The organism is Pauljensenia sp. C0170B4 (assembly GCF_056590235.1).
Genome location: NZ_JBWPVS010000006.1, coordinates 1 through 57,671, shown reverse-complemented (window position 1 = coordinate 57,671; position 57,671 = coordinate 1). Strand labels below are relative to the sequence as shown.

Below are 57,671 nucleotides of genomic sequence, written 5' to 3'. Positions count from 1 at the left end.
CGGCGGAGGCGCATTGGCCGCCGGAGGCGGCGGAATGGCCGGTGGCACCGCTTTCCTGACAATGGCGGGCCCCATCGGATGGGGCGTCGCAGGCGCCACGTTGCTGACCTCCATCGCTCTCTTTGTGAAAAAGCAGCACGAGATTGCCAGGGAAAAGCACGAAGAGCTCCTGTCGGTGAAGCGGAACACCGAGGCTCTCAGGGAGACGTCCGCAGCAATCGGGGCACTTAAGATAAAGACCAATACCCTTCGCGAAGAGCTGTCCGGGTCCTTTATGCCCTCATGCCGCATGTACGGCGCCGACTACCTTTCCATCTCCGACGACGAGAAACTGGCCCTGGGTGCCTTGGTAAACAACGCGAAGTCCCTGGGCAGCCTCATCGTCGAGAGGGTGGCCGCCCGGGACGGTGAATAGCCATGAATGCAGAGAAGGTACTCAAGAGCTCCCAGGAGCAGGCCGTCGCCGCATGGATCGGCTTGATCAACCAGATGAGAATCGACGACCTCATCGAGAATCTCAACCGCCAAGACCAGAACCTCGATTCCACAATGGAGTCCATGAACTGGGCGCTCGGGAAGATCGAGGACCTCGTCGTTGCGAACAGGGGCGGCAGCAAGGGCATCCATGGGTTCATCGCCGAGGTGGCCGAATGCGGGTTGGAGAATGCGCAGAGCCTCGTCCATGGCGATAAACCGGTAATGGAATGGGTGAACGACAACGGCCCCGCCGACCTTTTGCGCAACGGCGTCGAGATACAGGTCAAGTTCGTGAACGCCGGCGGCAAGTTCTCCTTGGACGCTGTGGCCGCCCATTTGCAGAAGTACCCTGATTTCCTCGACAAAGACGGCATCTATCAGATCCCGAAGGACCATCTCGACGCGGTGCGCTCCCTGTATGAGATGCCAAAGGAGGATGCAGCCAAACTGGCGTCCTCGACCGGCGGCCCATCCTACTCAACCTGGAAGAGCATCCATGAGTTCTTCGACTCAAGCGGGTTCAGTATCGATGACCTTGAAGCCTCCAAATTCGAGTACTCGGAGGTCCAGAAGAACGCTATCGCCGACAAGATGGCCGAGGAGAAGAGCAGGCTCGCAGACGAGAGCGAGCGGATAAAGAAAGACATCTACGAGGAGCACAAGCCCACGCCCCAAGAGGGCGCGAAAGCCGCAGCGGCTGGCGCCGTTCTGGAAGCGGGAACGGCATTCGTCATTTCAATGAAGCGCCATCTCGGGAACGGAAAGCGTATCGACGACTTGACCCAGGATGACTGGGAGGAAATCGCCAAAGATTCCGGCATGGGACTCGTCAAGGGCGGGGTTCGCGGTGGAGCTGTTTATTGGCTGAACAACTACACGGCCACGCCCTCATCTGTCGCAAGCGCGCTGGTCACTGCGTCATTCGGCGTCGCAGAATGCGCTTACAGGTTCCGCAGCGGCGAGCTGACGGAGATCGAGTTTATAGAACGTTCCGAAATCGCGTGCCTCGATGCGTCCGTGAGCGCATTCTCGAGCTTCGTGGGCCAGGTTATCATTCCGATCCCGATTCTGGGCGCCCTCGTCGGCAACGCCGTAGGGGCGACCGTGTACGAATTGGGAAAGGATTTCTATAACAAACGAGAGGCGGAGCTGCTCGCGCACTATGCCCAGGAGCTGAAGGCCCTCGATACAGAGCTCGAAAGCGAATACGCCGCATGCATCAGCGACCTTCGTGAGAATATGATCAAATACATCAGTCTTCTAGAAAAGGCATTCTCCTCGAATTCCGCCATGGCTTTTTCCGGCTCCATTGAGCTGGCGGCAAGCCTTAACGTTCCAGATAGCGAAATCCTGCACATGCGCGAAGAAGTCGATGATTTCTTTCTAAATTAGAATCAGTCAGGTTAAAGAAACAACGGCCGAGCGAAACCCAATCGCTCGGCCGTTTGCCGTCTAGAACGGATGAATCTCCTTGCACTACTATCATGCTCATAACAGCGAATGCTTGCCTAGGCAGGCAAACGGTCATCGTCTACATCACCCACTTGAACACAGCGCGGAACAGCCAGACGAAAAAGCCCAGCGTGACCTTAAGCGCCGCCTTGAGGAACTTACCAAGCCTCTTCATCGACGTCACCCCAATCTTCCTTGACCTTGCGGGCGCCATCCTCGGCGCTCTCTTCCTTCTCTTGCGCGAGCAGCCTCGCCAGCTCGTCCGGCACGCCCGGGACCTCCGCCCTCCCCAGCGCGCGCTGCAGGTCCCTTATCTGCGACTTCAGCGGTTTTGAGGGAGGCCCCACGTGCTCGCGGTAGCAGGCGCCGATCGCAGCCGCGTCACACAGGAAGCCCCGCACCCGGGCGAACGCCTCATCGCCGTCGAGCAGGACGCGACGGGCTTGCCCGAGCTCGGCCTCCGAGGCCAGCATGAAGCGCCACCCGCGGGACCTGCGCGCAGCCGGCATGTCGTCCGCAGGCGCGTCGGCGCGCCAGTCGTCGCGCACCTGGTGCCAGTTCGCCGTGAGCCAGAGCCCCCTCTCGGGCTCCTCGCGCATCTCGAGCTCGAACGCGGCGAAATAGACGAGGCCGCTTACGCCGACTGGAAGACCTCTTTCTGATATCTCCCCAGTTAAATTGACGTTTCCTTGCGAACAGCCTCCGGTTCTCCGGAGGCTGTTCCGTTATTCCCGCATGAAATCGGCACCCCGGAAGCTCTGTTAAGGGAATAATTACGTGCCCGAACACAGCAAGATACGCGGCGTTATTCGGCGGCATTCGGGGTCACTGAAACTGCGGAAACCGATTTTCGCGTTTTATTATTCCCGTTTGTTGACCTGGGCAAATGCAATTGACGAGGGCTTGAATCCACCTCGCAGTTTCAACTTAGTTTCGGCCGCGCGAAATCGCCCCTCGGGGGACCCGAATTGTGAATTATTCCCGCAGGGCCCCATTATTCCCGTACCGCCGAGTGCTCCGCCGTACCGCCCAGTAGGGGCATGCGGGAATAATTGAACCGTTTTCCCAGGTAGGAATGCAAAAAGAAAGCCCTCGAACCAGAGGGGTCGAGGGCTTTTATTCCCACTATTTCGCTGGCGGCTTTGTTCTGAGGCGATGCCGAAACAGCATCAGGTGGTACTCGGCAGCACCAAAACGCGAGTTCAGAAGCCAGTTTCCGCTATTCCCACTCGGTGGTTATAGTTTTGCCGTCTCGTCACTCCAGTTGCACCCAGTTTTCGGCGGCATCTCGAAGTGAGTGCCGCTGAATGACGCGACGTCGCGTTTCATCGGCTTCGGGGACAAAAGCTGGGACAACTTCAAAAACCATTTTCAAACTCAGAGTATTGAGTTTTTATTTTTGTCCCAAGGGGCACGGAGAGCCGCCTTTGGAGGCTCGATATCGCCGAAAAACGCCCGTTTTGAAACTCAACCGCCTTTGAGCCTGCAAACCACCAGCTTCAACAGTAAGTGAGTCGACGCGGGTGGCTTACGAGCCGTTCACAAAACCGCAGGCCACAGGTCTTTGTCAACGATAAGCAAAGTGAATAGTCTCAGGTGGCTTGCCCATGAGTTGGCGTAAGCCTGTTTAGCAAAAGGCTAATCGGACACGACAGGCCGCCCGCATGGCGACGGCGTTTCCCGTGCGGGCACAAACAGCCCTGCGTGCCCTGTCGCGCGATATCCCAATGCGACGTTCAGAACCCTACCCGCCAAGCAGCCACCTCGCGAAATTCAGCACGAGCACGCCCTCCCGGGTATGGGGCTCATGCCTCGTGCGAGTGATGAGAATCTTCGGGAATGCATCCCCGATGGATAGAATCGGCGCAATCTCCCTCTCGAGCGTCGAATCGGCGCCGATATCGTCGCTCACATACACTTTCCTTCCCGGTTTCGAAACTTGGAAGGCAGTATGCGCAAGGATGCGTCGAGGTGCGATCCCAGTCGTACCATGCCAGCAGAGATGTCGAGGCACATTCGTTCATGCTGCAATGCGGGCATCGGAGATGAAAAACAGCCCGTCGGGTAGTCATGGGCGTGCGGGAGCCCGCATCAGTAACCTGCCTCCTCGGTTGTCCCTTCTTTGCATGGTCGTCTACATAAAGGAGGAACCAGCCATGCAGATCAGCATGCTTGCCCTTCTTGGGTCACGGACCGGGGAGGCGAGGGCCTCCGTCGGGACCGCCCCGAGCAACCGGCATATCCAAGGAATGACAAGGCTCGATCGCTGTGCTGGTCAGGATGCCGAAGCGGGCCGTCCGCCAATCGGAATGCGGGTCAGGATGCTGCAACGTGATTCCAGCTGCAGGATACGGCTCCTTTGCGGTTGCCGCAAAACCTGCTGGCAACATTCTTACTATCCGAATGATGTACGCATCCCTTGGGATCGTTTCGCCTGACCAGGGCCATCTTCAGCGCCTCATCGGCCAGCTCGGCAGGCGCCTCTTCCACGCGTAATAGCCCTGGCGGGTCACCTATGCAACCAAAGATACAAAAGGAATCGAATGGCCAGAGAGGATTGCCCTTACCGATGCTCGATTCTTGACAGGCAAACTCAAGCCTCGTTAATATTACATGGTTTGCCAGACCGAATTAACAAAGGAGGGGTGTCGTGGTTGGTCTTTTCCGCACGTGGATGAGCGCCTAGAAAGCGGCGCTGTTGTGGCGTCGCGCTGTTTTTCTGCACGCCATTTCACGATTGGACATAACCATGATATTTGAAACCTCTCGGGGCAGGTCTGTTCTGCTGTGCCATTCATGGCAATTCAAGCTTTGTTTCGTATGGGGCGGGGAGCTCGTTTCGACATTGACGAGTTCGATTCTCCAAATGGGTCTTATTTGGCATCTCGCCCTCACGACAGGGTCGTCTTCTCTCCTCTCCTTAGCATCGCTGGCAGGCTTTCTGCCGATTGCTTTGTTCGGAATCCTTGCGGGCGCCGTTGTCGACAGACTGCCTTTGAAACGTGTCCTCATCGGCGCCGACCTCTTCATTGCCGCGGTGGGTGCCGCCTTGGCGATTGCCTCGTTGGCCGGCAGCTTACCTGCATGGCTAATTCTCATCGCCCTGTTTCTCCGTGCAGTTGGTACTTCGTTCTACACGCCAGCCTCCCAATCTCTCACGCCCCATCTCGCCCCGCCAGAGCATCTCGTTCGCCTATCGGGGGTGACTCAGGCGATTCAGTCCGGCGGATACATTCTTGGCGCCGCGCTTGCAGCAGTGATTTATCCCGTGGCGGGCATTACCGCTATGATTGTCCTCGACGTGCTGGGAGCGCTTTTCGCTTCTTTAGCCGTCCTCGCCGCACAGATAGACGCAGGGGGCCTCGATGAAGCCGACCGCAGCTTGTCCTTTTCCAATAAGGTTCGAGAGCTCTTCTCTGAGATTTCGGACGGCTACAAGCTGATTAGGGAGTACAGGGGGCTGTTCGCCCTTCTTTGGTGCGGGTTCGTCTTCGCTTTCGCGTTCTCTCCGCTCGCGGCATTGTTCCCAATAATGACCTTGGGGCATTTTGGCGGTAGCACGGGGGATGCCGCTTTGGTGGAAATCCTTTTTTCTGCAGGCATGCTGGCTGGGTCCGGCATTTTGGCGGCCACGGGAGGGTTCCGCAATAGGTCGTTCACCATGGTCGCCGCGATTGCCGGCTTCGGCATTGCCGCAATCGTATCCGGATCGCTCGGCCCGTCATTGTTCGCTGCTTTCCTGCCGGTGAGCTTTCTTATGGGCGCATGCTCCCCGTTGTACGCGGGAACCCAGACTGCCCTTATGCAGGAGCAGATACCTCCTGAGTACCTAGGCCGCGTTTTCGGCCTCTACGGAACCATCATGGCGTGGGCCATGCCCATGGGCCTCGCAGCCCCCTCCGTTTTTGCGGATCTGCTTGGAGCTCCGTTATGGTTCGTCGGCTCTGGAGCGACCATGGTACTGCTTGCGATGGCTATGCTGCTTGCTCCGAGCGTCCGAAACGCGGGGAAAAGAGATACCGGGCAGATTCAATAGCCCAAGTATTCGAAAAAAAGAGGCAGCAGCCATCGGTTCAAGCGTCAGCCTTCAAGCCCTTGCGACGACGAGGTATTGCACCGACATTCCGCATCGCGCTCCTTATTCGTCGCCAACTATCATTTTCGGATTTGCCGGCTTGCGCAAGGTCAAAACGCTCGCGCCGGCAATTGGGCAAAGGCGAAAAATCGACGTGAGCAATCTTTTTTGGCATGGCTGCGCTTCCAGTAAAACGCTAATACACAAAAGGCGGTTCAACCTATGGAACTCATAGTCAAAGCTAAAGACATCTTTTTGGAATATGCCGGCCGCGATATCCTAGATATCGAAGAGTTGGAAATCTACTCCTACGATCGCATCGGCTTGGTGGGAGACAATGGCGCAGGCAAAACCAGCCTGCTTAAAATTCTGAGCGGCAATCTTACCATTGCGGACGCCGACGTCAGGCGCTTCGGCAGCATTGCCCTCATCGGCCAACTCGATGAACTCGACCTTGATGCGGCTCAGGACAGTGGTGAGATGCTCTCCCGTCTCAACGTCGCCGGAGTGGCGCAGGAGACGATGAGCGGCGGGGAGGAAACACGCGCCAAGATTGCCTCTGCACTCTCCCAGCATGCAAGCGCGATCTTCGCCGACGAGCCTACGAGCCACCTCGACCAAGACGGCATCCGCCTTCTCGTCGGACAACTCAAGGCATTTGATGGGGCTCTGCTCATCGTGAGCCATGACCGTCATTTTCTCGACCAGGTGGTAGACAAGATCTGGGAGCTCAAAGACGGCGGTATTTCCGAATTCTGGGGTGACTACTCCGACTATCTGCGACAGAAAGAAGAAGAGCGCAAAGCTCAGGCGACTCGATACGAAGAGGCGATGCGCGAGCGCGATCGCCTCGAAGCCGCCATCGAAAAACAACGGAAAAAAGCACGGCAGGTCGACGCCAAGCGGAAGGCTGCGAAAAAAAGCAACGAGTATGCAGGTCGATTGGGGCATCAGAAAGCAACCGGCACCAAACAGAAGAGGATGTACCAGGCGGCTAAGGACATGGAGAAGCGCCTCGAAGCGCTCGAAGGGATTGAGGCCCCAGATAGCATTCGCGCCGTGCGGTTCCGCCAGAGCAAGGCCCTGGAACTGCATAGTAAATTTCCCATCTCGGCAGACGATTTCAGCTTGAGCTTCGGCAACTGCATGCTCTATGACCACGCGAAATTCGAGATACCGCTCGGTGCCAAAGTGGCCATCACCGGTGGCAACGGTACAGGAAAGACCAGCCTGCTGAAGGCAATCGCTCGACGCGCCGACGGTATCAACATCTCTCCCAAGGCAGAGATCGGTTACTTCGAGCAAACAGGCTACAAGTTCGACGCCCGTCAGTCTGCGATCTCGTTCATGCAGGATGGTTGCGAGTACAGCATGACCGAAATTCGAGGCATCCTCGCCTCTATGGGAATCGGACCGCGCGACCTGACAAAGGACGTTGGCGTTCTCTCGGGAGGCGAAGTCATCAAGCTGCTACTCGCGAAGATGCTGCTGGGCAGATACAACATCTTGCTCATGGACGAGCCTGGAAATTACCTGGACATCAAGAGCGCCGAAGCCCTCGAGCAGATGATGAGCGCCTATGCCGGAACGATAGTGTTCGTCTCCCACGATAAGAGGCTGGTCGAGAACGTCGCAGACATTGTCTACGAAATAAAGGACACCAAGCTAGTCAAAATCTTTCAGCGCGAATAGCCCTAAATGAGCAAGAAATAATCCCCGAACGGAGACAAGGGAGTAAAACGGCAAAGAAAGAGCCTCCGTCCCAACGCAGGGAACGGAGGCTCTTTAATCGCTTTTACTCATCTCCGTCGCTGGTGGCTTTGTCATGACTCTCGTACGAAACGAAACTCAGCGGCACAGTGCGGCACTCAAAATCGCAGGTCAGAACCCTATCGGCCTACTCCCACTCGATGGCTTCAGTTTTACTGTCCCGACATTCCAGTTGTCCTCAGTTTTCGATGCCGTCTCAAACCGAGTGCCGCCAAGTAACACTATGTCGTGTTTCATCGGCTTCGGGGACAAAAGCCGGGGCAATCTCAAAAACTCATTCCAAACTCGGGGCTTTGAGTTTTCGTTTTTGTCCCAAAGGGCACGGCGGACAGCCTTTAGAGGTTCGATATCGACGAAAACGCCCGCTTTGAAACTCAAGTGCCTTTTCGTGTGCGAGCCGCCAGCTGCAATAGGAAGTGAATCAACGCAGGCGCCTTTCAAGCAGTTTGCAAAACTGCAGGTTGCAGGCCTTCATTGCTAGTAGGGGAAATGAGTAGTCTCAGGTGGCTTGCCCATGAGTTAGCGAGCAGGTTGGGGCTTCGTTGTTGGCGCAATCACTTCGTGCACACTCGAAAGGTCTGTTTAACTTCAGACAGGGCGCCAGTGCCTACGCGCAGTGGCGCAGATGATGGGCAGCAAGAGACAAGCATCTGCTGCCGCCCATCAGAAAGCATCGTACAGGCCATACCACACGTCGGTGTAGATGAAGTCGGCGCCCTTGATGCACTCGGTTGTCGTCGGAGACCTTGCAGTTCTCCTCGCCGATGGCCATGAGGTCGCCCATCTCCTGCGAAGGCGGGCGAGCCGTAGCTCGCCCGACCTGGTACGTCTTACAGACCGTGCTTACCGAGAGCGGCCATGCGCTCATTGATGGTGGCGCGGTATGCCGCAGCCTTCTGCTCGTCGGGCTCGCTCTGGGGGCACAGAGTGGCCAGGATGGCGCGAATGGAGTGCTTGCGGTTCTCGGCCTCGACCCAGCACAGGGAGCGCTCGGGATCGTCCATGACCTCGTCGACGACTTCCTCGCCACGGTTGGCGGGCAGGCAGTGCATGAACATGCTGTTCGGACCGGCAACGTTCATCATATCCCAGGTCACCTGGTACTTCGGATAGAACACATCCATGTAGCTGGAGCTGGAGACTTCACCTTGATTATCAACTTTATCCGAACACCTCCCACATTCATCCGCACATGTGCGGATGAATGTGGGAACCCGATACCCTGAGGGCCGGATCGGCCGGCCCCGGGAGATCGGAGGACGGCATGTCCGGAAAGAAGAAGAGCGGCTCCGCAAGGGCGGTCCCGAGGGCCTACGGAAGGCTCACGAGGCACGAGCGGGACACGGTCCAGAGGATGCTGGAGCGCAGGGCGTCGTGCAGGGAGATCGCGAGGGAGCTGGGCAGGTCGCCCTCGACGGTGAGCGCCGAGGTGGCGTCGCACAGGTTCGTGACGGCGCCGAAGGCCAGGCGCGGCGAGCGCGTGGACGCCTCCGCCGACCTGTCGGCGGCCTGCCCGCGCCTGGCGGCGTGGCCGCGCTGCTGCAACGGGTGCGGCCGGTACCGCGCGATCGGCTGCAAGCGCCGCCCCCACGTCTTCTACGAGGCCCGGGCCGCGCAGCTGTGCGCCGACTCGGTCCTCGTCTCGTCCAGGCGCGGGATAGACGCCGACGAGCCCGCCGCGGCGGCCAGGCTGGAGGCGATAAGGGACTGCCTGCGCCGGGGGCTGTCGCCCGAGCAGATGGCGGCGCGCAACGGCGGCCCGGTGGACCTGTCGCCGTCGACCATCTACCGCTGGGTCTCGGCGGGCTACGACGGCATGACCAACATGGAGCTCAGGCGCAAGGTCGGCTACAGGCCGAGGAAGCGCGCCGCGGGCCGGGCGGCGACCCGCCACTCCGCCCGCAGGTCGCATGCCGCGTTCCTCGCCCTCGGGGAGGACGCGTGCGCCGCGGCCTGGGAGATGGACACCGTCGAGGGGGCCCGGGAGGACTCCGCCTGCCTGCTCACGCTGCTGCACCGCCCCAGCAGGCTCCAGCTCGCGCTGCCGCTGGAGGAGAAGACCGCCGGGTGCGTCGCGGACGCCCTGGAGGGCGTCCGGGCCATCCTCGGCGCCGACGGGACGCGCCGCGTGTTCCGCGCCGTCCTCACCGACAACGGCGCCGAGTTCTCCGACGAGGCGGCGATCGCGGCGCTGCTCGGCGAGGGGCCGGGCGAGACGAGGCTGTTCTACTGCGACCCCAGGCGCAGCGACCAGAAGGGCGCCTGCGAGCGCAACCACGTCGAGATCAGGAAGCTGCTGCCCAAGGGCGCCGGAATCAGGTTCGACCGGCTCGCCCCGGCCGACCTGGCGCTGGCCATGTCGCACGTGAACTCCGAGCCCCGCGGCGCGCTCGGCTTCGCGACGCCCGCGCGCGCCTTCAGGGCGATGCTCGGGGAGGACGCGGCGGCGCTGCTGGACGCCTACGGCGTGGAGGACGTGCCGCTCGGCGATCTCGACCTGACGCCGGGGCTCATCGAGAGGGCGCGCGCAGAGAGGGGCGATGCCCCGCTGGCCTAGCCTAGGAGAAAAACGGAATAGACGGACCGACCGTCCGGCTGAGTCTGGGAAGAGGTGCCGGGCGGCGGGCGGAGCATGGCCACCGGACCCATCGAAACACATCTCCACCATTCCTTCAACTGGGAAAATGCCGCCCCCGGGGCCCGGATAGGACCTCGGGGGCGTTCGGTTAACTGCGGGAGCGTGCCGTCAGCTCAATGTGTTCGGTTGGGATCGGAAATCAACCAATAAATCAGGAGCCTTGATTATCAACTTTATCCGAACACCTCCCACATTCATCCGCACATGTGCGGATGAATGTGGGAACCCGATACCCTGAGGGCCGGATCGGCCGGCCCCGGGAGATCGGAGGACGGCATGTCCGGAAAGAAGAAGAGCGGCTCCGCAAGGGCGGTCCCGAGGGCCTACGGAAGGCTCACGAGGCACGAGCGGGACACGGTCCAGAGGATGCTGGAGCGCAGGGCGTCGTGCAGGGAGATCGCGAGGGAGCTGGGCAGGTCGCCCTCGACGGTGAGCGCCGAGGTGGCGTCGCACAGGTTCGTGACGGCGCCGAAGGCCAGGCGCGGCGAGCGCGTGGACGCCTCCGCCGACCTGTCGGCGGCCTGCCCGCGCCTGGCGGCGTGGCCGCGCTGCTGCAACGGGTGCGGCCGGTACCGCGCGATCGGCTGCAAGCGCCGCCCCCACGTCTTCTACGAGGCCCGGGCCGCGCAGCTGTGCGCCGACTCGGTCCTCGTCTCGTCCAGGCGCGGGATAGACGCCGACGAGCCCGCCGCGGCGGCCAGGCTGGAGGCGATAAGGGACTGCCTGCGCCGGGGGCTGTCGCCCGAGCAGATGGCGGCGCGCAACGGCGGCCCGGTGGACCTGTCGCCGTCGACCATCTACCGCTGGGTCTCGGCGGGCTACGACGGCATGACCAACATGGAGCTCAGGCGCAAGGTCGGCTACAGGCCGAGGAAGCGCGCCGCGGGCCGGGCGGCGACCCGCCACTCCGCCCGCAGGTCGCATGCCGCGTTCCTCGCCCTCGGGGAGGACGCGTGCGCCGCGGCCTGGGAGATGGACACCGTCGAGGGGGCCAAGGCAGAGTTCGTCCCCGCGCTCTCGACGGGCAGCCAGGACGTCGAGATCTCCTTCGACGCGAGCCTGCTCGGCGGCCGCGACCTGGTCGTGTTCGAGAGCCTTCGCAAGGACGGCGCCGAGGTGGCGTCGCACGCGGACCTCTCCGACGAGGGCCAGACCGTCCACGTCGCCGTCGAGGTGGGCACGCAGGTGGCTGACGCCGCCGACGGCGACCAGGTCATCGAGGCCGGCAAGGCCAAGGTCGTCGACACGGTGGCCTACAAGGGCCTCGTCCCCGGCGAGACCTACATCGCCGTGGGCACGCTCATGGACAAGGGCACCGGAGAGCCGTTCCTCGACAAGGACGGCAACGAGGTGACCGCGCGCACGCCCTTCGAGCCCGAGGCGCCCTCCGGCACCGTCGAGGTGACCTTCGAGTTCGACACCGAGGGCCTGGCCGAGGGAGACGAGCTCGTCGTCTTCGAGAAGGTCCTGGACTCCGCCGGCAACGTCGTCGCGGTCCACGAGGACATCGACTCCGCCGAGCAGAGCGTCGTCGTGGACAACCCCGACACGCCCGAGGTGCCCGAGGAGCCCTACGCCAAGACCGGGGCCGACGCCCCCGACGGCACCGGCTACGCCGTGGCCGCAGGCATCGCTATGGCAGCTGCGGCGGGCGCGGGCGGGGCGCTCGCGTACCGCAAGCGCAAGACGGCCGGCGCAAGCAAGGATGAGGCGGCCGAAGAGCCTGTCGAAGAGCCGGAAGAGTAGCGGCGCCGCATCGATACCGAACCGGAGGCCCTGGGCGCCCGCCCGGGGCCTCCCCTGCGAACGGGGGAGGACATGAACAAAGGGAAAGCCGCCACGGCGCTCGCCGTCGCAGTGGCGTTGCTGGCGCTGGCGGCGCTCGCCGCCCTGCCGCAGCCCGAGAGGAACCCGTACGTGGTGCACGAGGTGCCCGCTGCGGAAGAGGACGCGGCGATGGGGGCGCAAGAGGCGCGAGGCGGAATCGACTGGGACGCCCTTCCCGCCTCCGTCGTCGCATGGGTGCGCGTGCCGGGCACGACCGTCGACTACCCGATCGTCCAGGGTTGGCCCGAATCGCCCGACTTCTACCTTACGCACGACGCCGGCGGCGAGCGCTCCGCATGGGGCGCTCCCTACATCGACGCAGGCTGCGCGCAGGGAGCCGAGAGCCCGCTCGTCATCGTCTACGGGCACCACATGTCCGACGGCACCATGTTCGCGCCGCTCGCGCAGTACTCGTCGCGCGGTTTCGCCGAGGGGCACCGCACCATCCGGGTCTACACCCGCGAGAAGGAGATCGAGCTCGAGGTCTTCGCGGCCGACGTGGTCGACGCGAGCTCGGAGGGCAAGCGGACCGACTTCGCCGGCGCTGCGGAGCTCGACGCCTACCTCGGGGACAAATTGTCCCGCTGCGAGGTCGTCCTGGAAGAGCCTTCGGACGCCGCGCATGCCTGGGCCTTCGTGACGTGCAGCTACCAGACGAGCAACTCCCGCACCGTGGTCTACGCGAAGGAGGTGGAAGCATGGGATTCGCGCCCTTCGGAATAGGGATCCTCATGGGGCTCCTCACGCTCACGGCCTACGCCTGCTGCGCAGCCGGCGACGACGACCGGGACTAGCCGTGGGAAATCGAAATCGCACAACGGAAAGAGGCGGGCAATTGCCCGCCTCTTCTCACATCACCCACTTGAACACGGCGCGGAACAGCCAGACGAAAAAGCCCAGCGTGACCTTAAGCGCCGCCATGAGGAACCTACCAAGCCTCTTCATCGACGTCACCCCAATCTTCCTTGACCTTGCGGGCGCCCTTTTCGGCGCCCTCTTCCTTCTCTTGCGCGAGCAGCCTCGCCAGCTCGTCGGGCACGCCCGGGACCTCCGCCCTCCCCAGAGCGCGCTGCAGGTCCCTTATCTGCGACTTCAGCGGTTTTGAGGGAGGGCCCACGTACTCGCGGTAGCAGGCGCCGATCGCTGCCGCGTCGCACAGGTACCCCCGCACCCGGGCGAACGCCTCGTCCCCGTCGAGCAGGACGCGGCGGGCGCGCCCCAGCTCGGCCTCCGAGGCCAGCATGAAGCGCCAGCCGCGGGACCTGCGCGCCGCCGGGATGCCGTCCGCGGGCGCGTCGGCGCGCCAGTCGTCGCGCACCTGGTGCCAGTTCGCCGTGAGCCAGAGCCCCTTCTCGGGCTCCTCCCGCATCTCGAGCTCGAACTCCGTGAGCATGTTCGCGCCGGAGAACGGCGACCCCTCCGTGAACGAGAGCGTGTCGAACAGCGTCGTCCTGCCGCCCTCGTACTCTATCCTCACCATCATCTCCGGCCCCTCTCCCTGCGCTGGTCCTGCTGGGCCCGCTGCCGCTCGGCGGCGAGTATGCGCTGCTGCTCGTCCCCGCGGCGCCCGTCGCGCAAGCTCCCCTCGGCCGCACCGCGCCCGCCATCATTCCCGTATCGGGTCTTGAGGGGCATGAGCCCGTTCTCTGCCATGTAGGCGCGGGCGGCCTCGAGGCGGCGGTACCCCTCGCCGCCCGCCTGGCCGCGCCGCTCGAGCGTCGACATCCTGAGACCGAACTCCTCGATGGACTCGACGTCGAACTTCGCGCAGGTCTCGAGCGCCGAGGAGAGCCTGCTCAGCTCCGAGAGGTCGTTGAGCTCGAGGGCTCGCTCGGCGGCCTCGCGGATGCGCGCGGCGCTCGCGTCCGTGGGGCGGTAGGCCCCCTCGCGCTCGAAGCGGCGGCGCAGCATCTCCTTGCCGTAGACGAATCCCAGCCGCTCGCCGCTGACCTTCTTGGACGGCTCCTCGGCCAAGCTGAACACCCAGTCGTCCCGCCTCGCCTTGGCCGAGTTGTCGGCGACGTGCACGCCCAGGGCGTCGAGGATACCGAGGAACTCCGCCTCGTCGCGCGCCGTGGTCTTGGCGAGCGCGACTCGAGCGCGGATGTCGCCGACCCACGAGTAGCCGCCCGAGCGCATGATCTCCTTCTCGGCACGGCCCAGGTAGACGCTCCTGCGGCTCCTGGGCCCGCCCGCGCCGGCATGCCCGCGCGCCCTCGAGGGGGATTCGGGAGCTCGGTCGTTGGAGAGCCCCGACAGCCCGCGCTCGCGCGCCATGTCCTGAAGGTCGCGGTTGAGGTCCTCGGGGTGCTGGGTCTGCATGCGGTAGCCGGTGCGGAGATTCGCGTTGTTCACGACGATGTGCGCGTGCGGTATGCCGCGGGCGTTGTCGTCGTGGTACACGATGGCGATCTCGTGGTCGCCGAAGTGCTTGAGAGCCCACGAGCACGCGAGCTCGCGCAGCGCCGCCAGGTCGATGTCGTCGCCGGGGTCCGGCGAGAGCACGAAGTGCTTGAACGTCCGCGCGGGCTTTCCCCTCCAGGGGGCGTCCGTGCCGAAGGCGGCGCGCGTGGCGTCCATCTCGGCGTCCCAGGCGCAGGCCTCCTTGGCCTCGTCTCCCAGCGCTCCGCCGTCGCGCTCGTCGTAGCTCAGGTTGAACAGGTCGCGCGCCAGGGCGCGGCCTCCCTTCTCGAGGTAGCGGCGGATTCCGCCCGTCGAGCCGTGGCCGCTTATCGGCTTCAGGATCGGCATGGCGAGCCCTCCACGAGCGAGTCGGCCCCGATGCGCCCGAGCTCGGCCGCCATCTCGCGGGCCGCGGCGTTCACGTCGGCGAGCTCTCGCTCGATCGTCGGGATGCTCTCCGCGACGAGGTCCCGGTCGACGTGCCCGTGGCGCGCATGGAAGTTGATGAGGTTCATCGCGTGCACGGCCTGGTTGTAGTGGTAGCCCCACTTCGTGAGCTCGCGCGACATCGCCCACAGGGCCTTCCGGTCGACGAGTATGCGATGCTCGTCTCCCGCGTTCGCCTCCGTCGCCAGCGGTATGCGCACGAGGTAGCGCAGGTACTCCGACTTGCTTAGGCCCGCGCGCTCGCACCGCTCGCAGAGCGCGTCGTAGTCGTCTCCCTCCATGCGGAACGTGACGCGGCGCTCCTTGCCTTTGGCGGCGCCGGCTTCCTCTTCCATGGCGGATTCCTTTCCTCGGGCCCGCCGCGCGGCGGGCGCGTCTCTCTAGGGGCGCGGGGGATCCCCCGCAGGCGGCAGCCCGGCTCGGGCGCCGCCTCTGGGACCGGGCCTCGCGTAAGCGGGCTCCCCAACGGCCCGCGGCATGACGGGTCCGAGGCCGCCCGGTCCCCAAGTGCTATGGACGCCCGACGCGATGTCGGACGCCATAGGCTACTTGCTGGATTTCGAACCTGAGGCCCTTCTTCGAACCTTCTGGGCTCCTCCGCCCGCCTCCGCGTAGGGCGCGGTCATGATCGCCATCTCGCGCAGCAGCGAGAGGTCGGCCGCGCTCGGGCTCTCGGGCGGGCTCTCAAGGAAGTCGGCGACGAGCCTCGCGGCCTTCGCGATGCGCCCGTCGGGGCCGGCCTGCGTCTTGCCCTCGCTCCTCACGTAGTCGGAGAGCTCCCGCTTGGTGCGCCGCCAGGGCTCCATGGCGGCGTGCATCTCCGCCTGGCGCTCCTTCGACATGCCCGCGAGCGAGCGCACCGCCTCGGCGCTGAGGTTGCCGCGGTCGGCCTCGGCGGCCCACTCGGGCGAGAGGTCCTCGGCGATCCGGCGGGCCAGCCTCTCCTCGCGCGCGATGGTCTTGCCGGAGACCTTGCGGCCCGTCTGCCGCTCGATGATGGCGGCCTTCACGTCGTCGACGCGCATGCCGGAAAGCGACGGGTCCTCGGAGCGCAGGCGCACGGCGTCGCCCCTGAGCGCCTCCGTCGCTGCGGCGCGCTCGGTCACGGTGAGGGCGCGGGTGAAGTAGTTCGCGGCGTGGAGCAGCGTCACCGCCCGCTCGTCGTCGATGCCCTCTATCACGCGGCAGGGCATCTTCTCGTAGGCGGGGTCGTCCTTGGCGAGCAGCGCGTAGGCGGCCTTGCGCCGGTGCCCGGAGACCATCTGCCACGAGCCGTCGCCGACCTTTCGCACGAGCGGCAGGTCGGTGAGGCCGTCCTCGCGTATGGACTCGGCGAGCTCGGCTATGCCAGCCGGGTCCATGGAGTAGGCGGCGTTCGCCGGGTGGTCGGCGATGTCGGCCACCGCGATTTCGGACACCGGGTAGCGCCCGCGGGTGCGCGACGCGCCGTCGAGGAGCCCCGTGATAGTGAAGCCCGCGGCCACCTGGCTAGGCGAGCTCACGGGACACCTCGTCTGCGAGCGCCTCGTAGTCGCGCGCGGGGCGGCTCCCCGGCTCGAAGGCGGCCACCGGCTTCCACTGCCAGCTGCCCTCGCAGACCTTGCTGCTCGCGTGGATGACCGTCTCGAACTGCTCGCCAGGGAAGAAGCCGTCGAGCACGGCCGCGCCCGTGGCCTCGGCGTTGGTCATGCGGCCGGGCACGCAGGTGCGCAGTATCTTCCATCTGGGCGTGGGCATGCGCAGGGCGTCCGCGATGGAGCGCGTCGCCTCCACGGTGAGCGCCGTGCCGCGCATCACGGTGGAGTCGAGCTTGACGGGGATGACGACCATGCCGCCCTCCGCCGCGGCGAGGTAGGCGTTGAAGGCGAGCCTGCGCATCACGGGGCTGCAGTCGATGAGGCAAACGTCGTAGGAGCCCGAGGCGTCGTCGAGGGCGAACTTGAGTCGCTGCTCGCGCAGGAGCATCTCGTTCTGGTCGACGAGGTCGATGGTCGAGGCCACCACGTCGAGGCCCTCCCCGGCGGCGTAGGCGACCTCCTCCACGGGGGCGCCGCCGTAGAGCAGCTCGACCGAGGTGCGGCGCTCGGAGGCCGCCCGGTCGTAGAGGCCGAAGAAGTCCGTGGCAGACGCCTGCGGGTCGAGATCGACGAGCAGGGTCCGAAGGCCCCGGGCGGCGAAGATCGCCGCCAGGTTCACGGCGGTCGTCGTCTTGCCGACGCCGCCCTTGTAGTTGGAAATGGCTATCGTGCGCATGGGTCGCGTCCTCTCTAGTGTGGGGCGCGCCTCGCCGCATCAGGTCCGGCGCGCCCCGAGTCTCGGAGCGTCGGGACAAAACCGTACGGATTTGTCCGACAAGCGGAGTGTACCACGAAAACGTACGGATATGTACGCTTTCGTGGTACAGGGGCCGGATTCGGGAAAAGCCCGGCCCCGGGAGCCCGGGACCGGGCGCGCCGCCTAGGAGAGCGGCTCCATCTCGCCGAAGCAGTTGACGTGGTGGCGCAGGAGCGCTCGGTTCTCCTTGACGACCATCATCGCCACCTCGTCGAAGCGGACCGGGGTGTCGGCGTAGTCGTCGCCGTTGCCGGAGAGCCACGTCGCCGCCAGCGCCTCGCGCAGCCCGCGCGCCCTGTGGGCCTCGGGGAATCCGTCCGTCCCGATGCGGACCGTGGCGTCGACGAACACCAGGGTCCCGTCCTCGTCCACCGCCACGAGGTCGATCCCGCCGATGCCCTCGGGCCCCTGCCAGGCCTCGTCGACGATCTCGTAGCCCTTGCGCTCGAGGAAGGCCTTGACCGCGCCCATCGCCTTTTCCTTCATGTCGTTCATGTCTTGCTCCTTAGACTCTTAAGGCCCGCCCCTGTGGCGTGCCTTGCGTCGCGTGAGTCGCATGCAGCGCGGGCGCGCCTGCAAGGGAGGAAGCGAAGTCGGGCGTGGATATAGAAATCTCCCGACGGCAGTTTTTCGCGTTGTTCGCGCGCGGAGCGCATGGGGCGAAGAACCCGAAAAAGTGTCGCGACCCTTGCTGGCCGCCCGCCGGCGTGCGACCCTGCGCGTCCAAGGAGCGCCAGGGCGGGTATTCGGATCAAAGGGGCGCAGGCGTGCGGCATGGAATCCGGCGTGGGCGCCGAGACCCTCCGGGCGTGGGATGCGGCCCGTCGGCGGTTGCTGGGCTCCTGCGGGGATTGACGACGACGTCGTGGCGGGGACGGCGGCGTAACCTCAGGTTGAAGTGCCGCAGCATGAATCGGGACGGACGGCTTTCCCGCGCCGCTTGCGGACGATATGCGCACGAGATCGCTGGCGGCGAGATGGCTCTCCACATGGAACGGCTACGGTGCTGCGCGACACGTCCGTTGAGAGAAGGAGTCGAGCTGATGTTGGGTTACGAAGAGAAGTTGGAGCGCATGGAGCTGATTGATGCCGTGTGCGATGCCGGGAGGCTGGCGAGGGGCCTGGACCAGTTGCTCGAGTCCCTGGCACACGCCGACCAGCTGGACCCGCTCGACGTCGAGGGAATCCTGGCCCTGAGGTCGATAAGCGAGAGGTGCGCCGAGCGCATCGGCGACGCCGCGCGCATCCTGGAGGCGCAGAACGAGATCCTCTACGCCGAGGAGCGAACCGCTTAACTTCCTTTCCCGGAAGATTAACTATTTGCTTTGCGATCATCGCACTAAAGAATCGCAGCCCTAGGTCTACGTTTAGACGAGTGTTAACCGCGTCCCATTCCGAAGATGCTTGCGGTGTTGGATTCTGCATCCATTACGGCTGTCGCTGGCTCTTCCAGGGGTGCGACCCGCTGCAACTGTTCAGGCGCTGAATCGTCAACCCCCTCGCCGAGTGCCAGGAAGAACCTCATCACGAGCTCGACTCTCTGCTGCAGGGAATCGCTCAGCTCGCCGTAGGAGACCGCCAGCCGTACTTCCTTGGCCAACTCCGCCATCGAGCCCCTCAGCGCCTTCTGAACGCTCACGGAGGGCCTCATCTCGACCTGGGTATCGGTGAGCTTGGCGATGATGTAGTCCTGCCTGCTCATACCGCTCCAAGCTGCCATCTCGCATATGAGCTTGTGCTCCTCGGGCGTGCAGCGGAACGCCATCGTCTTGCTGCGCTTGCGGGCGCTGTTCTCGCACGGCATCCTTCTTACCCCCTCGCTCCGTCGAGCGCGGCGGCCATCTCGTCCTGCTTCGTGGGGAACAGGTGCGCGTATCGGTAGGTGATGTCAACCGCCTCGTGGCCCATGCGCTCGGCGATGGCCAGCGCGGAGAAGCCCATCTCGATCAGCAGGCTCACGTGGCTGTGGCGTATGTCGTGTATTCGGATGCGCTTCACGCCCGACGCCTTGCACCCGCGCTCCATCTCGTGGGCCAGGAAGTGCTTGGTCACGGCGAACAGGCGCTCGTCGGGGGCGACGTCGTCGCGGAGCTCTATGAATTCCGCCATCTCGTCGCGCAGGAAGGCGGGCATGACGATTGTGCGCACCGACTTGGGCGTCTTGGGGTCGGTAACGGTGTCCACGCCGTGGAGGCTCTGGTACGACTTGTTGATGCGCAGCCGCGAGCTCTCCAGCATGAAGTCGGACGGAGTGAGCGCCAGGAGCTCGCCGCAGCGGATGCCCGTCCAGTAGAGCAGCTCGAAGGCGTGGAACGACAGCGGCTTGTCCATGACTGCCTCGCTGAACCTCAGGTACTCGTCCTTGGTCCAGAACTGCATCTCGCCGCCCTTCTTCGAGCCTATCTTGTCGACCCTGCGCACCGGGTTGTCGGTGAGGCCGTAGTAGCGCTCTGCGTGGTTGAAGATGGCGTTCAGTTGGTTGTTCACCGTGCGCAGGTACGTCGGCGCCCAGGGCTTCCCGTCGGCGTCCCGGTGCTCGGTGAGCTCGTTTTGCCACCTGATGACGTCGATCGGCCTCACGTCGCACATGCGCATGTCCCCGAAGAACGGCACCAGCTTGTCGTTGATGATGTACTCCTTGGTGATCCACGTGTGCTCGCGTATGCGCGGCTTCACCTCTGAGGCGTACACCTCGACGAACTCGGAGAACGTCATGTCCATGGCCCCGCCGTTAAGGCTCTTGAACTGGCCTTCCCACACGGCGGCCTCCACCTCGGAGGAGAAGCCGCGCTTCGTCTTGTGGCGCTTCGAGCCGCGGGCGTCGCGGTAGTAGCACTGCACGTAGAACGTGCCGTTGCTGTCGTCCTTGTACACCGGCATGTCAGTCCACCTCCGGGAAGTACAGGGCGTCGAAGACGTCGCTCCGGACGCGCCCGCGGATCACCACGCGCCCGCGCGCCTCCTGCTCGGCGTTTATCTTCCTGATCACCTCGTAGGCGCTGCCTTTCTTGATCCTCAGCAGCTCCGCGACCTCGTCGGCGTCCAGCATGTGCGGCCTCGGCGTCTTCGCCACCTTCTCGTCCATGGCTCCTCCTATCATTAGCGTACATATACGTACGGTTTACAGATTCAGAGTAAACGTACATATCTGTACTGTCAATAGAATTGCGTACATTTGCGTACGCTGATAAGATGTGCGAATACGTAATTCCAGGAGGAGGGCGCATGTCCGTAGGCGAGAACATAAGGCGGTACCGCAAGTTACGAGGCATGACTCAGGCGCAGCTCGCCGAGGCGGTCGGCTTGACCGAGGGGGCCGTGCGCCACTACGAGAGCGGCATCCGCGCGGTGAAGCCCGAGCTGCTGGAGTCCATCTCCGCGGCGCTCGTCGTTTCCGTCAACGCCCTCAAGGATTACGGCGTCGAGACCGCGGGCGACCTCATGTCGCTTCTCGTGCGGCTCGAGGACTCCTTCGGCATCGTGCCCGCAGCCGACGGCTCGGGCCTCTCCCTGAACCCCATGGCGCCGCACGCGCCCAAAGCCGCGATGGCAATCGAGCTGTGGGCAGAGAAGCGCGCGCAGCTCGAGAACGGCGAGATCGACGACAGCGAGTACGAGGACTGGAAAGCCTCGCTGTAGCGACTCCTAGCTTTTTGCAATCAACGCAACCAAATCAGAACGCCAGACTAGGCGGTGATCGCCGCCCGCTCCTGCGTCTGCTGAGTTTTTACTCCCCATTGCATGCCAAGGCATTTCCGGCGTACATAGGGAGTAAAAAACGCGGTGGCTTACATGGCGGTACGCGGCAGTACGCAGCGGCATTTCCCCTGATTACTCCCGTTTTCCTTGAGACGGCGAGATTCTTTACTCCCCATTAACCAACTGGGGAAACGCTATACGGAGACCTTCAAAAAGCCCATTGAGTTCGATTTGAGTTTCACAGACCCCAAAACGGCCCCGATTCGTTCTCGGGGACAAAAATCGCGCGTCTACTCACTTGGGATGAATCCTTACTCCCGTTCCTCCGAATGCCGCACCGTGCCTTGCCGTCTTGAAACACGGGGGAGTAAATTGCGAAATCGCAGGTGAAAGGGAGTAAAACGACAAAGAAAAAGCCTCCGTCCCAACGCGGGAACGGAGGCTCGGTTATCGCATTTACTCACCAACATCGCTGGTGGCTTTGCCATGACTCTCGTACGAAACGAAACTCAGCGGCACAGTGCGGCACTCAAAAATGCAGGTCAGAACCCTATCGGCCTACTCCCACTCAATCGTTGCCGGCGGCTTGCTGGTCACGTCCAGGACAACGCGGTTGACTTCCGGCACCGCGTTGGTGATGCGGTTGGAGATGCGGGCCAGGACATCGAACGGCAGGCGCGACCAGTCGGCGGTCATAGCATCCTCGCTCGAAACCGGACGAAGGACGATCGGGTGACCGTAGGTGCGGCCATCGCCCTGAACACCAGCCGAGCGGACGTCCGCCAGCAGCACGACGGGCATCTGCCAGACCTCGCTTATTTTCGGATCTGTTCTTCTCAGTCATAGTCAACGCAGTGAACCGCGAATTCGAGGACACCCATCTGCAGTTGTTGCTTATGCTCGCTGATCGTGGGTGCGAGGACACTAAACTACGTCCCTTCCTATATGAGGGTCACGTCGATGGCGCAATCGTCACCTTGCATCACCAGGTGCCGCACCAAATCCAAACTCTCCAAAATGCTCCTATGGTTTTCATCGGCAGACCTACCCAAGCCCCAACCTTTAACTCATGGGTAGACGTAGACAATACTGAGTCTGGACACCTCGGGGCTCGGCGGCTCATCGAAAGGGGTTCTCGCCGTCTGGCAATCATCACCAGCCCGGTAATCCTGGGCAGCGAGTTAGTGGAACGAGTCTCTGGCTAGGCGTCGGCTAATCTCGAAAACCATCCTTATACGCACCTAGAGACAGCTGGAACGTTTCTAATCGGCAGCCCGGTATCAACGGAGCGTGAATGGCGTGACAAAACCAGGAATACGACAGACTCTGCGCCTCGGAACCCTCGACTAACGGGTGAACTTTTTTGATCTACCTAGATTAGTTAACCGAACAGACGGTATTATTCAGTGAGAATGTATTTATTTCTGGCCGACGAATGGCCATCCGCTCACGACCCTGGGGGGAAATAATGGGTGCGACTAGGGAAAGAAAATTGCAAAGCAACGCCGCAATGCCTAAGCGAATCGTTGCTGCATCGTTGTCGCTTATTTTGGCGCTGTTTATGACACCAGCAGCGGCTTTCGCTGAGGATCAAGCCGGGGCGAAGGATGCCACGCCAAGCGCTACCGCGAGGACAACCCTTAGCAGCGCACCAGGGGAAAATGTCGTGGCTGCTTCTCCTCAACCCACCGAGACGTCAAGCACCCCGACACCAAGCGCCGGCGATTCTGCCGCGTCCCCAACAGCAGAAAACCAAACCCCAGTCTCGTCGACCGCATCTGAGACAACGCTGAAAGCCACTACCGCCAACCAACCGCAATTACGCTCCCCGCAAGGTGTTTCTGAGGTTTGGGTAGATAGCAAAGCGGGCTCAGACGACAATGATGGCAGTCAAACCGCCGCCGTCAAAACTCTTGAGAAAGCGCTTGGTCTAGTATCCGATGGCGGGACGATACATACCGTCGGCGCGTTCACGTCCGGCACTGACCTGGCTATCAACAAGAACGTCACATTCACAGGCTCTGGCAATTTTCTAACCATCACAAGTGGTGCGAAACTAAGCGCCCCAGGCAAGACGGTCACAATGACCGGCTACAACACCGCATTGACCATCCAGGCTGGCGCTGAGCTTAACGATGGCAACTACATCCTCGACCGCAACACCATCGGCTTCGACCTAAAAGGCAAAATTAACGGCACCTCACGCGAGGCTTTAACTATCTCGGCAAAGAACAGCTTGGGGCGAGGGTTTGTCTATAACTCAGACGCCAGGTTCATCAATTGCACGGTGGACGTCCAAGCCACACCCGGAAAAAGCGAACAGTACGCCGGCCTCTACATGACGAATTCCTCGCTTACCACCCGCGGCGTTTGGTATTACTTCGACCCGGACAAGGGCAAAGGCGGGGTACACCTCGACCACTCTGACTTTTATGCTTACAAAGCTACAGGAGTCAGAGCCTACAAAAATACCCTCGCCCTATTGGGCGCGTCTGAGCTAGTCAACGGCTCCACTCTCACTGCCGATGGCTCACGCATCACGGTCTCGGCGAAATTATCGGTGACCGACTCAAAGGTAGTCATCAAGAACAGCACGGACGGCGGCCTGAACGTCAACTACAAGCCTGGCGAGGCGACATTCACCAACTCTGTGCTGGAAACCACCAACATGAAGTATTACCCCTCCTATGGCGCTGGGCAGTCGTCAGGGCCGTGCTCGATCACCTTTACTGGCAATAGCGTGGTCAATACCGACGCCAGCAATAACACTGCTGACAATGGCGGGGCTAACCGTGGCACCGGAAGCTCTTACGTGGTTACCGGCGGGTCATATTTGATTGCCTATAGCCCCGATTTCAACCACGATGTCGTTACGCCAACCAACGGCGACCAAAACGGTAACGAATGGCTTTCGCTATTCACGCTGGCGGACAACACCATTAATACCGTGAACCCGATCAACGCCAACGGCGTCAGGTACAACTATTCGGTAGCGCAGGCCTCCAAAGACGGGCAAAAGCACATTTGGGCGCCAGCCGCCACAGCCACCTTCAAATTGCAAAACGCTAATGCGTCTTTCGCCGACGGCACCACCGCTGACAAGGCGAAATCAACCGTTCGCGGCTACAAACTCGACGATGTGACGGGTAACACTGACCCCGACACACCAACTGACGCTAACGGCGTAAAGTTCCTAGGCTGGTTCTATAAGGACGCGGCAGGCGCAGAGCATACTTTCGATTATGCGAATGCCCAGCTCGATACCAACATCGAGGTTTATGCGAAATGGGACGCAAAAACCGTCATTTACCACAATGGTGCAGGTGAAGAGTACATCCAAAATGTTGACCCCAACGACACCACGGCCACTGCCCTAGCTTTCGACGAAGTCGCCGCCAAGGTCAGCGCCTTTGTACCGGCAGGAAAGACATTCGTAAAGTGGACGACGGCGCCAGACGGCTCTGGTGACGAGGTCGCACCGGGCGCTGGGCTAACATTCGCTGCAGAGACCACCCAAATTGACTTGTACGCCCAATATAAAGACAACGAATACCGGGTCGCTTTCTCGGCTAACGGCGGGATTTTCTCTGAAACAAGCATATTCAAGACAAATCCTGAAGAGTTTACTGTTGAGACCGACGCCAGCGGCGGCGAGATTGCCGTCCTGAAACAGCCAGCTACATACGGGCAGAAGTTCCGCACACTGCTGACTAAGGTGACTTATGGCGACATCACCCCAGCCAAGGCGGACGCCAAGAAATTGGGGTATTTGCTAGCCAACCAGTCTTATTGGAGCAAGGCTGCCGGCGCAGGCGGTTCGGGCGTCCGGTTTGATGACTCCAGCTTCTTTGGCATCAAGATACCTGGCGCAAACCCAGATATTACGGCTGACACCACGTATTACTTGTCTTGGAAAACTGACCCAACAGTGCTCGAGACCAAAGCGGATCTGACGATTGACGCCGATATGTGGGCTGACTCGATTGACGCGACCACCAAGATAAAGCGGGTTTACACGGAGGGCTCGAAGAGCACCTTCGAGATTACCGGAGCCGTTGATCCCGCCGGTATAAAGAACCAAATGACGGGCATAGAAGGGGTCTTCCCAGAGAACGCTAAGACCCCGGACAAGATTGCATTGTCCAGCCTGAGCTCGACGTTCACCGCGTCCATCACTTTCCCGGATGGCGTAGCTATCCCAGCTAACCCCACCGTTGAGATGGCGGGGTTGGGCGATTGCTTCGAGCTTGCAGGCACTAGCGTAACCGGTCAAACAGTGGACGTAACTTTCAAGTTAAAGCCCGGCATCAAAAACTACAAGCAGCTAAAGGATGCCGTCTTTTCGACCGGAGCTGGAAATCGAAACCTGATTACGGCCACCGTCAAAGGTCTAACCTTGGACGCCGCACAGGTGACCAACGGCCAAGAAATCACTGTAACCGGAACTGTCAAAGGCAATTTCAACGCTGTCGCGCAAGGCTCGACAGCCAGTAAAGTGTCTGCTCGTAGCGCTAGGGCGCTCTTTAGGGCTCAGGCAGAAAACCCTGCACCCAGGTTGCATAGATTCACTTTCACCTGGACAGGTGACCAAACCGATACGGCCAAGGACGTTCGCGCCAAGGACGACTCCACAATCCAGCAAACCTTGCTGGTGGTTAAACCTTATGAAGCTGTACTGCCTGGCGACATTCTGGTCGGAAACGACACTGAGAACACTCACGTTTATGACGCTTTTCAAGGCGAGAATATTGATTTCACCGGCACCCTAGGCTCTGAGGTCGTCAAGAATCAGATGAACGCGATTGAGCTCCAATACCCTGGTGTCACAAACTTGTCGAGCATCAACCTTAGCGATGTGGCTTCGACATTTGCCGCCTCTTTCACGATTCCGGACGGCATGACCTTACCCGATAACCTAACCAAAGATACGGTGAAAGCCGAAGGTCTTGCCGACACATTCACTATCTCTGACGTTTCAGTGGAGGGTAAAACCGTCACAGTGACCATGACACTTAAGAGCGGGATTGTGAATTATCAGCAGCTCAAGGACGCCGTCAACAAGATTGACTCGACCATGAAGGTGACGATCCCGGGCGTAACCGTGAATAAGGACGTCTCAGGCGGCACACAGCTGACTGTAAGTGGCGAAGTGTCTGGCACATTCAACGCCCTGGCAACCTCAGCCGCTGGCACACAGCGGGAGTTCTTCTTCAAGTGGATTGGGGAACAAACACCCGAGGGCAAAGACGTGATGGCACCCGCCAACAGCAAGGCTATCCAGTTCACTGTGCAAGTCCCGTCGCCGATAGCTGGCGAGCTGCCCGGCGACATGCTGGTCGGCACCGACACCGAGCATGATGAAGTCATTACCCTGCCTCAAGGTTCCACATTCGACCTGACCGGTGCCCTGCAAGTGACGCCTATTCATGAACAGATGGGCGGAATTGAAGCCTTGTATCCTGAGGTTAATCACGATGAAATCGCTCTGGACGTGAAAGACTTCTCGTTCGTCGCCACGTTCACTATTCCGGATGGCATGAGCCTGCCGGCCAATCTCGACGCCACACAGGTTAGGGTTGCCGATTTCGGTGCTGGCTTCACAGTCAAAGATGTGACAGCTAACGCCCAGACCGTAACCGTCGTCTTCGCACTGACTGACCCCGCCGCCATCAAGACTTATTCCGATCTTGAACAGGTTGTGGACGCCGCCGGCGGTGCGGAAGGTTGGATGAAGATTACCGTCCCTGGAATCATGATTGACGAAGATGCGGACGTTGACGCGAACCTGACCATTGTCGGCACAGTAGAGGGTAGATTCAGCGCGATGGCCACCTCAAAATCTGGCACGCGAAAAGCATTCTCATTCACTTGGGACGCAATCCAGTGGCCGGACGGCAAGGACGCAGTAGCAACTGACGACGACACGATCCAGCTAACCGTCAAGGTCTCCAAAAGCTCTGTGGTACCAAACGAGCCAGGCGAAGAGGGCTCCACAGCGGTGAAGAGAGTGCGTCGCAAAATGCCTAAGACCGGCGCTAGCGGATTGTCAGCAATTCTTGCTTTGGGACTAGCCGCTGCCGCCGGTGCAGGTTTGGCATCCAGAAAAGTACGTGCGCTTAACTAACGCTGCCATTAGCAGAGATTCCACACTCCCGCGTATTCGACATTGCGTACAGTGGCACGTTGCGCACTCCAACGCTTCCGTCATCCCGGGCGGTAGCGCGAAAGGCGCATGCTTCGCGAAATCACGCTGGTACCCCTCTTACAATGCCGGTTTGAATCATACGCACCTCCGCGAGTCCCGCATTCTGCGCGAAGGCGTCAACCGCCGCCGGCATGCCCCCGACCACGTAGTATTGGCGTAACAGCGCCGTAAGTTTTGACACAAACGATTTCACGCTGTCGGTGTTCTCGGAATCCAGTAGCTTCCGCAGAGGGACGTTCCCGGTTGCATCGAAAAAACTCGCGGAAGCTCAACGGGTAAAGGTTCAGCGCATCGCGCCTTACCCACGGGGTAACCGGATCATTTATGAGCTGAGAGATTAAGGAGAGAGCCGGCCGCTGCCACCGCATAATCCGGCGCCTCCGGACTAAAGCGATTAGACCATTTCCGCATATTATTCTTGATGTCTCGCCGGTTACCCCGAATTTGCCAAGATGCCTTTTCAAATGACCGGGATCTATTCCCACTCAACTGTCACAAGGCTAGTTTCCACACGCTAACAGTTTGTCGTCTCGTGCTCGCCCGTGCCGCTGCGTGCTCGCTCGTGGCGTTTCGTTATTGGGGAGTATTTTCACGAAGCGGCTCCAAGGGTGTACTCACCTGTACTCACCACTGAGTACACTTTCTGTACTCAGCCCTCGGGGAGTGATCACGAGACCCTCGGGGAGTAGTCACAGCCGCAGGTCAGTGATGGGGAGTATTACTCATTTTTAAAAGGTGAGTACAAATCAGCAGAATCGTGTACTCGTTTTAGGCTTGGGCGCTCTTAACAAGCGGACGGATCCAACGAAAGGACGAACCCCGCTCGGCTCTTCGCGATACGATGTGTAGCACCTTCGTGCAACGTTCAGGCGAAATGCCCTGCCTGCGACTAGTGGGTAGAGAAGATGTTCACGACGAGGACCCCTGCGACGCACATGACAATGCCCGCGATCATCGGGGCATTGAGCGGCTCCTTGAATGCGAACACCGATATCCCCGTGGCCATGATGATGCCGAGTGCGCCCCACGACGCGTAGGCGACGCTCAGCGGAATGCCCTGCAGCGCCTTCGAGAAGAACCCGAAGCAGAGGCCGTAGAGCGCCAGGCAGCCGATGGACGGACCGAGCTGGCTGAAGCCGTCCGACAGCTTCATGTAGAACGTAGCACCGCATTCAAAGACGACGGCGACCGCCAAAAAGAGGTAGTACATGGGACCCCCAATCCTTTCGATGTTCCATAGCAAAAGCTATGCTAAACTCTCGGGTAACCATAGAGTCAAGGGGCGAAAATGAGATTCCTAAAATCCGGCGAGTTCGCCGAGCTGTGCGGCACGACGAAGAACACGCTCATCCACTACGACCAGATGGGGCTCCTGAAGCCTGCTCGTGTTGCGGAGAGCGGTTACAGGTTGTACCTGGCATCGCAGCGCTACCGGTTCCTGTCGGTGAGGGCTCTGGCGGATTCCGGCATGCCGTTGCAGGAGGTGAAGCGTGTGCTCGAGACCGACGACGCGCGCGCTCTTGCCACGTCGCTCGATGCCACACGCGGCAAGATTGAAGCTCGCATTGCGAGCTTGCGAAAATCCCTCGAGCGTATAGACGAGGTCGCCCGGCAGGCCCGAGCAGCATGCGAGATAGATGCCAGGTCCATCGGGGTCATCAGGCGCCCTGCGCGAAGGATCGCCATGCTCGGCGTCGCCGCAGTCGGCCTCGGCGCCTATCCTGACGACCTGGTCGTGAGACGTGACCTGGAAGTCGCAGCGCTTCTCGCCGAGGCTGGTCTGATGGCAGAGCTCGCACCCTATGGCGGCGTGTGCAGGGAAGCGCCCACTCCTGATCGAGACGTTGCTTACGACGACCTGTTCTACGTGCTGCCGGACGATTCCGCCTATAGCGGCGCGACCGTCGAGCTCGAGGCCGGCGAGTACGTGGTCGCGAGCTACGACGGCCCCTGCTCGGGACTCGGTCGCGCCCACGCTTCGCTCGTCGCCTTCGCGCGCGGTCAGGGACTTCGCGGCGACCTGCCGCGCTACGAGATATCGGCCTTCAAGCTGCTGGACCAGGAGGACAGGTACCGCTGCTCGATAGAGATGAGGGCGCTTGGGATTTAGCGCGACGGTTGCCGAAATGGCCCCAAGAGGCTTCCAAAGGCTTAAAGAACCCCTCTGCCAAGCGCAAGTCGACAGAGGGGTTTAGCATGCTTAGCTGGAGAAATATGCCCTTCCGTTACTCCCACTCAATCGTTGCCGGCGGCTTGCTGGTCACGTCCAGGACAACACGGTTGACCTCGGGCACCGCGTTGGTGATGCGGTTAGAGATGCGGGCCAGGACATCGAACGGTACGCGCGACCAGTCGGCCGTCATGGCATCCTCGGACGACACGGGGCGCAGCACAATCGGATGGCCATAGGTGCGGCCATCGCCCTGAACACCAACCGAATGCACATTCGCCAGCAACACCACCGGACACTGCCAGATCTCACGATCCAGCCCGGCAGCGGTCAGCTCCTCGCGGGCAATCAGATCCGCGGCGCGCAGAATCTCCAGGCGTTCGCGCGTCACGTCACCAATGATGCGAATTCCCAGGCCAGGACCGGGGAACGGCTGACGCCACACAATGTTCTCCGGCACGCCCAGTTCCAGGCCAATGGCGCGCACCTCATCCTTGAACAGCGTGCGCAGCGGCTCCACCAGCTCAAAGTTCAAGTCCTCCGGCAGTCCACCGACATTGTGGTGCGACTTGATGTTCGCAGCACCCTCGCCGCCACCGGATTCAACAACGTCGGGGTACAGCGTGCCCTGTACGAGGAACTTGATCTCCGCGCCCGCTTCACCGGCCTCACGCACCAGTTTCAATTGCGCAGCCTCGAAAGAACGAATGAACTCGCGGCCAATGATCTTGCGTTTTTGCTCCGGGTCGCTCACGCCAGCCAGAGCATTCAGGAAACGCTCCGACTCGTCCACCGTCACCACGCGGATCCCCATCGTGCCCGCGTAATCATGCTCGACCTGCTCACGCTCACCCGCACGCAGCAACCCGTGATCAACAAAAATACACGTCAGCTGATCGCCCACCGCTTTGTGCACCAGCGCGGCAGCAACCGAGGAATCCACGCCGCCGGACAGACCGCAGATCACGCGCGCATCGCCCACCTGCTCACGAATACGCGCCACCTGATCATCAATAATCGACCCGGGAGTCCAATCAGTGCCAATACCCGCACACTCGTGAATGAAGTTCTCAATGAGCTTCTGGCCAAACTCGCTGTGATGCACCTCAGGGTGCCACTGCACACCATAGAGCCGGCGCGACTGATCCTCGAACGCGGCAACAGGTGTTTCCTGCGTGCTGGCCGTCACAGTGAAACCATCCGGCGCCTGCTGCACCGCATCACCGTGACTCATCCACACGGACTGTTCTGCCGGAGTACCAGCAAGCAGCGCGCTGGAGGCGCCCTCGTCAATCGTGAGCGACGTATGGCCGTATTCGCGCGTTCCCGTCTTGCCGACGGTGCCGCCCAAAGCCTTCGCCATGACCTGGAACCCATAGCAAATGCCGAGCACTGGGACGCCTGACGTGAACAGCTCAGTGTCAAACGTTGGCGCGTTGTCCGCGTACACAGATGACGGGCCGCCGGACAGGATCACCGCAGCCGGATCCTTCGCAAGCATCTCAACGGCCGGCATCGTATGCGGCACGATCTCCGAGTACGCAGAGGTCTCACGGACACGACGCGCAATCAGCTGCGCGTACTGGGCGCCAAAGTCAACAACAAGAACAGGACGATTTTCAGTGCTCACAGGCTCATCGTAGCCGTACGGACGACCCATGCGCCACACTCACTGCGTCACCGTCAACGAACCTGCCAAAGGCGCGTTGGAATCACCACCCACATACAGTTCGATGCGCGTGGCGTCCTGGAGCCAGTCCTTCGTGACCGCGCTCCAGTACCGCAGTTGATCGGGGCCGAGGGGGAACGTCACCGTCACAGTCTCACCGGCCGGGATGCTCACACGTGAGAATCCCTTAAGCTCACGCAAAGGCCTCGAGGACGTGCCGTAGCACTGGTGGATGTACAGCTGGGCAACCTCGTCGGCATCCACATCCCCGGTATTCGTGACGTCAACGCTGAGCGTGGCTGTCTCACCGACGCGGATCTGATCACGATCCAAACGCGGATTCGAATACTCAAATGACGCGTAGCTCAAGCCGTATCCGAACGGGTAGAGCGGCGTGCTCGGCTCGTTGAAGTAACGCTCACCTGCGCCTTCGGGCTGGAACGTGCGGTAGTGGTTGTAGACCATCGGCACCTGCCCCACGTTGCGTGGCCATGTGATCGGCAGACGACCGGCAGGCGAGACATCACCAAACAGCGCGGCTGCCACGGCTGCGCCTGCACGCGTCCCCGGATACCAGATCTGCATGATCGCACCGACGCCCTCATGACTATCAACACAAGTCAGGTCCAGCGGACGGGCCGACATACACAGGACAACGAGGGGGGTTCCCGTCTCTGCCAGACGCTGAAGCTGCTCCAGTTGGCGCCCCTGGAGCTCCAAGGTGGACACGGAGGCCTTCTCACCGATCTGGTTCTGATGCTGGCCGATCACCACGACTGCAACATCGCTGCGTGCAGCAAGTTTCACGGCGGCGTCAATGTGCGCGTCATCATCCCAGTCCTCGGGGGTGCGATCCACGACCGCGTCATTATCGTCGAACATCGAGGGATAGAGGCGCTCCCCTACTCCCGCGCCAGGTTCAAACTCAACGTTCACATCCTGACCGGCGCGCTGGCGAATACCGTCCAGGATCGTCACTGTTTCATCGGTGTCGTACTTGAAGCACCATGGGCCCAGTGGGTCTCGCCGTGCGTTGGCCAGCTCACCGATCACTGCGATGGAAGACGTCTTGTCTGCCTTGAGCGGCAGCGTGGAGTGTTCGTTCTTCAACAGCACGAATGTGCGTTCAGCAGCGTGCTGTGCTGCGTCGCGATGCTCAGGTGTGGACAGGGTTGCGGCAGCGTCTCCCTCGTCAACATATGGATGTTCAAACAGGCCGAGGTCGAACTTGGCGCGCAGTACGCGACGGACAGCTTCATCCAGCACCTCCATCGAGACACGTCCGTCCTCTACCGCTTCGGGCAGGTGCTCGTATGCGGCCTCGAACATCGCCATTTCCATATCAAGACCGGCGTTGACGGCTCGCGAGCCAGCATCGGGCAGGTCCTTGGCGAAGTGCTGGACGGTGAGCGAGTGGACAGCGTTCGCGTCAGACACAACGAACCCCTTGAAGCCGAATTCGTCGCGAAGCGTGTCGGTCAGCAACCACTTGTTGCCCGAGGCAGGCACGCCGTTCAGATCCATGTACGCGCTCATGATGTTGCGTGCGCCAGCGGCAACAGCGTCACGGAAGGGAGGCAGATACACGTTGTGAAGTTCCGAATCGGACAGGTCCACGTCTTCGTAGTCGCGGCCGCCGCGAGCCGCACCGTAGCCGGCAAAGTGCTTGGGACCGGCAAGGATGGCGTCACCTGGCACAGCGCCGTCCGCGCCCGCACTGCCCTGGAAGCCTGCCACCTGTCCGGCAGCCATTGCACCGCCCAGGTAGGGATCTTCACCTGCGCCTTCAATGATGCGTCCCCATCGCGGGTCTCGTGCAATGTCGACCATCGGTGCAAATGCCCAGTGAATACCGACTGAACGCGCCTCGCGTGCTGCGATACGCTGGGCGGCCGTGGCACTGTCAGGATCCCAGCTTGCTGCCATTGCCAGTGGCACCGGGAAGATGGTACGCAAACCGTGGATGACGTCGTAGCCGAAGATCAATGGGATTCCGAAGCGATGGTGCTCAATCGCCAGTTTCTGCAGCCGGTTCGTCTCAGAGGCTTCGTTGACGAACAGGAGTGATCCTACCCGCCCCGCTTTGATCGCTTTTTCCACCATCGCGCATTGGGCTGTATTCGCATCTTCACCGTCAGCGGGCGCGCCGTCCTGCTGGTTCAACGCCATAGCGAGGTAGAAGTACTGGGTCAGTTGTCCGGCTTTTTCTTCAACCGTCAGGCGTCCCAGCAGGTCGTCGACGCGTTCAGTGGTCGACAAAGCAGCATCTTGGAATGGGTAAGCAGCGTCAGTCATCATTGTCCTTTCACGGCAGTTAACACCCTAATATTACAGTCGGTAAATTAGAACATCAAGGACCCCGGCCAGATGCGCATGGACTGGTCCTGGATCATGCGTTATGAGCCCGCCATTGCCGGACCTGAACGCATGGTCATCGACGTGAATACAGGCGAGTTCGCGGCAGGGCAACGCTGAGCGATCTACTGACAACCCTGGTCGCGCGCCCATTGCGTTGCCGCGTTCACCGCTTGAGCAGGTTCCACCGTCACATCCGGTGCGATCGGATCTTCCGCGTGAGTCGTTCCCATGCGGTCTTTCGTCACGCCAACTGTGACCACAAGCTGCTTTCCTCCATACAGCGGGAACGGTGTATTGACCGTGGCATATCCTGCGGTCGGCTGGCCAAACACGCGCGTATTCGGTACGCCTTTAAAAGCGAGCAAAGCCTGCTCACCGGAGCTGGCAGTGTGTTCACCGGTGACAATCGCGACCGGCACCTCTGACTTTTCCGTGATGTCAACGGTCGTGGGCCTTCCGCCGCCGCTGACCTTCCCGCTCTCCAATATGACGGCGCTTTCGCCTCCGCCCGTAACAAAGTAGGACACGGGACCGTCAGGAATCAGTGGCGAGATACCGGCAATCATCGGCCCCATGTCGCCACCACCGTTTTCACTGAGGTCAATCACCGCCGCGCACACATTCGCTCCGGAGACAGCTTGCGCAATAGTTTGCGCGTATTCGCTGCCCTGGTCGGGTGTGCCCATAAACGCGGGCATGTGAACAGTCACGACACCGTCGTTTTCTTCCACGCTCGGCGCCTCGTACTCGTCGACGGCTTCTTGCGCTTCGTCCGGCATCATCAAGAACGAGTGCTTCGTTCCCGCAATTTTGACGGCATCGGACAGGACAGCGTCGACCTCGTCAATGCTGGTGGCTTCGCTGATTGCCTGTTCGACTCGTGGGCGCTCATCCTGCCAGGCTTCGGACGATGCGTTGATTCCCTGGTCAAGATGGCCGAGGGCGACTTCACCGTAGCGCTGTGGACTGGGCTCAGTCAGCCAAATACCGAAGTTGGGACCCCACCTGACGACAGCGACTCCAAGCAGCGCAGCGGCGACAACAATCAGTGCCACTAGGGCAATGATGATTCGTTTGGCAACCGTGGACATGGACTAAGCTCCTCACGTTGACATGTCGATCTGCGTTCCATTATGAGGAAGCGGACTCATGCGTGCGAAGACAGCCCCATCTACATTGCGGGGTAGAGCTGACTCTACCCCGCATATGCAGATCGTTGAGCGCCTGTCAGTGCGCGAAGTGACGGGTTCCCGTCATGTACATCGTGATGCCAGCGGCCTGTGCTGCTTCGATCGACTCGTTGTCGCGGATCGATCCACCGGGCTGAACGACAGCTTTCACGCCGGCATCGATCAGCACCTGGAGGCCGTCAGCAAACGGGAAGAATGCGTCCGAGGCTGCAACGGCACCTTCGGAACGGCGCTCCGGCTCGTCAGCGACCACATCGGCTGTGCGTGCACCGCCCGCCGAATCCACCTTGTCAGCAGCGGCGTCACCTGTTGTGCGGCCACCCAGCGTGTTCGCGCGTTCGACCGCAAGACGGCAGGAGTCCACGCGGTTGACCTGACCCATGCCAACCCCGACGCTTGCACCGTCGTGAACCAGCAGGATTGAGTTCGACCGCACGGCTCGCACGGTGCGCCACGCGAACTCTAGGTCCCGCAGTGTTGCCTCATCGGCCGGCTCGCCTGCCGCCAAAGTCCAGTTCGCCGGATCGTCACCGTCAGCGTCAATGTCGTCGCGTTCCTGCACCAGCAGTCCCCCGGAAATCTGCTTGAACTCCAGGGCTCCGCGTACCGGTGGCACTACCTGCAGAATTCGCAGGTTCTTCTTCGTTTCCAGTACTTCCAGTGCGCCTTCGGCGTAGGAGGGCGCCAGGACGACCTCGGTAAAGATCGGTTTGATCTGCCTTGCCAGTTCGACGCTGACCTCACGGTTGACTGCGATCACTCCACCGAATGCTGACACAGGATCGCATGCATGCGCCTTGCGGTGTGCTTCCGCCACATCTGCGCCAATGGCGATCCCACACGGGTTCGCGTGCTTGATGATGGCCACGCACGGCTCGTCATGGTCAAATGCTGCACGCAGTGCTGCGTCACCATCGGTGTAGTTGTTGTAGCTCATCGCTTTGCCATGCAGTTGGCGCGCGTTCGCGATGCCAGGCAGCAGGTCCTGGGTCGTGTCGTCGCCGTCCTGTTCATCGCCTGGCTCGTCAAACTCAACGTCAACTTCACCCTCGCCCATCAGCTCGACGATGTCGCCGTATACGGCGGCATCCTGATGCGGATTTTCGCCGTAACGCAAGGCGTGGAGGCGTTCGAAAGCGGATACGAGAACCGGTGGCCACTGTGCGTCATCAACGTCATCGGCTTCAGCCGACTCGTCAACATCAAGATCAGCATCCAGTTCGTCTTCGAACCAGTCAGCGATGGCGGCGTCGTAATTTGCTGTGTGACGGAATGCGGCCGCTGCCAGTTCGCGACGCTCCTCCAGAGTGAATCCCTCAGAACGTGCAGCGTCGATCACCGCGTCATATTGCTCCGGGTTGGTAGCAATGGCAACAGAGGGGTGATTCTTCGCAGCAGCGCGCACCATCGACGGGCCGCCGATGTCGATCTGCTCAACACATTCGTCGAATCCTGCGCCCGAGTCAACCGTGTCCTCAAACGGATACAGATTGCATACCACCAGGTCGAATGCTGCGATCCCCAGGTCTTCGAGCTGCTGGCGGTGATCGGCTTTGCGCTGATCAGCGAGAATGCCGGCATGGATCTTCGGATGCAGCGTCTTGACGCGACCTTCCAGCACCTCGGGGAAACCAGTCACGTCTTCCACGGGCGTCACAGGAATCTTCGCGTCACGGATTTTTTGTGCAGTTGAACCGGTGGACACGATTTCGACGCCAGCATCAGCGAGTGCGCGAGCCAGGTCAACCAGGCCGGTCTTGTCGTAAACGGAGATCAGTGCTCTGCGGATCGGGCGGACATCAACGGGTTCGAGGTTATCCAAACGGACTGACAATTCTTCCTCCAAAGGGGTTCAAGGTCGGTCCTCAGCGCCCAGGCGGGCGGCGCCGTGCGAGGCTGCTTCAGCCGCTTCCCGGTGGTCCTCCACCCTCGCCAGTTGCGGCCTCTTTTAGTGTACGAGGGCGGCGCTGGATATGCGACTAGCTGTGATCTTTCAGATCTTCGTCACTGTTGTCAGTATTGTCTGACACGGCGATGGGTTCCGTGGGCGCAGCGCTGGCTTTGAGTGCTTCCATGCGGGCATCCGGAGCACGCGGAGGAGCGGGCAGTTCTTCGGTCACCTCTTCTTCCAGCGCCGTTTCCTCTTCCTCCGGCGTCTCTTCGCCGGCTTCATTCAGGTCAGGAGCTGGAAGGGGCGTCTCCCTCGTCGATGACTGGGCGCGATTCTTCTTCCATGCGGCAATACGCGCCTTCGTCCACGCCGTCAAAGCTGCGGCCGCTCGGCGCACCCACGCGATCGTGGTCGGATGTGCTGCCAGGGACACCGCGAGTGCGACCATGCACACTTCCAGTACGACGAACAGCACACTCCACCACACGCGCGGGCCAACGACGCTCAGACGGGTCGACCCCAACGACATGCGCGACGAGACAAGCCACGCTGCGATGACGAGCGCAGTGATCACGGTGGCCACTCCCATCGCAGCCGCCTGTTTCCACAGGTGCGTCATACGATGCCGCCACGCCGCCCATGCGCCCAGCAGGATTCCCACTCCCACCAACGCCCAGGCCACCCAGTGGCCCGGAGCTGTCTGTGGGACGGCCGCAAGAATCGGGATCGCCGGAATCGGCGCAACAGGTGCGTTCGCCGCTGAATGGAGGGCGTCGGCACCCACGTAGAAACCAGGCCCCGCGATCCACGCCAGTGCGCATGCCATGATCGACGGAGCAAACAGGGCCTGGACAATGTTGATGATGACCGTGTCCTTGGTCGAAGCAAAGAGCAGTTCGTGGATACCGGAGATACGCTGGAGAGAAACAAGGATTGACACGGCGCTCATGATCAGGCTGAACAGCACTGTCAGTGCCACGGCAACGCGACCAAGGCGCAGCCCTGACCACAGCCATGTCAACGATTCGCGCCGTTCAGATGAAATCGTGGGCCATGTCCACGTGTGTCGAGCAGCAACTACCGCCCAGGTCGCTGCCAGAAGCGGAATGACGAGCGCACCGAGCAGTGCGCGCCACACGTTGATGTGAGCCGAGGACGCTCCAGCTGTAATGAGCGCCGTGACTGCAAACGTGGGGACAGCCATCCACTGCGCGGCGGCAGGAAAATCCCGTCCCGGCAGCAGAAGAACACGCAAAATGATGATCAGCAGCGCTCCGAGCAGTGTCGGAATGGCGAGGATGTCGCTCTGCCCCACCGTGATCGGCGCTCCCAGCGTCGCAGCCCAGAGGTCACCACCGACTGCCCGAGCATCGTCCCAGCTGGTCGACGCCAGCCAGGGGTTCTGCGAGACGAACCAGTACCCCACCAGCGTCACGACCATCATGAACGCCCATCCGATCAGGGCCGCCTCAATGCCGGCCAGGCCGGAGCGTGCCCACCCGTCAGGCAGTGCGATGCGGATCGTGCGTCGCCGCACGGCGGTGCGAGTGGTGTGAGGTTCCTCGTCGTGCACCTGAGGTGCCGGGGCCACTCGAATTGGCGAGGGCGCCTTGGCATCTGTCTCATCGGCTCCGTCAAGGTCGAGGCGTTCAGTTTCTTTTTCCGAATTATCCAATTCGGGTTCATCATCACTGTCTGCCTCATCGTGAGCCGGCCCAAAAATCAGCGACTCACCTGCTTCACGGTCTTCCTCCTCAAGCCACGCGCCAACCACCTCGGTTGGGATCTCATCAGCGGACAGGTCCGCTTCTGCGCGCTGCCTGTCAGGGCGCTGCGATGGGGAAGAGTCAGGTGAGTGCGTCATCGTTCTTCATCGTCTCGCATCCGCGCCCACACATGGAGGTGCACCGCCGACCATGAGAAAGTTCATTCACGATCAGCGGTGCACGACCGGATGTTATTTCTGCAGAATCTCGCGAGCGATGATGGCAGTTTGGGAAGGTGTACGGCCCACCCGCACGCCCACGGCCTCGAGTGCTTCAGCCTTCGCCGCGGCCGTGCCGGAAGATCCAGACACGATCGCGCCGGCATGCCCCATCGTCTTGCCTTCCGGAGCCGTGAAACCGGCAACGTAGGCCACCACCGGTTTGGTCATGTGTTCGGAAATCCACTGAGCTGCGCGCTCTTCCGCGTCGCCACCGATTTCACCGATCATGACGACCAATTCGGTGTCGGGGTCATTTTCAAAGGCTTCGAGCGCGTCAATGTGCGTGGTGCCAATAACCGGATCACCACCGATTCCCAGGCAGGTGGTAAAGCCGATGTCACGCAGTTCGAACATCATCTGGTAGGTCAGTGTGCCTGACTTCGATACCAGTCCCAGCCGTCCTGGGCCGGTGATATCTGCCGGGGTAATGCCGACGTTCGACTGTCCGGGGCTGATAATGCCTGGGCAGTTCGGTCCGATCACGCGCACGCCCGCTTCACGTGCGCGGGCCACGAACTCCGTGGAGTCGGCGACCGGGATGCCTTCGGTGATGACCACGACCGTCTCCACGCGGGCATCGACAGCTTCGAGTACAGCGTCTTTCGCAAATGCCGGCGGCACGAAAATGGCGGATACTGTGGCACCCGTTTCCTTCACCGCTTCTGCAACCGTTCCAAACACAGGGATGTCGACAGGGCCGTCGGTGACCTGGTCAGCCATCGGCCCGTATCCCTGGACATCGAATGTCACGGACTGTCCGGCTTTGCGCGGGTTGACGCCGCCGACAATGGCGGTGCCCGAGTTGAGCATGCGCTGGGTGTGCTTGCGTCCCTCTGATCCGGTCATGCCCTGGACGATGACGCGTGAGTGTGAGTCAAGAAAAATCGACATGAGAAGTCTCCTTGTGCTTCCAGGTTTCAGGCCAGCGGGGCGGCCGGATCGGATGTGTCTTCAGGGTCGGGCTCGACGCCGGCAGCCAGCTGCGCCACCATGCGGGCTGCTCCGTCCATGGTGTGTGCCATGTGGACCAACGGGTGACTGGCTTGCTGGAGGATTTCGCGTCCCTCATCAACGCGGTTTCCGTCAAGGCGCACCACCAACGGCTTCGTGGCGTTGTCACCGAGGATCGACAGTGCTTCAACGATACCTTGCGCCACCTGGTCGCATGCAGTGATCCCACCGAACACGTTGACGAACACGGCGCGCACCTGTTCGTCTCCGAGAATGACATCCAGGCCCTTGGCCATCACGTCAGCGGACGCTCCGCCACCGATGTCCAGGAAGTTCGCGGGCTTGACACCGTATTCCTCACCTGCGAGCGCAACAACGTCGAGGGTGGACATCACCAAGCCGGCACCGTTACCGATGATGCCGACTTCGCCCTGCAGTCGCACATAATTCAAGCCTGCAGCTTTCGCCATTGCTTCGCGAGGGTCTTCAGCTGCAGTATCGATGAACTGTTCATGCTCGGCATGACGGAAGCGCGCGTTGTCATCGAGCGTGACTTTGCCGTCCAGCGCGATGACGTCGCCTTCTGGTGTCAGGACGAGCGGGTTGACTTCCACCAGCGTGGCATCTTCGCCGTGATAGGTGTCCCAGAGCTTGACCAGGACGGGCACGATCTTTTCGAGCGTGTCGCCCTCGAATCCTGCTTGAGTCAGGATGTCGCGCGCAACGTCCTCGTCAATGCCGCGCTGCGCATCCAGGGGAACGCGGGCCAGTGCTTCGGGGCGCTCCTTGGCGAGGGTTTCAATGTCCATGCCGCCTTCACGTGAACACATCGCCAGGTGCTGACGGTTCGCACGATCGAGCAAGATGGAGAAGTAATATTCCTCGGCAATATCGCATCCGGCGGTGATCATCACTGTGTTAACTGTGTGTCCCTTAATGTCCATGCCGAGAATCTTGCTGGCATGTTCGCGGGCCTCGTCGCCGCTGCGAGCCAGTTTGACGCCACCGGCTTTCCCGCGGCCGCCCGTTTTCACCTGCGCTTTCACGACGAGAAGGTCAGCGTTCAACGTGTTCGCAGCGTCAACTGCCTGGTCAGCCTCGGTGATGACGATACCCGGCAGGATTGGCACGTCATGCGATTTGAACAGTTCCTTCGCCTGGTACTCGTATAGGTCCACGCCTGTCTCCTTTTCAGTATTCGCACGATCTTCTTCGACGCCACAAATTACCTTGACATCGAGACATCGCCTTCAGACTACCGTGAAGGAGGCCTTCAGTCCTACCCTTTGGACAAAATTCCTATGAAATCTTCGTCAGCGGAGCCATTCGGATCAGCAGATTCTTCGTCCGGCCGGCAAAGTCAATACGCGCCACGGCCCGCGCCCCACTGTTTTCCACGCTCAGCACGGTGCCACGTCCGAACGTCGCATGCTCGACCACGTCACCGGTCTTCAGTACCAGCGACGTCGTGTCCGAGGGAGGCTCCGCCTGTTGAGCCGGTGGAACTCCCATTCGGACAGCGCGCCGACCCGCAAGGCGGAAAGCAGCGCTCCTCAGATTTGAATGCCCTGACCCGAATGCCGGTGCCGCATCAGCGTCACCGTACCGGTCGGTGCGTTGTCGGTGCACCTGACGCAGGCGTTCTGTCGATGTCATGGAGGAGCGCTCATCGATCAGCTCGGGCGGAATGTCATCCAGGAAGCGTGAGGGCGGAAATTCCTGCGGTGTGCCCCAGGCGGAACGCTGCCCCGCCCTCGTCAGGTACAGGCGTGAGCGGGCTCGCGTGATCGCCACATACGCGAGGCGGCGTTCCTCTTCAAGTTCAGCTTCTTCGCCCAGGGAGCGCTGGTGCGGGAAGATGCCATCCTCCATACCGGTGACGAAAACAACGGGAAATTCCAGACCCTTAGCGGTGTGAACGGTCATCAGCGTCAGAAAGCCGCCACGCTCCTCATCGGACGGCACTTGGTCGGCGTCAGCCACCAGTGAGACGCGTTCGAGGTAGTCGAGCAGCGTTCCTTCCGGTTCACTTTGACGGAACGTCGTGGCAGCAGTGTGCAGTTCAGCCAGGTTCTCCACGCGCGATGCATCCTGAGGGTCATCTGAGCGCTTGAGTTCGGCAAGGTAGCCGGAATGGTCAAGGATCTCGTCGAGAATATCGGCTGGCGACGCGCCGGCCCTGTCCAGTGCGCGTGCGGCTTCAAGCAGCCCCCAGAAACCTGCGACAGATGCAGATGCCCGCGGGGTAAGCCCCTGAACGGACGGGACAGGGTCGCCGGCAGATTCCGCTGCTGACTTTTCTTCTGTTTCAGGGATCTCGATCCCTTCCCCTTCACCAGCGGGACTGCCTGCGTGGACCCAGACGTGTCGAATCGCTTCACCCAGCGACACGTTATACAGGTCTGCGTGCGCCAGCAATGCACCCTCGGCGCGCGCACCGATGCCGCGGCGCGGAGTGTTGAGGATCCGCCGCAGCGACACCGTGTCGTCGGGGTTGACCACGGCCTGCAGATAGGCGATCGCATCCTTGATTTCCTTGCGTTCGTAGAAGCGCGTGCCACCCACCAGGCGGTAGGCGATTCCCTGTTGGACCAGGAGTTCTTCCAAGGCACGTGATTGCGCGTTCGTGCGATAAAACACCGCGATGTCACCCTCGTCAATTCCCTGGTCGTGCAGGCGACGGATTTCTTTGATGAGGAAACGCGCTTCGTCATATTCGCTGTCCAGTGCGGCCACCACGATCGGCGCCCCGTCACCGTGAGCGGTCCACAAGTTCTTCGGGCGGCGGCCCTGATTGCGAGCAATGACGGCGTTGGCTGCGGACAAAATGTTCTGCGTGGATCGGTAGTTCTGTTCCAGCAAGATCGTGCGGGCACCGGGAAAATCGCGTTCGAATTCTTCGATGTTGCGGATCGTGGCGCCGCGAAACGCGTAGATCGACTGGTCCGAATCACCCACAACTGTCAGCTCCGCGCTGTCGACACCGTCATCGCCACTGCCGGTGAGCAGTCGAACCAGCACATATTGCGCGTGGTTCGTGTCCTGATATTCGTCGACCAGGATGTGACGGAAACGTCGGTGGTAGTGCTCAGCGACGGCGGGTTTGTCGCGCAGCAGGGCTACTGTGCGCGAAATCAGATCATCAAAGTCGAGGGCATTAGCCTGGCGCAGTCGTTTGTCGTATTCGACATACGCTTCCGCCACGACCTGCGAGATCGGATCGTTGGGCGCATTCGCCTCGAACTGGGCGGGAGCGACCAGCTCATTCTTCAGGTCAGAGATTCGTGCGGCCACCATTTTCGGCGTGAAGCGTTTGACATCGACGTTGGCGGCTTTGAGCACCATCTGTATCAGACGCTGCGAATCTTGCGCATCGTAAATCGTGAACGTTGATGTCAAGTCTGCCGCAGCGTGTTCCTTGCGCAGGATCCGCACACACGCCGAGTGGAATGTGGACACCCACATGGATCTTGCCGCAGGCCCAATCAGGTTCGCCACGCGTTCACGCATCTCAGCTGCCGCTTTGTTCGTGAAGGTGATCGCCAGGATTTCACTGGGGCGTGCGCGCCCCGTTTCCAGCAGGCAGGCGATGCGATGGGTCAGCACACGCGTCTTACCTGACCCGGCACCAGCCAGAATCAAAAGGGGACTGCCCTCGTGGGTGACGGCGTCGCGTTGCTGATCGTTCAGCCCGCCCAGCAGCGCATCGACATCTGTGTCATTGACGAGGGCGGCGTCAGGCTCCGTTGCGGTCTGGGTGAAGCCCAGGTCCGGAAGGGCGATACGTGGCCGTCTGGTTGAAAAATAACGCTGATTCATCGACTCCACTGTAGGGCATCGCACGGGCATTTCCGTACCCGCGCGATGCCCAGGGCGGATGTGACAGCGATCTTAGGCGCGGTGGCGACGCATCGTCAGCGCAGCTCCCACGCCGGCAAGGACCAGGGCAGCAATCGCAACTGAATCGGTGGCACCTGTCCGCGCGATCTTACCGGTCTGAGGGGCACCTGCTGGCGCCTTTCCCTCCTCAACGGGACGCTGGGCGGCCGGGCAGGAGACGCGCACAACCAGGCCATTGGTCGCTGTGACAACATCACCGGCATCGGTCGACACGGTCAGTGGCAGCTCGACTACCTGTCCGGGGGTCGCCGAGCAGTCAGCCTGAGCAGTCAGTTCAACCTGAGCCTGACCTGCACCATCAGTGGTGATGATGCTGGCCTCCGTATTGGCCTGAGGTTCGACCAGTGAGTTATTCACCTTGGCGGTTGCCTTCTGGCTTCCTGCACTCACGGTGACCGTGTCGGTGATTCCCGGGCCTTCACTGAAGGACAGTCCACGCAGGTCGATCGAGATAACCGAGTTGTTCGGCACCGCCTCACCTGACAGTGACAGGCCGACTGATCCTTTAAGTGCTCGAGGGGCCAGTTCCCCCTCGTGAGCCTTGAGGTACTCATTGAAGTAATCCCTGTCGAGTCCCTGTGAAATGACCGGTTCACCGCCGTTGGTCAGGGCGTCGAAGCTGTCACCGCCACTAAGCAGGAACGTCACCGACCCCACCGTGTAGGAGGCGGACTCGTCGATCGGAGCTCCGTTGACGAGGACGGATGTGATGCGCTCACCGTACGGTTTGGCGGGATCATAGGTGTAGGAGACATTGGAGGAAAGGCCAAGCTTGAGCATCGGGCGGGAGTTTTGCGAATTGAGGTTGGTCTTCCACTGTTGTTCAAGTGCCTGCTTAATGTCAGAGCCTTTGAGGGTCACGTATCCAATCTGGTTCGAAAATGGCATGACCGCGAATGTGGAGGCGTAGGTGATTTCGCCCTTGTCATTGGCCTGAAGATCGGCTCGCAGGCCACCGGCGTTGATCATTCCGATGTCCACGGGTTTGCCGTCAGGGGTGGTCACGGCGTGACGCATTGCGTCTGCAGCCAGACCTCCCAGTGTTGATTCGATGCCACGGTTGGATCCGGGGCCGGCCGACTCTCCCTCGGCCTTGTCGAAGACTCCGCGTGAGAACTTCGCGTTGGGAGCGATTGTGGCAACAACGCTCTGGCCTTTTTCTTTCGCCATCTTCTCAGCGTTGGTGACGACGTTCTTGATGACAGGATCCTCGCCGCACTGCGCGATTTCGCTGGCGGGGATCAGGTCCGCGCTGGATTCAACAACTGTGTTCTTCGCAGTGTCGTACTGGATGTGCAGCACGCCGAGATTGTCGGTGTACGAGCCGGAAGCCACCGCTGAGAGCTTGTTACCTTCGGCTCCATCCACCATGTCGAAGTCGTATGGCACGTGCGTGTCACCACCCATGAGGCCGTCGACATTCTTCCCCATCTTCGGGAAGTTGTTCTTCACGTCGTCGTCAAGCATGGCGATCACAACGTCCGCCTGTCCGCTCGACTTGAGGGAACCTGCCAGGTCGTTGACAGCCGCAATGGGGTCGTCAAATGTCAGGCCCTCAGTGGTTTTGGGTGAGAGCTTGTAGGGAACGTCCTGCGCTATCGCACCAATGAAAGCGACCTTGACACCGGAGGGCGTGCTCACAATCTTCGTGTCACCCAGGTAGGGTACTTCTTCGCCCTGATCATTACGGTAGGTGCCCATCCCTTTGACATTGGCTGCCAGGTAGGGGAACTGAGCCTGGACGAACTGGTCGGCAGCTGAACCGTCAACCCGCTGCTTGAAGACCTCCTGGCCCATGTCGAGTTCGTGGTTGCCGATCGTCGAGGCATCCGGGCGCAAAAGGTTGAGAGCTTCAATTGTGGGATTATCGTTCAACGAGCCGCTGACGTAGGGGCTTGCTCCGATGTTGTCGCCCAGCAGCGTAAACGTCGAGTTTGTGTTGGCTGCACGGGCCTTGTCGAGGTAACACCCAACAGCGGCAAGGCCAGCTTCGGTCACATTCCCGCCCTTCGACGCCTGGGAAATATGACCGTGAACGTCTGTAAGCTTGTACAGATCAAGAGTCACAATATTGTTCTGCCTGGCGGCTCGCTCCGATGTAGGCGACGCCGGTGCTGGTGCTGGTGAGTCAGAAGAAGCCGACATGGGCTCAGCATCTGACTGCGCCGTGTCGGCCTGTGCGGCTACTCCGAAGCCTAAAGTTACAAACGTGCCGGCTGCAATTCCTGCAGCCACGCGACGACGATACGTGGTATTCACCATTGCTCCTTTACGCGGTCACTAGGTGCGTGCACATCGTAACAAGATGACCTACATCACTCCAAGGGGGCAATTGAAGTTGACATTCTCTGAAGTCCGTAGTTTAAGTCACACCATTGAAAGATCGAATACCCCGCTGTAGCCTCTAAGTATGAATCTGGTAGTAGATACCGCTGAGGCGCATAAGGCTGCCAGCGAGGCACATTCAACCGCCGCAAGTATCCGCAGCATCACGCTCAACGCACCACAGGGAACGGGGCGTTCGGACGCTGCCTGTTCATCCTTCACAACAGCGTTGCAGGAAAGCATCGCCGCAGCAGGCAAGCAGGTCGAGACATTCGCGTCGGGCATGGACACGGCGATCAAGACGTTTGTCCACGTTGATACCACACACCAAGGCCGATTTTCCTCAACCTACACGCAGCAGCCCTAAGGGAATGAGACTGAGATGGCAATTGACACCAGCGTCGAAGCTGATCCGTCGCAGATAGATTCATCTGTCGCATCGCTGAACGCAGCAAAAGACTCACTGGATGACTACGTCGATAACCTTTCGGACGTTCGTCGCTCCACCAGTGATGCTCTGGAGGGCGAAACACATGACGCGTCTGTCAACAAGATCAGCACAGCGATAGATTCTCTGCTCGAGTGCGCAAATTCTTTGGGCAGATTCACAACAGCACTGACAACGTTTTCTGGCACTATCAGAGGAATTCGCAACGATTTTGCTCAAGCACGAAGCACAGCATCCGGCAATGGTCTGATCGTCACGGGCGACGTGATCAACGAACCAACTCCGCCCGTTGGCGACCCCAGTCCTGCTGAAATTGCTGAGTACAACAGGAAGGTCACGGCGTACAACGCCGCGGGTGAAACTGCTTACCAACTGCGTCAAAGTGAGCAGGAAGCGCACGAGACAATGGATAGTGCGTGCGAAGACCAACTCAATTTCCTCGAAGAGCTCATTAAGAGCCTATTCCCACCAGGTCTTGGGTTGGCTCTGGCACCTTGGGCTTTCTCGCGCGCCAAGAACCTTGGTAAAGCCGCACAGTGGCTGCCGATGGACTCAAGATTCCGTTTCGCGCCACGCGGGGCAGGTGGCAAGTTCGTCTCCCCCAAGAGCATGGGCACGTTCGAGCGGCTTTCATCCATGACCAAAGCGAAGAACTGGGTGGCAAAATCGGGTCAGGCAGGAAGTACCGCTGCGAAGATTTCGAAGGGCGCCTCGAAAATTCTTTCGCATCCTGCCACCAAGTGGGTCGGCAGGGGCATGAATGTCCTCAGTGCCGGACTGAAGGGGTACGAGCAATATCAAGCCGATGCCCATAATCCTCAGATGGGTGAAGGCGAGCGTATCGCGCGTGCCGGTACGCGCGCCGCTGTCAGTGGTGTCAGCAGCTGGGCTGGAGCTACGGCTGGCGCGAAGATCGGCGGTATGATCGGAACGTTTGGTGGACCCGTTGGAATTCTCGCAGGCAGCCTCATCGGCGGTGCAATCGGAGGACTTGCGGCATCGAAGTTTGGGGATGCGGTGGGAGACAGTGCACTGTCACTGGTCTCCAAACTATTCCACTGAGCTCATGAGTGACGACGGGCTATTTGAAAGGAGGATCCTGGCTTGATTGCCTTGGGATGTATTTTTGGGATCCTGATGGCTGTGATGTGGGCTTTAGCTATGTTCACTGACACATGGCCAGGGCGTTTTTTCCGCAAGCAGGCGCAGTGGCTTGGTTCTAAGAACTCAATAGCCCTTGGCGAGCCTTCGATCGCTCTTTTCTTCTTCGCTGGTTCTTTAGTTCTGGCACTCACAGGCAATCTGCAGGACAGTCAACTTTCCAAACCGCTATCCGCACTCATGCTGGCATTGATTTTTATTCCCATGATTGGCGTCATTCTCAGTTTCTTTAACTTTGATCTTCCCAAACAGATGTATCCCGAATGGCACGAACAGCAGCGCGCTCTGAAAGCCTCGCGCGTGGATCACAGCACTGAGTCCGGTACCGATGCTCAAAGGAGCGATGCACAATGAGTGGCATGACATCTGACAGCTCTCCAACAGTTCACGGGCATGTCGTCAGCGCCCTCCTTCCAGAGGGGTGGACGCAAGTGAAACCCGACAACCCGGCGGGTTCACAGTCTCAGGGAAATGACTCGGCAATCGACTGCATCGCTGCGCAGACGCAGAACAGCGGCGGTGGCGTATACGCACCGAACCTGGTCATCACCGTCGCGTCGGTTCCCACCGACCTAGGCGACCTGGAGTGGCGAGACACCACCACGCACGCATTGCTCAACGAAATCCCAGGGTTCGTCCTGCTGGACCTGTCTGAAGTCGCCACGCAAAAATGGAAGGGTTTCGCGCGCCTGGGGTGCTACATCCTCGATGACGAATCCATCACGATACGTCAGTTCACGTGGCTCGATCCAGACCAGCCGCGCGGTTACACGGCAACGCTGTCGTGCGCGACCCGCGACTACGGCGCACACTACGAACTTTTCGAAAACGTTGGTGCAAGCCTTGAGGCGATGCCGGCCGCGCCAACCGACCACTCACGCGAAGGATAGTTTCATGGCAACTGTGCAGGCTACCGCTGGAGGACCCGTCCTCGTCATATCGGAAGACGAATGGAACGAACTGACATCCTTCATCATCAATGGCGAGCCACTGTCAGATGCTGTTCATCATTCACTGGTGGACGCTCATATCCTTGACGAATCGGGCGACCCGACCCCCACAGCTCTGGAGGCACTCAACGCAGCGTACTCGGTGCGCTCTCGATTCCAGGCTCTCGACGTTCGCCCCCATTCAGCCCAGGCCGTTGAAGCGTGGATCAGCTCCAGATCAACAACGATCGCCAAGCACAGCAACGACGGCGTTCACCTCTATGCTCTGCCCCCGGAAGAGCTTCCATCCGTTGTCGGACAGTTCCTCGACCTTATGCCTCGCCCCTCTGTTCACGAGGGGCCGATCCTGATGAGTGTGGAGCTGCTGGAAGGGCTGTACTCAGCAGACAGCACTCGGTGCGACCAGGTGCTGAAAGGTGCTGCTCAGGCTGGAGGAGATGACAGCATGCTGGCGCGCGAGCTCCAGTCTGGCCAGTGGACTCTGAACTTGCTGACAACTGACACACTTGCCGCAATGAACGACGGTGGGGAGGATCTCAGCACCGCAGGAGTGCGCCAATGGGAAACGACAGACATGATCATCACGCTGGGTGTCCCTTCGTGCCTGTATGCCATTGTCGTCGTGCCTGAGGAGGCACAGGCCGAGCTTGGCCTGTCGGAACCCGCACTTTTCGTGGACCCCACCACTGCCCCACCCGTGTGGGCAACCATCACGCAGTGGCTTTTCGCGTAGCCACTAGTCAGATCAAGTGACGCTGAGCCGCCCACCGGGTCAGTTCATTGCGGTTCGACAACTGCAGTTTGCGCAACACCGCTGACACGTGTGTTTCGACGGTTTTCACTGAGATAAACAGCTCGGCTGCAACTTCCTTGTACGTGTAGCCACGCGCAATCAAGCGCATGACTTCCTGCTCGCGCGCTGAAAGCAGATCCAGTTCGTCCTCGTGGACCGCCACCTCACGCGTGCCGAACGCGTCAAGTACGAAACCTGCCAGGCGGGGCGAAAATGCCGCGTCCCCGCTCGCAACGCGTTTAATGGCTTCCAGCAGGTCGCCAGGTGAAATCGACTTTGTGACATATCCGCGAGCGCCTGCTCTGATCACGCTCACCACATCCTCGGGCGAATCTGACACCGACAGTGCCAGGAAGCGCACCCGCGGGATATCTGCGCAACGCGCCACGACTTCCGCGCCACCACCACCCTGCCCGCCCGGCAAGTGGACATCCAGCAGTGCCACGTCAGGCTGCAGATCACGGCAGGCCGCAACAGCGCCGTCCACATCAGCGGCCTGGCCCACCACGGTCAGGTCAGCGCCCGATTCTTCCAGTTCGGAGCGCACACCTGCTCTCACCAGAGGATGGTCATCGATGACGACAATGCGAATACTCACCAGTTCTTCCCTCTCAGTTTTCAGTGGTCTCCGAAGGCGCGGCGTCGCCCTCGTCGATGGGGACATTCATGTGGATCTCGGTACCAGATGATAGGCGACGGATCGTCACCGTGCCGCCGACCCGGTCGATTCTGCCGATGATGGAGTGTCGGATGCCGTGGCGATCGTCAGGGATTGTGTCCAGGTCGAAGCCCTCGCCCTGGTCTTTCACGTAGACATCAAGGCTGATTGAGCCGACTTCCGCGTAGATGGTGACCGGTGGGCGACCATGACGTACAGCGTTCGTGGCGGCCTCGGTGGTGGCGGCAACCAGGGCGAGGGCCTGAACGGTGGGCACGCAATCTCCCACGCTTACGACCTCGATCGGGACGCCGTAGCGGGATTCGACGTTCTCAACGGACTCGCGAAGAGCTGCGGCAAAGGAGTCGGACACTTCGTGGTGACCCGTGTACAGCCAGGATCGCAGTTCGCGTTCCTGACGCAGCGCCAATGCTGAAACGCGGGTCGGATCCTGGGCGTGAGCGCGTATCAGTGTCAGCGTCTGCAGGACTGAATCGTGCAGGTGAGCGGCAATATCTGCGCGTTCGGCGTCGCGCACCTGCTGTTCACGTGTCGCTGACAGGTTCGTTGAGGCTCTCAGCCACAGCGGAGCAATCGCGAAGATCAGTCCACCGATCAGCACCACGCCGACGAACAGGGAGCGAGTCACCAGGAAACGTGACGTGCTGCCGAAGAACAGGGCGAAAATGCCGAGCAGGAAGAATGCGACGCCGGCGGCGATCAGTACGATGTTCAGCGCGCTGAGTTTCTTGCGACGCGAGGCGCTCTGGCTCCACACCAGTGCCAGTCCGACGATGGAGGCGAGTATGGCAGGGATGTCAACGGCCTGGGCGACGTTGAGTGCCACGAGGATCGCCAGAACAGTGGCAAGGCCGATCGCGATCAGTCCGGCGGCAAGCAGCTGGGCGGATACGCCTTTGGATCGGGCTGAAAAGGTCGATCGCGTCAAAGGGGTGGCGAGCGCGCCATCTGATCGGCTTGTGCGCCTGCCGCGGTCCACCTGCATGGTGACGGCGAACCAGACGTACAGGAGAATGCCGATTCCCACCGTGCACAACAACAGGCAGATCGCGCGGACGGTCCATACATGTAATCCGATATGGACGCTGATGCCGGAGCAGACGCCGGCCAGGATCGGACGCGGCATGGCCTGTGAGGAATGTGTGGCGCGGATCAGCGGTGGACGTGAGGAGTCATGGCGGGCAGGCGGAATCCACCCGTTGTCGCGCTCACGATTGGCTGCTGTCACTGTTCTATCTTGGCATCAAAACTGCTCCGGACCGTGATTCTCAGCTTCTTTTCAGGGGGGAATCAGGGCTCTCCCCGATGGATGTGAACGACTCAGTCTGCCACAGTAGTTTTCATGAGTTATTCAGCAGGCACACCCTTCACCGATCCCGGGTCCTCATCGTTTTTCGATTCCATCCGTCGGTCAGGCTGGTTTCGCGGTGAGGATCGCCTGGTCGGAGGCGTATGCGCCGGCATGTCTGCGCGCACTGGCTGGAATCTGGCATTCGTGCGAGCAATGGCGATTGTTCTGGGATTGCTGTGTTCCGTTTTCATCTTGCCTGCCTATGGACTGGCGTGGGCTTTCCTGCCTGAGTACCGCGACGGCCGTATTCACTGTGAACAGCTGATCCGATTCGGCACATTCGATGTGGGGTTTGCGGGCGCACTGGTGACAACTCTGGTCGGACTGGCTTCCAGTGCTGCAGTGCCGTGGATCTACCCACTCGTCATTCTTGGCGCGATCATCCTGACCATTATGGCGATTGCCGGTGCGGTGCAGTACACGCGTAACCATCAGAAAGGCGCGCTACCACATGTGCCACCATCCAGCTATGTCCCCGCCAGCGCGCCTCGGCCTGTGAGTGCGCCAACACCATCTCCTGCCACCGGCACGCCGAACAATCCGTGGACGGTGCCACCTGCGCAGCGACCGGCCTCGCCCTCTGTGCCGATGCCGGCGAACCTGGCCATTACCGGCCTCATTGTCCTTGCTCTTGCAGCAGCGTGCGCGTTGGTCGTTCAGGAAGGTCTGGGCGGCGTGGATGCGGTACGCGTGTTCGTGGTTCTGACAGCGAGCGTTCTCGTGGGGCTCGGCATAGTCCTTGCGTTCACGGCTTTTCGAGGGCGTCGCGCGCCATGGCTGATCTGCCTGTCCGTTCTTGTGGCAGTATGCTCTCCACTTGTGCTGGCTGTGGGCTACTCCGAATACGAGCAGGAGCAATACCTGCAGACCCTGGAGAGCGAAGAACCGGGTATGGCAGAGGCAGACACGGCCGTGACATACGACTGGACTGCGACGCAGTTATCGGACACCGGTTCATTCACTCTGGATCTTTCGCAGGCACCGGCAGATGTGCTCAAAACGATCCGTCTGGACGATATTGGTGGCGATGTGACGATCATGATGCGTCAAAATCAGCCGGTGGGGTTTCATCTGTACAGCTCAGTCGGTCTGATCCGCTCGGACTACTGGCTGGATGCACAAGGAGGCCGGGTGTCCAGCCCATGGATTCCGGAAGTGCAGTTCGTGTCAGAGGAACTGGCATTCCGCAATGACTTCTGGTCTCCTCAGCACGGGATCAACTTGGAAATCACCAATGTGTACGGCAGCGTCACCATCATCGAGTCTGCGCCTGCAGATATCTCCGGTGACACGATCCAGAGCGGCGACCTGTCTCAAAGCGGCGCACAGTCAGGAGACACTGCTCAATCATCTTCACGCAGCAATGGATAAGGATGCAGCAATGAGCGACGAATCAACACCAGAGAAGACCGACACTGAGGCGCTGCCCGACAGCGCGGACTGGCGCTCTGCCGAGCAAGGCGAAAATCCTGCGGCACCCGCGTTGCCGCCCCCGCCACCTCCATCCGTCAACGTTGGGCAGCTCATCTGGGCGGCAATTATCATCATGGCAGGAGTCCTCGTGTTCATCGTGGGAATTCATTCCACGGTCAACATGTCAATCCTGCTCATCGGATCACTGATCCTGCTGGGCCTGGGACTGATCGTCGCGGCAGTAGTCACGGCACGTAAAGAGGGCCGCTAGCTACGCGGCACTGTCAGGCCTGAGCCCGCTCCAGCTCCTCGTCGACAATGGCGTCGTCAAGCTTACGGAAGACGGGCGCGGGTTTGGCGATCGGACGGCCAACCTCAATATCATGGCGCTTCCACTCAGGAACATGCGTGTAGTCGCCAGTCAGAATCGGGTAGCGTCGCGGTGAGCCATCCTCGTTCGTCACGTCCAGATCTTCAACCTCATCGATGCGCGGCATGGGGGCGATGGTGCCCTCGCCGCCCATCACGGTGTCCACGTCGTTGGCTGAGTGCGGCAGGAACGGGCTGAGCATAATGTTCAGGTCGCTCACCACCTGCGCCAGTGTCCACAAGATTGTTGCCAGACGAGGGCGCTCCTCCTCGGCCTTCAACTTGAACGGCGCTTGATCAGTCACGTACTTGTTCGCCAGGCCGACCAGGTGCATTGCCTGGCCCAGCGCGGCTTTCTGATGATGCGTGCGGATGAGCGAGCCGACCTCATCAAAGCCGGCTTCAACTGCGTCCAGCAATGCGCGGTCATCGTCGGTGAGTTCTCCGGGCTGCGGGATTTCACCAAAGCGCTTGTGGATCATCGATGCGGTGCGGTTGACCAGGTTGCCCCACCCTGCCACCAGCTCCGAATTGGTTCGGCGCACGAACTCCGTCCACGTGAAGTCCGCGTCGGATGTTTCCGGGCCGGCCGCGCTGATGAAATAACGCAGCGCGTCAGGCTGGTAGCGGCTGAGCATGTCTCGCACGTAGATGACAATGCCGCGTGAGGAGGCAAACTTCTTGCCTTCCATGGTGAGGAACTCAGACGAGACCACTTCTGTGGGCAGGTTCAAATGCCCGAGGTCACCCGGCTCGCCACCCTTCGCACCTTCACCGTTGTATCCGAGCAGTTCAGCCGGCCAGATCTGCGAGTGGAAGACAATGTTGTCCTTGCCCATGAAGTAGTAGGACAGCGCTTCCGGGTCGTTCCACCATTTGCGCCACGCGTCAGGATCGCCGCTTCGACGCGCCCACTCGATCGATGCGGACAGGTAGCCGACGACCGCGTCAAACCAGACGTACAGGCGCTTGGAGGGCTGGTCTTCCCACCCTGGAACCGGGATTCCCCAGTCAATGTCGCGAGTCATGGCACGCGGCCGGATTTCCTTGAGGAAGTTCTGAGAGAACTTGATGACGTTCGGACGCCACGTGCCGGACTCTTCACGCTCATCCAGCCACTTCGACAACGCAGCGGCCAGGGAGGGCAAGTCGAGGAAGTAGTGGTCCGTGGAGACGAACTCGGGTGTCTCACCGTTAATGCGTGAATGCGGGTTGATCAGATCTGTCGGGTCAAGCTGGTTGCCGCAGTTGTCGCACTGGTCGCCGCGCGCTCCCTCGGCCCCACACAGTGGGCACGTGCCCTCGATGTAACGGTCCGGCAAGGTGCGTCCCGTCGAGGGAGAGATTGCGCCTCGCGTGGTTTCCACCAGCATGTAGCCGTTGTCTCGGACAACCTCAAACATGGCGCGCACAACGTTGTAGTGATTACCGGTGGTGGTGCGCGTAAACAGGTCGTAGGACAGGCCCAGTGCCTGCAGGTCTTCGACAATCAGGCGGTTATTGCGGTCGGCAAGTTCGCGGGCGGTGACGTGTTCCTGGTCAGCCGCCACCAGGATCGGTGTGCCGTGCTCGTCCGTTCCCGACACCATCAGGACGTCGTGCCCCGCCATTCGCATATAGCGGGAGAACACGTCAGAGGGAACACCGAAACCAGCAACATGACCAATGTGGCGCGGCCCGTTAGCGTAGGGCCACGCGACGGCAGACAGAATACGACTCATACCCTTAGCCTAGACTGATTTTCCGCCTGTGAGGAACGGGCCGGGGCCGGTCGTGACCTAAAGCCCATCCGACAGGCGCGTCAGTTCGTCAATCTCCTCCTGGCTCAACTCCACGGAGCTGGCCTGCATGATGCCTTCGAGCTGCCCGAGGTTACGTGCCGAGGCGAGCGGTGCAGCAATGGTGGGCTGCGCGATCAGCCAGGCGAGGGCGACAGCAGCCGGTGCCACATCCTTATCGCGGGCAATGCGCGTCACCGCGTCAACCACGTCGAACGCCTGAGCGGACACGTACGGAGCCACCATTCCGGCTCGGTCGCCTTCCAGCTTGTCGCCGCGGTGATACTTACCGGTCAGGAAACCGGAAGCCAGCGAGAAATAAGGGAAGACACCCAGGTTCCATTCGCGCGCAATGTCAAGGCGCTCTGATTCAAATTCGGCTCGGTGTACGACATTGAAGTGCGGCTGCAGGGCGATCGGCATGTGGTAACCGTGTTTGCGCGCGGCGTTGCACCATGCGCGCAGGCGATCCGGCTCCAGGTTGGACATTCCGATTTCACGGATGGTGCCTTGTTCAACTAGGTCATGAAACGCGCTGGCGACCTCATCAATGGGAACGTCGGGTTCGTCGAAGTGTGCGTAGTACAGGTCGATCGTGTCAATGCCCAGGCGTTCACACGATTCTTCCACGGCAGCGTGAATGTTCTCCGGTCGCAATCCCTTGCGGGAGTCCTTGGATCCAACTTTGGTGGCAATCAGCAGGCGGTCGCGGTTGCCGGGGCGTGCAAGCCACGGCTTCATGGCCAGCTCGGATTCGCCTCCCTCGTGACCATCCACCCATGCAGAGTAGACGTCGGCGGTGTCGACGAGCGTTCCGCCCAGATCGGCGTACGCGTCCAAAATGTCGGAGGTCATCGCCTCATCGGCGGTCCACCCGAAGGTGTTGCCGCCCAGCGCGACACCTGAAATATCCCAATGCCTGTCACCAAGTTTCATATCTTCAGCCTAAGCAAGAGGAGACATATTCGCACGCGCTTCATGCCTGTCGGTTCGCACTTTCGCTGCCGTACATCTACAGTTAAGACCAACCCACAAAGGTGCGCATATGCACCGAATCATGAGGAGGAACCGTGTCCCGCGCGCTCATCATCGTCGATGTCCAACCGACATTCTGCGAAGGCGGTGAACTCGGAGTCGAGGGCGGCAACGCGGTTGCGCAGCGTATCGCCGTTTTTGTGAGCAGCCACCCGGATGCGTACGACCTCATTGCGACCACCCAGGACTGGCACATTGACCCAGGTGCGCATTTTTCCGACGAGCCGGATTTCGTCGACTCGTGGCCGCCTCACGGTGTTGCCGGCACACCGAATGCGGAAGTCCACCAGGCACTCAGTGATGTTCCCGTCGACATTGCCGTCAAGAAGGGCCAGTACGAGGCTGCTTATTCAGGGTTCGAGGGTGTCGCAGACGATGGCACCACCCTGGCCGACGCACTTCACCACGCGGGGATCACTGACGTGGATGTGGTGGGACTGGCTGAGTCTCATTGCGTGTGCGATACGGCAATCGATGCGGTTCGCGAGCAGTTCACGGTTCGCGTGTTTTCAGATTTGACGGCGCCGGTGAGCGAAGAGCTTGGTGTCAAGGCTCGTGAACGCATGAACGACGAGGGCGTGCAGCAGCTCGCATCCACTGCTGCGACGTTCTAGCCGCGCCGCCGCACAGCCTCCTACCGAGCTTTCAGCGCTTCCCGGTACAGGTCATTGCGGCGCGCACCCGTTGCTTCCGCGACCTGAGCGGCAGCGTCTTTCAGGCGCATACCTTCGTCAACAAGGGCAAGGACGGCCTGCACATGGTCCCGTGCGTTCACGCTCTGAGTGGCGCCTTGAACGACAATGGTGATCTCACCGAGCACGTCGCCCTGCGTAGCGTCGACCAGTTCCGCCAGGGTTCCGCGCATGATTTCTTCGTGCACTTTGGTCAGCTCTCGGCACACGACCGCGCGCCTGGCGCCACCGAAGTGCTCAGACATCAACGACAGCGTGGCATGAACCCGGCGCGGTGATTCGAAGAAAATCAGAGTATGCGGGTCGCGTGCCAGTTCCTTGAGGGTGCGCTCAGCTTCTCCCTGTTTGCGTGGCAGGAATCCTTCAAAGGCGAAGCGGTCTGATGGCAGACCCGACACAGCGAGGGCCGTTACTGGAGCGGAAGGGCCTGGCAGGGCGGTGACGCGTACTCCCTCGTCAATAGCTCCGTGAACGATGCGATAGCCCGGATCGGAGACTGTCGGCATGCCGGCATCGGACACGACGAGGATGCGTGCACCTGATTTTGCCTGGCTGATGAGTGCGCCCGCGCGCTCGCCCTCGTTGTGGTCGTGGAGGGCGAGGATAGATCCTGCAATGTGGACACCGAGGCGCGAGGCCAATGCACGGACTCGGCGCGTGTCTTCGGCGGCAACGACATCTGCCTGCTGGAGGGCTGCGCACAGCCGAGGCGACGCGTCGTTGACATCACCGATCGGTGTTGCGGCCACAATAATGCACGAAGCTGGTAGGGACTGGTTCTCATTCACGAGACCATTGTGCCCTACCAGCTCGAATTACGACGTGAAGTTCTTACTTGGCTTCTGCCTGGGGATCCTCGGCGCCAGCTTCGTCCTTGTGGCCGATCTTGCTGGAGATCGCGTCGCGCGCTGAGTCGATCTTATCGTCGTACTTGTGGTCGGTGGCGTTCTTGGCTGATTCCAACACGTTGTTCAGTACATCGTCTGCCTTGCCGGAGTTCTGCACCGCGTCGGTCGCCTTGTTCTTCAGATCGTCAAAGTTCATATCTGTCTCCATTCGTTGTCGGTGGCTTTAATGCCGATCTCATAATAGCTATTCGCCGCGGCGTATGTGATGTGAAACATGAAATGCTGGTTGACTGGGTATCCGGTCGGTCAGCCCCGCTGGGTGTGCGGGCTTGCGTGTGCGCGTAAAAAGGGGGGGGTGGGGTACTGGCCTGTCTCCAGGCCTGTAC

General features: G+C 60.8%; 48 protein-coding genes, 1 pseudogene and 1 riboswitch (1 of these 50 running past the window's edge). Of the genes and pseudogenes, 20 read left to right on the top strand and 29 right to left on the bottom strand.

Annotation, left to right across the window (positions count from 1 at the left end):
* Positions 1-415, top strand: partial view of a hypothetical protein gene (locus AC1EJ1_RS08680; protein ID WP_154955681.1) — the 3' portion only. 944 nt of this gene lie to the left of the window's left edge; the window shows 415 of its 1,359 coding nt (coding positions 945-1,359); the start codon falls outside the window, past its left edge; it ends in the stop codon at positions 413-415.
* A gap of 2 nt (positions 416-417) precedes the next feature.
* Entirely contained in the window at positions 418-1,869 is a 1,452-nt protein-coding gene (locus AC1EJ1_RS08675) for a hypothetical protein (RefSeq protein WP_058236193.1), read from the top strand.
* 218 nt (positions 1,870-2,087) lie between these two features.
* On the opposite strand, the gene AC1EJ1_RS08670 is transcribed toward AC1EJ1_RS08675, so the two are convergent.
* Both AC1EJ1_RS08670 and AC1EJ1_RS08665 read right to left on the bottom strand, forming a co-directional pair.
* Positions 2,088-2,528 carry a hypothetical protein gene (locus AC1EJ1_RS08670; protein ID WP_257525370.1) on the bottom strand — a complete coding sequence of 147 codons (441 nt, stop codon included), beginning with the start codon at positions 2,526-2,528 and terminating at the stop codon, positions 2,088-2,090.
* Between the two features lie 1,145 nt (positions 2,529-3,673).
* The gene (locus AC1EJ1_RS08665; RefSeq protein WP_157966984.1) at positions 3,674-3,841 is read right to left on the bottom strand and encodes a hypothetical protein; all 168 of its coding nucleotides are present in this window, start codon (positions 3,839-3,841) and stop codon (positions 3,674-3,676) included.
* A gap of 419 nt (positions 3,842-4,260) precedes the next feature.
* Here AC1EJ1_RS08665 and AC1EJ1_RS08660 point away from each other — a divergent pair, with 419 nt between their 5' ends.
* The 3 genes from AC1EJ1_RS08660 to abc-f all read left to right on the top strand — a co-directional run bounded on the left by AC1EJ1_RS08660 (position 4,261) and on the right by abc-f (position 7,696).
* Entirely contained in the window at positions 4,261-4,425 is a 165-nt protein-coding gene (locus AC1EJ1_RS08660; protein ID WP_156334367.1) for a hypothetical protein, read from the top strand.
* Between the two features lie 253 nt (positions 4,426-4,678).
* Positions 4,679-5,965 carry an MFS transporter gene (locus AC1EJ1_RS08655; RefSeq protein WP_005987410.1) on the top strand — a complete coding sequence of 429 codons (1,287 nt, stop codon included), beginning with the start codon at positions 4,679-4,681 and terminating at the stop codon, positions 5,963-5,965.
* Between the two features lie 261 nt (positions 5,966-6,226).
* Positions 6,227-7,696, top strand: coding sequence for a ribosomal protection-like ABC-F family protein (gene abc-f / locus AC1EJ1_RS08650; protein ID WP_005987409.1), 1,470 nt, complete (start codon positions 6,227-6,229; stop codon positions 7,694-7,696).
* Positions 7,697-8,604: 908 nt separating this feature from the next.
* Here the strand turns inward: abc-f and AC1EJ1_RS08645 are convergent.
* Positions 8,605-8,898 (bottom strand): Rossmann-fold NAD(P)-binding domain-containing protein, encoded by a 294-nt coding sequence (locus AC1EJ1_RS08645; RefSeq protein WP_005987408.1) that lies wholly within the window; start codon positions 8,896-8,898, stop codon positions 8,605-8,607.
* An 80-nt stretch (positions 8,899-8,978) separates the two neighbouring features.
* On the opposite strand from AC1EJ1_RS08645, the gene AC1EJ1_RS08640 reads away from it, so the two are divergent.
* The 3 genes from AC1EJ1_RS08640 to AC1EJ1_RS08630 all read left to right on the top strand — a co-directional run bounded on the left by AC1EJ1_RS08640 (position 8,979) and on the right by AC1EJ1_RS08630 (position 12,962).
* Entirely contained in the window at positions 8,979-10,331 is a 1,353-nt protein-coding gene (locus AC1EJ1_RS08640) for an IS30 family transposase (protein ID WP_306437770.1), read from the top strand.
* A gap of 297 nt (positions 10,332-10,628) precedes the next feature.
* A complete protein-coding gene (locus AC1EJ1_RS08635; RefSeq protein WP_480295703.1) occupies positions 10,629-12,158 on the top strand; it encodes a VaFE repeat-containing surface-anchored protein in 1,530 nt (509 codons plus the stop codon).
* Between the two features lie 72 nt (positions 12,159-12,230).
* Positions 12,231-12,962, top strand: coding sequence for a class B sortase (locus AC1EJ1_RS08630; RefSeq protein WP_144744811.1), 732 nt, complete (start codon positions 12,231-12,233; stop codon positions 12,960-12,962).
* Positions 12,963-13,167: 205 nt separating this feature from the next.
* Here AC1EJ1_RS08630 and AC1EJ1_RS08625 read toward each other — a convergent pair whose 3' ends face one another.
* The 6 genes from AC1EJ1_RS08625 to AC1EJ1_RS08600 form a co-directional block, all read right to left on the bottom strand.
* On the bottom strand, positions 13,168-13,722 hold the full coding sequence (locus AC1EJ1_RS08625) for a hypothetical protein (protein WP_144744810.1): 555 nt from the start codon (positions 13,720-13,722) through the stop codon (positions 13,168-13,170).
* Positions 13,719-14,990, bottom strand: coding sequence for a relaxase/mobilization nuclease domain-containing protein (locus tag AC1EJ1_RS08620; RefSeq protein WP_006681523.1), 1,272 nt, complete (start codon positions 14,988-14,990; stop codon positions 13,719-13,721). Before AC1EJ1_RS08620 ends, AC1EJ1_RS08625 begins: the two co-directional genes overlap by 4 nt.
* Positions 14,978-15,424, bottom strand: coding sequence for a plasmid mobilization protein (locus AC1EJ1_RS08615; RefSeq protein WP_006681524.1), 447 nt, complete (start codon positions 15,422-15,424; stop codon positions 14,978-14,980). The genes AC1EJ1_RS08620 and AC1EJ1_RS08615 overlap by 13 nt, the downstream gene beginning before the upstream one ends.
* 210 nt (positions 15,425-15,634) lie before the next feature.
* The gene (locus tag AC1EJ1_RS08610) at positions 15,635-16,573 is read right to left on the bottom strand and encodes a ParB/RepB/Spo0J family partition protein (RefSeq protein ID WP_480295702.1); all 939 of its coding nucleotides are present in this window, start codon (positions 16,571-16,573) and stop codon (positions 15,635-15,637) included.
* A 4-nt stretch (positions 16,574-16,577) separates the two neighbouring features.
* Positions 16,578-17,342, bottom strand: a complete 765-nt coding sequence (locus AC1EJ1_RS08605; protein ID WP_006681526.1) for a ParA family protein — start codon at positions 17,340-17,342, stop codon at positions 16,578-16,580.
* A gap of 204 nt (positions 17,343-17,546) precedes the next feature.
* Positions 17,547-17,918, bottom strand: coding sequence for a YraN family protein (locus AC1EJ1_RS08600; protein ID WP_006681527.1), 372 nt, complete (start codon positions 17,916-17,918; stop codon positions 17,547-17,549).
* A 548-nt stretch (positions 17,919-18,466) separates the two neighbouring features.
* Between AC1EJ1_RS08600 and AC1EJ1_RS08595 the strand changes: the two genes are divergently transcribed.
* Entirely contained in the window at positions 18,467-18,718 is a 252-nt protein-coding gene (locus AC1EJ1_RS08595) for a hypothetical protein (protein ID WP_006681528.1), read from the top strand.
* An 83-nt stretch (positions 18,719-18,801) separates the two neighbouring features.
* Here the strand turns inward: AC1EJ1_RS08595 and AC1EJ1_RS08590 are convergent, their stop codons facing one another.
* Genes AC1EJ1_RS08590 through AC1EJ1_RS08580 form a run of 3 tightly spaced genes read right to left on the bottom strand, consistent with a single transcriptional unit; the run spans position 18,802 to position 20,508 of the window.
* A complete protein-coding gene (locus tag AC1EJ1_RS08590) occupies positions 18,802-19,227 on the bottom strand; it encodes a plasmid mobilization protein (RefSeq protein WP_006681529.1) in 426 nt (141 codons plus the stop codon).
* 5 nt (positions 19,228-19,232) lie between these two features.
* A complete protein-coding gene (locus AC1EJ1_RS08585) occupies positions 19,233-20,303 on the bottom strand; it encodes a site-specific integrase (RefSeq protein WP_006681530.1) in 1,071 nt (356 codons plus the stop codon).
* 1 nt (position 20,304) lies between these two features.
* Positions 20,305-20,508, bottom strand: coding sequence for a hypothetical protein (locus AC1EJ1_RS08580; protein ID WP_006681531.1), 204 nt, complete (start codon positions 20,506-20,508; stop codon positions 20,305-20,307).
* A 107-nt stretch (positions 20,509-20,615) separates the two neighbouring features.
* On the opposite strand from AC1EJ1_RS08580, the gene AC1EJ1_RS08575 reads away from it, so the two are divergent.
* Positions 20,616-21,062, top strand: a complete 447-nt coding sequence (locus AC1EJ1_RS08575) for a helix-turn-helix domain-containing protein (protein ID WP_480295701.1) — start codon at positions 20,616-20,618, stop codon at positions 21,060-21,062.
* Between the two features lie 618 nt (positions 21,063-21,680).
* Here the strand turns inward: AC1EJ1_RS08575 and AC1EJ1_RS08570 are convergent.
* Positions 21,681-21,935 (bottom strand): annotated as a pseudogene (locus tag AC1EJ1_RS08570) (GMP synthase (glutamine-hydrolyzing)); the annotation flags it as partial.
* A gap of 853 nt (positions 21,936-22,788) precedes the next feature.
* On the opposite strand from AC1EJ1_RS08570, the gene AC1EJ1_RS08565 reads away from it, so the two are divergent.
* Complete coding sequence (locus AC1EJ1_RS08565) at positions 22,789-27,246, top strand: LPXTG cell wall anchor domain-containing protein (RefSeq protein WP_480295700.1); 4,458 nt, start codon at positions 22,789-22,791, stop codon at positions 27,244-27,246.
* Between the two features lie 970 nt (positions 27,247-28,216).
* Here AC1EJ1_RS08565 and AC1EJ1_RS08560 read toward each other — a convergent pair.
* The gene (locus tag AC1EJ1_RS08560) at positions 28,217-28,537 is read right to left on the bottom strand and encodes a DMT family transporter (RefSeq protein WP_058236198.1); all 321 of its coding nucleotides are present in this window, start codon (positions 28,535-28,537) and stop codon (positions 28,217-28,219) included.
* A 78-nt stretch (positions 28,538-28,615) separates the two neighbouring features.
* On the opposite strand from AC1EJ1_RS08560, the gene AC1EJ1_RS08555 reads away from it, so the two are divergent.
* Complete coding sequence (locus AC1EJ1_RS08555; protein ID WP_058236199.1) at positions 28,616-29,437, top strand: MerR family transcriptional regulator; 822 nt, start codon at positions 28,616-28,618, stop codon at positions 29,435-29,437.
* Between the two features lie 115 nt (positions 29,438-29,552).
* Here the strand turns inward: AC1EJ1_RS08555 and guaA are convergent, their stop codons facing one another.
* From guaA to AC1EJ1_RS08510, 9 genes are all read right to left on the bottom strand, one after another.
* Entirely contained in the window at positions 29,553-31,127 is a 1,575-nt protein-coding gene (guaA, locus tag AC1EJ1_RS08550) for a glutamine-hydrolyzing GMP synthase (protein WP_257525372.1), read from the bottom strand.
* 39 nt (positions 31,128-31,166) lie between these two features.
* The gene (locus AC1EJ1_RS08545) at positions 31,167-33,461 is read right to left on the bottom strand and encodes a glycoside hydrolase family 3 N-terminal domain-containing protein (RefSeq protein ID WP_480295699.1); all 2,295 of its coding nucleotides are present in this window, start codon (positions 33,459-33,461) and stop codon (positions 31,167-31,169) included.
* A gap of 185 nt (positions 33,462-33,646) precedes the next feature.
* Entirely contained in the window at positions 33,647-34,615 is a 969-nt protein-coding gene (locus AC1EJ1_RS08540; protein WP_480295698.1) for a S41 family peptidase, read from the bottom strand.
* Between the two features lie 136 nt (positions 34,616-34,751).
* Entirely contained in the window at positions 34,752-36,548 is a 1,797-nt protein-coding gene (locus AC1EJ1_RS08535; RefSeq protein ID WP_480295697.1) for a bifunctional phosphoribosylaminoimidazolecarboxamide formyltransferase/inosine monophosphate cyclohydrolase, read from the bottom strand.
* Positions 36,549-36,577: 29 nt separating this feature from the next.
* Positions 36,578-36,664: riboswitch (ZMP/ZTP riboswitch) on the bottom strand.
* 29 nt (positions 36,665-36,693) lie between these two features.
* Entirely contained in the window at positions 36,694-38,469 is a 1,776-nt protein-coding gene (locus tag AC1EJ1_RS08530) for a cell division protein PerM (RefSeq protein ID WP_480295696.1), read from the bottom strand.
* A gap of 93 nt (positions 38,470-38,562) precedes the next feature.
* Positions 38,563-39,483, bottom strand: coding sequence for a succinate--CoA ligase subunit alpha (gene sucD, locus AC1EJ1_RS08525; protein ID WP_058236204.1), 921 nt, complete (start codon positions 39,481-39,483; stop codon positions 38,563-38,565).
* 26 nt (positions 39,484-39,509) lie between these two features.
* Positions 39,510-40,721 (bottom strand): ADP-forming succinate--CoA ligase subunit beta, encoded by a 1,212-nt coding sequence (gene sucC, locus AC1EJ1_RS08520; protein WP_092648242.1) that lies wholly within the window; start codon positions 40,719-40,721, stop codon positions 39,510-39,512.
* Between the two features lie 121 nt (positions 40,722-40,842).
* Positions 40,843-43,362: an ATP-dependent helicase gene (locus tag AC1EJ1_RS08515; RefSeq protein WP_480295695.1), complete on the bottom strand. Its 2,520-nt coding sequence runs from the start codon at positions 43,360-43,362 to the stop codon at positions 40,843-40,845.
* A gap of 72 nt (positions 43,363-43,434) precedes the next feature.
* Positions 43,435-45,705 carry a bifunctional metallophosphatase/5'-nucleotidase gene (locus AC1EJ1_RS08510; protein ID WP_480295694.1) on the bottom strand — a complete coding sequence of 757 codons (2,271 nt, stop codon included), beginning with the start codon at positions 45,703-45,705 and terminating at the stop codon, positions 43,435-43,437.
* A 148-nt stretch (positions 45,706-45,853) separates the two neighbouring features.
* On the opposite strand from AC1EJ1_RS08510, the gene AC1EJ1_RS08505 reads away from it, so the two are divergent.
* The 5 genes from AC1EJ1_RS08505 to AC1EJ1_RS08485 are packed head-to-tail and all read left to right on the top strand — an operon-like array spanning position 45,854 to position 49,060.
* Positions 45,854-46,135 (top strand): hypothetical protein, encoded by a 282-nt coding sequence (locus tag AC1EJ1_RS08505; RefSeq protein ID WP_058236207.1) that lies wholly within the window; start codon positions 45,854-45,856, stop codon positions 46,133-46,135.
* A 15-nt stretch (positions 46,136-46,150) separates the two neighbouring features.
* A complete protein-coding gene (locus tag AC1EJ1_RS08500; protein ID WP_092648239.1) occupies positions 46,151-47,278 on the top strand; it encodes a hypothetical protein in 1,128 nt (375 codons plus the stop codon).
* Between the two features lie 42 nt (positions 47,279-47,320).
* Positions 47,321-47,731 (top strand): hypothetical protein, encoded by a 411-nt coding sequence (locus AC1EJ1_RS08495; protein WP_480295693.1) that lies wholly within the window; start codon positions 47,321-47,323, stop codon positions 47,729-47,731.
* Positions 47,728-48,267 (top strand): hypothetical protein, encoded by a 540-nt coding sequence (locus tag AC1EJ1_RS08490; protein ID WP_480295692.1) that lies wholly within the window; start codon positions 47,728-47,730, stop codon positions 48,265-48,267. Before AC1EJ1_RS08495 ends, AC1EJ1_RS08490 begins: the two co-directional genes overlap by 4 nt.
* A gap of 4 nt (positions 48,268-48,271) precedes the next feature.
* A complete protein-coding gene (locus tag AC1EJ1_RS08485; protein ID WP_480294920.1) occupies positions 48,272-49,060 on the top strand; it encodes a hypothetical protein in 789 nt (262 codons plus the stop codon).
* A 7-nt stretch (positions 49,061-49,067) separates the two neighbouring features.
* On the opposite strand, the gene AC1EJ1_RS08480 is transcribed toward AC1EJ1_RS08485, so the two are convergent.
* Together AC1EJ1_RS08480 and AC1EJ1_RS08475 are read right to left on the bottom strand one after the other, a co-directional pair.
* Positions 49,068-49,718, bottom strand: coding sequence for a LuxR C-terminal-related transcriptional regulator (locus AC1EJ1_RS08480; RefSeq protein WP_092648235.1), 651 nt, complete (start codon positions 49,716-49,718; stop codon positions 49,068-49,070).
* Between the two features lie 13 nt (positions 49,719-49,731).
* A complete protein-coding gene (locus AC1EJ1_RS08475) occupies positions 49,732-51,027 on the bottom strand; it encodes a PspC domain-containing protein (protein ID WP_480295691.1) in 1,296 nt (431 codons plus the stop codon).
* 114 nt (positions 51,028-51,141) lie between these two features.
* Here AC1EJ1_RS08475 and AC1EJ1_RS08470 point away from each other — a divergent pair, with 114 nt between their 5' ends.
* On the top strand, positions 51,142-52,521 hold the full coding sequence (locus AC1EJ1_RS08470) for a PspC domain-containing protein (RefSeq protein ID WP_070726235.1): 1,380 nt from the start codon (positions 51,142-51,144) through the stop codon (positions 52,519-52,521).
* Positions 52,522-52,531: 10 nt separating this feature from the next.
* Positions 52,532-52,834, top strand: a complete 303-nt coding sequence (locus AC1EJ1_RS08465) for a hypothetical protein (protein WP_141757297.1) — start codon at positions 52,532-52,534, stop codon at positions 52,832-52,834.
* A gap of 13 nt (positions 52,835-52,847) precedes the next feature.
* Here the strand turns inward: AC1EJ1_RS08465 and metG are convergent, their stop codons facing one another.
* Together metG and AC1EJ1_RS08455 are read right to left on the bottom strand one after the other, a co-directional pair.
* Positions 52,848-54,653, bottom strand: a complete 1,806-nt coding sequence (metG, locus tag AC1EJ1_RS08460) for a methionine--tRNA ligase (RefSeq protein WP_058236216.1) — start codon at positions 54,651-54,653, stop codon at positions 52,848-52,850.
* A gap of 57 nt (positions 54,654-54,710) precedes the next feature.
* Positions 54,711-55,646: an aldo/keto reductase gene (locus tag AC1EJ1_RS08455; RefSeq protein ID WP_480295690.1), complete on the bottom strand. Its 936-nt coding sequence runs from the start codon at positions 55,644-55,646 to the stop codon at positions 54,711-54,713.
* 134 nt (positions 55,647-55,780) lie between these two features.
* Here AC1EJ1_RS08455 and AC1EJ1_RS08450 point away from each other — a divergent pair, with 134 nt between their 5' ends.
* On the top strand, positions 55,781-56,359 hold the full coding sequence (locus AC1EJ1_RS08450) for an isochorismatase family protein (protein ID WP_480294913.1): 579 nt from the start codon (positions 55,781-55,783) through the stop codon (positions 56,357-56,359).
* A gap of 20 nt (positions 56,360-56,379) precedes the next feature.
* Here the strand turns inward: AC1EJ1_RS08450 and rsmI are convergent, their stop codons facing one another.
* Both rsmI and AC1EJ1_RS08440 read right to left on the bottom strand, forming a co-directional pair.
* Positions 56,380-57,225 (bottom strand): 16S rRNA (cytidine(1402)-2'-O)-methyltransferase, encoded by an 846-nt coding sequence (gene rsmI, locus AC1EJ1_RS08445; protein WP_480295689.1) that lies wholly within the window; start codon positions 57,223-57,225, stop codon positions 56,380-56,382.
* Positions 57,226-57,268: 43 nt separating this feature from the next.
* Entirely contained in the window at positions 57,269-57,481 is a 213-nt protein-coding gene (locus AC1EJ1_RS08440) for an Rv0909 family putative TA system antitoxin (protein ID WP_480295688.1), read from the bottom strand.
* Positions 57,482-57,671: the final 190 nt, after the last annotated feature.

Excerpts from the sequence above, each read along its gene's own strand:
- AC1EJ1_RS08500 (WP_092648239.1), top strand. The coding sequence starts at position 46,151 with ATGGCAATTGACACCAGCGTCGAAGCTGATCCGTCGCAGATAGATTCA.
- AC1EJ1_RS08625 (WP_144744810.1), bottom strand. The coding sequence starts at position 13,722 with ATGATGGTGAGGATAGAGTACGAGGGCGGCAGGACGACGCTGTTCGAC.
- AC1EJ1_RS08600 (WP_006681527.1), bottom strand. The coding sequence starts at position 17,918 with ATGAACGACATGAAGGAAAAGGCGATGGGCGCGGTCAAGGCCTTCCTC.
- AC1EJ1_RS08590 (WP_006681529.1), bottom strand. The coding sequence starts at position 19,227 with ATGCCGTGCGAGAACAGCGCCCGCAAGCGCAGCAAGACGATGGCGTTC.
- AC1EJ1_RS08580 (WP_006681531.1), bottom strand. The coding sequence starts at position 20,508 with ATGGACGAGAAGGTGGCGAAGACGCCGAGGCCGCACATGCTGGACGCC.
- AC1EJ1_RS08615 (WP_006681524.1), bottom strand. The coding sequence starts at position 15,424 with ATGGAAGAGGAAGCCGGCGCCGCCAAAGGCAAGGAGCGCCGCGTCACG.
- abc-f (WP_005987409.1), top strand. The coding sequence starts at position 6,227 with ATGGAACTCATAGTCAAAGCTAAAGACATCTTTTTGGAATATGCCGGC.
- AC1EJ1_RS08675 (WP_058236193.1), top strand. The coding sequence starts at position 418 with ATGAATGCAGAGAAGGTACTCAAGAGCTCCCAGGAGCAGGCCGTCGCC.
- AC1EJ1_RS08440 (WP_480295688.1), bottom strand. The coding sequence starts at position 57,481 with ATGAACTTTGACGATCTGAAGAACAAGGCGACCGACGCGGTGCAGAAC.
- AC1EJ1_RS08575 (WP_480295701.1), top strand. The coding sequence starts at position 20,616 with ATGTGCGAATACGTAATTCCAGGAGGAGGGCGCATGTCCGTAGGCGAG.
- AC1EJ1_RS08560 (WP_058236198.1), bottom strand. The coding sequence starts at position 28,537 with ATGTACTACCTCTTTTTGGCGGTCGCCGTCGTCTTTGAATGCGGTGCT.
- metG (WP_058236216.1), bottom strand. The coding sequence starts at position 54,653 with ATGAGTCGTATTCTGTCTGCCGTCGCGTGGCCCTACGCTAACGGGCCG.
- AC1EJ1_RS08670 (WP_257525370.1), bottom strand. The coding sequence starts at position 2,528 with ATGCGCGAGGAGCCCGAGAGGGGGCTCTGGCTCACGGCGAACTGGCAC.
- AC1EJ1_RS08605 (WP_006681526.1), bottom strand. The coding sequence starts at position 17,342 with ATGCGCACGATAGCCATTTCCAACTACAAGGGCGGCGTCGGCAAGACG.
- AC1EJ1_RS08510 (WP_480295694.1), bottom strand. The coding sequence starts at position 45,705 with ATGGTGAATACCACGTATCGTCGTCGCGTGGCTGCAGGAATTGCAGCC.
- AC1EJ1_RS08640 (WP_306437770.1), top strand. The coding sequence starts at position 8,979 with ATGTGGGAACCCGATACCCTGAGGGCCGGATCGGCCGGCCCCGGGAGA.
- AC1EJ1_RS08585 (WP_006681530.1), bottom strand. The coding sequence starts at position 20,303 with ATGCCGGTGTACAAGGACGACAGCAACGGCACGTTCTACGTGCAGTGC.
- AC1EJ1_RS08545 (WP_480295699.1), bottom strand. The coding sequence starts at position 33,461 with ATGACTGACGCTGCTTACCCATTCCAAGATGCTGCTTTGTCGACCACT.
- AC1EJ1_RS08505 (WP_058236207.1), top strand. The coding sequence starts at position 45,854 with ATGAATCTGGTAGTAGATACCGCTGAGGCGCATAAGGCTGCCAGCGAG.
- AC1EJ1_RS08465 (WP_141757297.1), top strand. The coding sequence starts at position 52,532 with ATGAGCGACGAATCAACACCAGAGAAGACCGACACTGAGGCGCTGCCC.
- AC1EJ1_RS08540 (WP_480295698.1), bottom strand. The coding sequence starts at position 34,615 with ATGTCCACGGTTGCCAAACGAATCATCATTGCCCTAGTGGCACTGATT.
- AC1EJ1_RS08530 (WP_480295696.1), bottom strand. The coding sequence starts at position 38,469 with ATGACGCACTCACCTGACTCTTCCCCATCGCAGCGCCCTGACAGGCAG.
- AC1EJ1_RS08595 (WP_006681528.1), top strand. The coding sequence starts at position 18,467 with ATGTTGGGTTACGAAGAGAAGTTGGAGCGCATGGAGCTGATTGATGCC.
- AC1EJ1_RS08470 (WP_070726235.1), top strand. The coding sequence starts at position 51,142 with ATGAGTTATTCAGCAGGCACACCCTTCACCGATCCCGGGTCCTCATCG.
- AC1EJ1_RS08620 (WP_006681523.1), bottom strand. The coding sequence starts at position 14,990 with ATGCCGATCCTGAAGCCGATAAGCGGCCACGGCTCGACGGGCGGAATC.
- AC1EJ1_RS08490 (WP_480295692.1), top strand. The coding sequence starts at position 47,728 with ATGAGTGGCATGACATCTGACAGCTCTCCAACAGTTCACGGGCATGTC.
- AC1EJ1_RS08635 (WP_480295703.1), top strand. The coding sequence starts at position 10,629 with ATGTGGGAACCCGATACCCTGAGGGCCGGATCGGCCGGCCCCGGGAGA.
- sucD (WP_058236204.1), bottom strand. The coding sequence starts at position 39,483 with ATGTCGATTTTTCTTGACTCACACTCACGCGTCATCGTCCAGGGCATG.
- AC1EJ1_RS08485 (WP_480294920.1), top strand. The coding sequence starts at position 48,272 with ATGGCAACTGTGCAGGCTACCGCTGGAGGACCCGTCCTCGTCATATCG.
- AC1EJ1_RS08455 (WP_480295690.1), bottom strand. The coding sequence starts at position 55,646 with ATGAAACTTGGTGACAGGCATTGGGATATTTCAGGTGTCGCGCTGGGC.
- AC1EJ1_RS08515 (WP_480295695.1), bottom strand. The coding sequence starts at position 43,362 with ATGAATCAGCGTTATTTTTCAACCAGACGGCCACGTATCGCCCTTCCG.
- AC1EJ1_RS08655 (WP_005987410.1), top strand. The coding sequence starts at position 4,679 with ATGATATTTGAAACCTCTCGGGGCAGGTCTGTTCTGCTGTGCCATTCA.
- AC1EJ1_RS08645 (WP_005987408.1), bottom strand. The coding sequence starts at position 8,898 with ATGGATGTGTTCTATCCGAAGTACCAGGTGACCTGGGATATGATGAAC.
- AC1EJ1_RS08630 (WP_144744811.1), top strand. The coding sequence starts at position 12,231 with ATGAACAAAGGGAAAGCCGCCACGGCGCTCGCCGTCGCAGTGGCGTTG.
- AC1EJ1_RS08555 (WP_058236199.1), top strand. The coding sequence starts at position 28,616 with ATGAGATTCCTAAAATCCGGCGAGTTCGCCGAGCTGTGCGGCACGACG.